Genomic DNA, 57,671 nt, shown 5'->3' on the forward strand with positions numbered 1-57,671 from the left:
GGGCGTTGATTGGCGCCCACGAGACCGTGAAATTGATCATTATGTTGTTGGGGGGCATCTTGGTCCTATGGATTGGGTTTGGTATCTTGCGGTCAGCCAGTAGCTTCCGGCTGGCGAGCTCCAGTCAGGTCATGCCGATGGGCAAGTCGCTGGTCAACGCGTGGGTTGTAACCTGGGCTAATCCTCAGGCAATCATCGATACCAGCCTGATGTTTGGGGCTCTGCGGAGCACGCTGGCCGATGGCGAAGTCTTTCCTTTTATTACCGGGGTGATTACCGCCACCGCCATCTGGTTCGCCGGGATCACGCTGATCCTGGGCCTCTTAAAGGAACGTCTGCCACAGAAGTTAATGCTGTGGGTCAACATTCTTTCCGGAATTGTCGTCATGGTCTACGGGGGCTACCTCCTCTGGCAGGCCGGCCAGTTGTTCTGGTAAACTGAAAAGAATAACGGTTCGTCACAATATTGTCGTGGCGAACCGTTTTGTTTCACGTGAAACAGGTTAAAAGAGAATCAGCAGGCCGACCGCGATGAAGAGCATTGGCGACAGCCAGGCGCCAAACCGCGCAAAGAAGGCGGTGGCGGTGGTCGAACGGGCTAACCGATGGCTAATCAGGAGCCATAGGCCAATCATCAGGAGAAAGACGATCAGGACGCCTCCGAACTCTACCACGGTCAATCGCGTGAAGAAGGGGATGTAGATGCTGAGGTTGTCCCCGCCGTTGCCGATGGTCAGCGACCACACGACCGGTAGGCTGACTGTGCGGGCGAGGGGGGGTAGCGCCGGCTGGCGGTGCCGAGTTGACCACCAGGAGACCAGGCCGCTAATCCCCAGCAAGAAGGGTACCAGGCCCAGCCAGTGGGTCCAGTGGGCGATATTAAAGTGGAGGACGCCGCGGCTGACGAACCAGGATGCGGCAATCAACGTCACGATACCGAGGTATTGACCAATGATGATCGCGTGACCTTGCCGGCGATTGCGTGCGGCCAGCCACAGGAGAAGCAGCACCACGAGATCATCGGTATCCGTGACGAAGAAGATGCCGATGCTGGTGAGGAGCAGGGAAAGTGACATAGAACGTTCCAACTTTCATTCGAAATAAAAAAGCGGCCGTCTCCAGCGAGATGACCGCTTAAATTAACTTACTTGTTCGTTTCTTCTTTAGCTGGCTTGTGTTTGAAAACGACCTTCATGGATAGGAAGTAATTAACGGTAACGGCGACCGCGTGACCAATAATCTTGGTAATCGTGCCGTTGGCGCCAATGACGGAAATCCCTAGCCACAACATGACGAATTCAATCAGATAGGTTGCGATCCGTGTGCTGTAGAAGGTACCCATTTCACGAAATGGGGTATTGGACTTGTGTTTGAACACGAACGTCCGGTCCAGCCAGAAGGACCCTTGAACGACCAGAATCCAGTCAATGAAGTTGGCCAGTTGGTATTCAATGCCCAGTGTGTGGGATAAGAAATAGAACAGTGCGATGTTAACGACGACGGTTAACGCCCCGAATAACAGGTAACGTTGGACTTGGCCGTGCACCTTGTCTTCGACTTCTTCTAGTTGCTCCTCGAACTCGGCTTCCGTTTCGGTAAGTTCTGCCTCGTACTCTGCCGCGGTGGCGGGGTAATGGTCATGCCGTAATGGTGTTTTGTCTGATTGACTCTCCATAACTTCTGAGACCTTTCTATGACGTTCAAACCCTAAGGCAGTACCGAGGTTAAAGCTTTCAGCGGCCGACCCGAGTTATGAAAACGCGTAATTAAGTTGCTAATTTAATTATACCGTTTTTGACCGCCACTGCAACGGGGCACCCTTGTGAATTTTAGACGAGGAATTACTGGCAGCCTTACCGTTCGCCCAATATGAGCTGGAGCGCAGTCCATACCATCAGTTCGCCACGTAAGCACTCCGGTAGTCGGCGTCACCGTTGAACTTGTTGTAGACGATACCCTTGACCTTCGGATTAACCAGACTGCTGGTCCGACTTTCGTAGAGCGGCGTGACGGCTTGATCCTTGAGTGCCGTTTGGGCGGCCTTGACCAGGTCTTGGTAGCGCGCCGTTTTGTTCAGAGCATCGGTGCCTTCAGCGGCGTTGAGGGCGGCGTCGTAGGTCTTGCTGTCGTAGTGCCCCATGTTGGAGTTGTTCGTCGATTGAAGAATCTGGAGCGATTGAATCGGGTCGGCGAAGTCCATGCCCCAGCTGGTCAGGTTCAGCTGGAAGTTGCCCTTGGAGACGTTGCTAAGCATGGATGGAAATGGCATGGCTCGGACCTCTACCTTGGCGCCCAGCTTGCTGGTGATGGCGCTTTGGACGAACTCGGCGATGTTTTGGCTGGCGTCATCGTTGCCGCAGGTGATGGTCAGCGTGACGGCCTTTTTGCCCAGTTGTTTCAAGGCCTTTTGGTACAGTTGCTTAGCCTGCGTTGGGGCGTAGTCTACGGTGCCCTTGGTGTAGGCGTCGGCGGTGAAATCAGCACCGGTCTTCGGGTTCTTCATCATGTTGTGGACGCCAAATGTCTTGGCAGGCAGTGAGCCGTTCTTCAAGACTTTGGATGCCAATTGTTGGCGGTTAATGGCCAGTGAAATGGCAGTGCGTAGGTCTTGATTGGCGGCCACTTTGTTCTGCTCGTTGTATTGAATAAAGCCGATGCGTCCGGCGGCTAATGACTTGAGATCGGGGTTGTTCTTATTTTGCGTCGTCTGTTCACCGCTCAACGTGACCTGATCGAGCTTCTTAGACTGGTAAAGGTTGTATGCCGTGGTGCTGTCCTTGATGACCTTGTAGTTGATGGTCTGCAGCTTAACGGTCTTTTTTTCGGCGTAGTGGGGGTTCTTCTTTAACGTCCAGTTATCGCTCGTCCCGCTCCAGTTGGTCAGGGTAAACGGCCCATTGTAGACGGTTGTTTTGGCGGAGGACCCGTATTTACTGCCATACTTGTTGACAGCCTTTTCGTTCAGTGGGTAGTAGGTCGTGCTGGCCAGCATCTTCTTGAAGTAGGAGGCCGGTTGACTCAGCGTAATCTTCAGTTGATACTTGCCGACCGCCTTGACACCGAGAGTCGATGGCGACTTCTTTCCGGCGGCGATGGCGTTAGCATTCTTGATGTTGGCGAATTGGTAGGTGAACTCCGACTTGGACTTGGGGTTCAGCGTCCGTTCCCAGGAGTAAACGAAATCTTGCGCCGTCACCGGATCGCCGTTACTCCATTTGCCATCGTGCCGGAGATTGATGGTGTATTGGTGACCGTGATCGGTGATGGTCGTCTTAGTGGCGAGGGCGTTCTCGGCTTCACTATTGGCGTTGAGCCGGTAGAGACCTTCGCCGACCTGACTGAGGGCGTTGCTGGAAATATTATCGGTAATCTTAGAGACGTCTAGGCTGGAAATCGTGGCGGTCTGGTAAAGATTTAAGCGTTGCGCTGTGGCTGTCTTAGTGGTCTTCGAGTGCGCAGTGACGGCGAAGATGCCGCCGATTAAGACGATTCCGGTGCAGAGTAATAAGGCTTTCTTGTGCTCGAATAAACTCATGATGAATTCCTCCAAATTTAGTTAGGGTCTGGGTTAGTGTCATCAGTGAGTTTTGCCATCGTTTGATCATGTGGGGTTCCTCCTCGGTTCTAAAAATATGCAAAAAACCGTCCTCAACAGCCAATGTGTTAAGGACGGTTTTAACCGCGGTGCCACCTTAATTAGATGGGTCGTCGTCAAATAGACGGACCCCATCCCTCTCCACAGGAAACCAACATTTCCCTGACAACTGACGTATGTCGCACGTCTTCCCGTACTCTAAAAATTTCGAGGAAGCCCTCGGTGGTCCATTTAACTATCTGCGTTCGGCCGTACTCTCAGCAACGACGGCTCTCTTGACGTGCACGATAATCTTGATCTCCACCTCAATGGTTTGTTTCGGACGATTTATTGAATTGAGGCTAGTGTACCCCCGCTAACCGAGGGTGTCAACTAGAAAGTTGAATTTATTTTTGTCTTCAAGTTAGTAATTAATAACTAATTATTAATTAACCAGATTGTAGCTATCATCGATCAACTGCTTGAGTGTCTGCGGATCGGTCTGGTCGTTGAGCACCACCGTTAGCCAGTGTTCCTTATTCATGTGGTAGGCCGGTAGGTAGCCGGGCTTTTGCCGCAAGATACTGGCGAGTTCTGGATCGACTTTGACATCAATCACGTCGGTCTCAGTGGTTCCAGAAAGTCCTAATTTATTCTGTGGGACATTCATCACTAGCGCAAACCACTTGCCACTGGGGGTCTTAAAGGTGGCGTAGTGTGGGAATTTCTTAAACGTATAGACGGGTGACGCAGCGTAGTTATTAGCGATATAACCAAAGATTTCTTGACGCGTTGCCATGGCGAAGCCTCCTCAATGAGTTCTAATTTCAGTTTAGAGGGTTATCGTGAAGGGGTCAATTCATTAATTAGAGATAAAATTTCGCATGGTAGTGACTGCACCACACAACGACTAAGCGGGCAAAACGATTGTTCTGGCTATTGCCGTTCGCTTCAGGCATAATGGGTAGACCATAGTCATGGTGTGACTCATGACGTTAGTTTTAGTCGGTTACAATCTCGTAGTGAGAAGTGGTCCTCTGGCTCGGTTTAAAGAGATTAGCAAAATTCGCCAGTCTCCAAACTCGTCCCGCGCTGTAAGCTGATGCTCAGCTAACACCGCTGTCACGGCTACCTCCATCTCTGGCTACCTCCGGTTACGCTGGTTGAAAACCACTGATCGTGCGGTGACATCGCTGGTGTGGCAGCTTAATTGGATGCTCCTCATGTAGCCGTGAGTGAACCAAATTTGGTCTCAGCCGTGGGAGTTTCCAAGTGTTCTGCTTGGAAACTGGCGTCTTTGAGACGCGGGCTGACGGCTCAAAGCGAGGGAAAAGACCGCCCCTTGGCTTTTTCCGTCCTGCCCACCGCGATCCAGACCAAATTTGGCGAACGGTAAGGCGGCCAGTATGCGACTATTATAATGGATATTATTCTTGTCACATTACGGATTCTGGCTTTCAACCTTCAGTTGACCACAAAAAAGTGGGTAACCTCACAGGATTACCCACTTCTCGAAGAATTTAAGCGTCAGTGTTTATTTGCCAGGAACGTAGTCTTCATCAATGATTAAGACTGGCTTGATCGTCTTCCCGGAAACAGAGTCAGCGTTGGCTTCGTTGATTTGACTGAACTTGTAGAACTTTTCAGTCTTTTGGTAATCAAACATGCCCAACTTGCTGAATTCAATCAACCGTGGAATATCAACTTGAGGAATGGAGTCCCCCATGTTAACCCCGATGACACTCTTGTCGTTGACACAGAGGTCGTTCCAGGTATCCAAGTCGATGTGATGGTTGGTAACGGCGATAGCTGCGGAAGTCCCACCTTGTGCCAAGGCACTGATGGAGTTAGAAATGACACTAGCCACACCAGTCGTATCCACGGCGTAGTTAACCCCGAAGCCACCAGTTAAGTCTTGAACGGCTTTGACGACATCGTCAACGTCATTGCTGTTGATGGTATCGGTAGCGCCGAGTTCCTTGGCCAATTTCAGCCGTGAGTCCACGATATCAATAGCGATAACCTTGGTGCAACCGGAAATCCGGCCGGCCATCATGGCAGCCAACCCAACGGCACCGGTCCCGAAGACGGCGATGGTGTCACCAGGCTTTGGCTTCAACGTGTTAAGAACGGTCCCAGAACCGGTAACGTAGCCACAACCCAGAGGCCCTAAGCCCCGTAAGTCGAGGTCCTTATCGACTTTAACGGCATTCCGTTCCCGAACAACCGTGGTTGAAGTGAAGGAACTTTGGTCGAACATGTCGGCCACGTCATGCCCATTTTCAGTGAAGTGCGCGGTCCCATCAGGACGAACACCGGACAGGTTGTTGGCGGCGTAGTTTTCACATTGGGTTGGAATCCCCTTCAAACAGCTCTTGCAGTTCCCACAGCCGTAGAAACTCAGAACTACGTGATCGCCAGGCTTGAATTGGGTAACTTCTGGGCCGACTTTTTCGACAATCCCAGAGCCTTCATGCCCTAAAAAAATTGGGTAGTCAATGACGGCAACCCCGGTACGGAGCGCTTCATCGGAGTGGCAAATCCCACTGGCAACCATGTGGACTTGGATATCATCCGGGCCCATCTTAGCCAGTTCAACATCATCACGAATTTCAAAATCAGCATTTTGCTTATCAACAACTGCAGCTTTAATCTTCATAATTATTGGCACCTCGGTTTAAAATTTTATGTCCTAATACATGTTAATTATCACACACAATTCGGCTAATGTAAACGCTTACAGAAAGATTACATTCCGTTGGTGTGACCAGAACCCTCACTGCGGCCAGCTTTACGGCCAGTTGCGGTCTTTTTATTCGCAGTGGGGATTCTGTAGTTGATTTCACAGTCACAGGAAAAAAGATAATTCTCCAGCGAATTATCTTTTTTCAACAGTATGATTAGCCGTTGGCCTTTTCAGGATGGCCTTGCAGGTAGATAACGTGAGTGTTCAGGAATTCTTCAATCCCGTGCTTCCCGTCGTCACCGCCGATACCGGATTCCTTCCAGCCGGAGTGAGACCCGTTCATGGCTTCGAAGTTGAACCGGTTGATATACGTTTCACCATCTTCGAGTTCCTTGGATGCGCGCATTGCGTTGTCCAAGTTCTCGGTAAAGATGGAAGAGGTCAAACCGAAGTCGCTGTCGTTAGCCATTTCAATGGCATCATCCAACGTCTTGAAGGTCAAGACTGGCAGTACAGGACCAAAGATTTCGTCCTGAACGATTTCGGAGTCTTGCTTGACGTTGCTGATGACCGTTGGTTCGAAGAAGAAGCCCTTGGCAATCTTGACAACGTGCCCACCAGTTTCAAGCTTGCCACCGGCTTTAACGGCCCGGTCAACCATGCCAGATACCTTATCCAAGGCGGCTTGGTTAATCAGAGGACCCATACCGATATCTTCGTGCTTCATTGGATCGCCGACGGTAACTTCACCCATCTTGGTAGCCAATTTCTTCGTAAATTCATCGGCAATATCTTCTTGGACGTAAACCCGTTCACAGTTGTTGCAAAGTTGCCCGTTGTTGTCGACCCGTGAGTCAATGATGGATTGAACGGCCAAGTCAATGTCGGCATCCTTGCAGACAATAGCAGGGGCCTTACCACCGAGTTCCAGTGAAACCTTGGCCATGTGCGTAGCTGCCGCAGCCATGACCCGCTTCCCAGAGTTAACGGACCCGGTCAAACTGATAATCCCAATCTTCTTGTTTTTGGAAAGTTCATCACCGATAACGGCACCTGGTCCAGTGACAATGTTGACAACACCCTTAGGAATGCCGACCTTTTCACAGATCTTCCCGAATTCTAGACCTAAGTTAGGTGTATCGGTACTTGGCTTCATGACGATGGTGTTCCCAGTGACCAAAGCTGGCCCCATCTTCCGCGCGATCAGGAAGAATGGGAAGTTCCAAGGCAAGATGCCGGCAGCGACACCGATTGGTTGCTTATCAATCATGATGCTTTCGTTAGCGTTGTCGGATTGTAAGATTTCACCTTCGTAAGTCCGTGAAGCACTAGCCATGTAGTCGAAGTAGTCAGCGGAGAAGAGAATTTCGGTGGTGGCTAATGACTTAATCTTACCTTGTTCCTCTTGAAGCATTTCAATTAGGTGAGCGGAATCCTTCCGAATTTCGGTCGCGACATCATGTAAGTATTGGCCCCGGGTTGCGGCGGGAACCTTCTTCCAGGATTTTTGTGCTTCATAGGCGGCGTCAATGGCTTCCCGCGTCTCGTCTAGCGTTGCACTTGGAACGGTAGAGATGGGGGCACCAGTAGCTGGATTGATGACGGTGATCAGATTGCCGGATGAAGAATCCTTGAATTCACCGTTAATGTACATTTGATAATGTTTTAATGCGACAGAGTTCTGTGTCATAATGCGAAATACTTCCTTTCCCAATTATCATTGGTCAATGTTTAAACATCAGAATAAATCTGGGTAGTAAACGAAAAAATATCACAGATTGTTACAATATGAGCAAAACATAATCAAAACTAAACACGCGTATTTATTTGATTACTCAACATTGTTATAATTCATTTTTATCGAGATTGCAAACGCATTCACAATAAAACGCCCGGTAATCGCCCGATAAAAATCACGAAAGGTCAAGGGCGACTAATGCCGAGCGATTTTTTAAAGATTTGCAACAAACTTTCTAAACTAAATTGAATTAGACGGGATCGTGATCCGCTAAAAATTCCGGATGATTCTGAATAAAGGTTGCTGCGCGCGGGTGTGCCGCTAAGAAAGCCTGAAATTTTTGGGGGTCGGCCGTTAATTGGCGAAGTTGATCAAATTCTGAGGGGGAGTTAGCGGTGGTACCGGGATAGAAAATCTCCGCGGTACTGCGCGTATTAACGGCTTTTACGTAGACTTGAGCGACGTTAGCGGGGCGCATGGCTTCATTCATGTCGGCGATGCCTTGAAGGGTAATCAATCCCACGTACGTGTTGGTTCCCTGAAGGTCATCGGCGAGGGACAGGGCGTAACTTCGCAGGGCGGCCTTGGTCAATGACAGGGTCGTCGTGGTCTTGTCGGGATGGAGCGCCGCACCGCCACCGGTAAAAAGAATGTTCCGGGGGATATCGGTGGGTGCGAGCTCGAGAAATTGGCGGCTAGCAGTGATGGCGCCGAGGACGTTGGCGTCGAAACGTTGGCTGATCGTTTCCGTTGGTGTGGTTAAGGGCCCATCCAACGTGGTATCGGCAACGTTATAAACGAGGGTCTGGGGATGGTCGAACTGCCGGGTGACCTGCTGAAACATATGCGCTGTTTCTTGCGGCTTAGTCGCGTCCGCGGCAATCCAATCGGCGGCCAGTCCCGCGGTGTGGAGCTGTTCCGTCATCGTTTGGAGCTTCTGTGCATTCCGAGCGACCAATATAGGATGGTGGCCGGCTTGACTGAAGGCCCGTGCAATCGCGAGTCCGAAGCCAGAGCCGGCACCGAGGACAATTACGGTTTTTGTCATAACTTGTGGTACCTCCAATAGGTGAGTAATCAGGGGGAAAACTTGTGTGAAACCTATTCACCTGAGCCTACCATACCAGCTTGCCGGTGGCATCACAAAGAAAGGGCTTACTAAATCGCGAATTCGTTGCATCACCGAATTAAATACACACCAAATAAGACCTGCCCGCAGTTAGCGACAGGTCTTATTATTGATGGTCCTTTAGAAGTTAGCAGTGTGGCCGTGGTCGCCTTACCGTTGGTGGGTTCGCCTGCGGCTGCCAGGGACTCCGCCTGCTGTGGGACCGGTAAAAGCCATAGGGCGGTCTTTTACCTCGACTTGAAGTCTTGCCCAAACCGCAAGTCTCCAAGATCGTCCAGTGAAGTAAGCTGCCTGAGAAACAGCAACTAACTTCACGTGCACGGCTGGCTCCATCCCTGGCCTCCTCCGGCTAAGCGCAACGGAGCTAACGAGAGTAATGCACACAACTTAATGGTGACAATTGCCTAGTACCACGCAAATTGTCAATACCAGTCGACCGTAGCCGTGAGTGAGCCACATCTGGACTCAGCCGGAGCATCTATAACTGGTGGGGTTACCAGTCATAGATGGGTGTCTTGGAAACGCCGGTTCTTGGTGGTTCCAAGCGAGGAGTGAGACCGTTTCTTAGGCTCGCTCCGATCCTTCCCCAGCGTTCCAGCCCAGACTTTGGCGAACAGTCGGGTATAGTTAAAGCTTACTTGATATGCTCGTTGGTGATGGCTTCGATGTCAGCCTTGGCAATCTTAGCCATGTGCTTCTTGAGGTGCTTGACGTCATTTCTGTTGGTGATGAAGCCGGATTCGACCAGACTGTAGTCGATTCCGCGCCGACGTAAGACGTTGCAATTCCGCAGGTTGGTCCGGTAGCTGTAGCCGTTGTAGGCCCTGTTCAGGCCGACATACTTCTTGATTACTTTAGCCAGACGCTTGTCCCGTTTCGTCGGGTGCTTCTTGTGAATGATGACGTGACCACCGTGACCGGCTGGGGCGTCCAGGTGGAACATGATGACCGTGGTCTTCTTGTTAATCTTGTATGACCCCTTGTGGTGGTAGAGGGTATCGCTGACCAGGTTCTTCTTGGGATTGTAGAACGTGATGGTGCTACCCTTAACCTTCTTGGCGTATTTCCGTAATTGCGGGAGCATGTGCTTTCGTAAGAACGTGGCCTCCGTCGTCCCATTGCCCCGGGCACCGGGATCTCCGGCACCGTGACCCATGACGATGAGGTAGTGTTTCTTGGCCTTGGGTTTAGCCTTAGCTTTGGCTTTCTTCGCCGTTTTAGACGTGGTCGTCTTGCTAGCGGCGTTGGCGGTAGTGACCGTCGTGGTGGCCAGTGCTAAAGGCAAAAGTAGCATGAGGCCGGCCACAAAACCAAATTTCCAATGATGTTTCATCCGAATCGACTCCTTATGTAGGCTAGTTAACGCCTTTAATCTTACGCCAAACGCGTGAAATAAGGTAGTCTGTCTTGCAATAAAAAGGAATTATACAAGAGATGGTGTGTCTGCAGTCGGTGATTGGGTGCGTAAAATTCAGGGCTTCCAGGGGTTGAACTAAAAGAAAGTTGCAGAGAGAAAAGCATAATACAAGATATCCCTCATTAATAGTTGAAAGCGGTTCACATTTTTACTCGCCTTACACGTTTGCTACGCTATTAATGATGTAAAGCAATAGCAATGAGGAGGAACTTGGCACGTCAATGGATTTATTACAGGAGTCGTACGCTCAGCCGTATGGATTGCTGGGGGAATATTTAACGGAAAAGGTGTATGAATTGTATCGGGGACGGCAGATCTCATTTCCCATGCGCCTCTATAACCGCGATAAGGTGGCGGAGTACGATGGCCACAACCTGGCGGAACTCACACGCAAATACGATTATTCCCAGCGCTGGGTGCGGCAGATGATTCAGGCGGATCGCGAGGCACGGAAACGTAAGTGAGGTGTGTCGCGGGAAATGTAACGTTGGTTTAGTCGGAGCAAAAATAAGCGCCCGTCCCGAGGCAACTCGAGGCAGGCGTTTATTTGGGTTCCACAGGCGTGGGGCTATGGAAAGAAAAAACGCCGCAGCTACTGAGTGGTAGCGGCGACGTTTAGTTAGGTTAATCTTCGACTGGTTCTGATTCTAGGTTTTCGGTAGCCGGGGTCGTCTTCTTTTGGACGAAGCCCAGGACGGCCCGGGCAACGGGACCTACCACAATTAATTGGAGAGGTAAGGCCATGAATAGATTGAAGATCCAGGTGTGCAGGTACGTTAGGAGGAAGTTCCCACCGAAGTTCTGGGTCACAATCATACCGAAGAGGGACATCAGTGTGACCATGCCGACGACCATCATGCAAGAGATGGTCAGGGCGATCCGAATTTGTTTTTTCTTCATGTAGTCATTCAGGATAAATTTGAAAAAGATGGCCTTGACGCTAGGGCCGATGATGCCCAGGTCGCAGATTGCGGCGACCAGCAGGGCCAACGGGTAACCCATGAGGACTTCACGAATGAAGTGATGGGAAAAGCCGTCGGTTAGGGCGATGTTGTAGCCAGCCATGACCAGGACCATAAGTCCAGCCATAACGGCGGTGAATAAAAGTTCTTCTTTAAAATTTCTAGGCATTGTGTTGCTCCTCGTTTGTATTTCCCACGAGTTGTTAGCATACCATGTTTATTTTCATTTTGTAAGGCTTATTTTGAAAATAAATGAAAAGAACGCTTACTTGGTCACGAAACCTAGTAGATGAGGGGAAAACGGCCACGTGGCGATTTACTTAGGCAACAAGCTCTTCTTACACGACTCCCCGAGTGCCGATACGGGTGGAGTCGGGATTTTCAGTCTGAATGATCCCCACTGGAAGCCCCGGTTTAACCACAATGTTCGGCGGATTGTGGGCTAACTGAATAGCCTGATGAGGCGGTGAGTAATCACGGCCTTTTTGTCGAGAAAGTCAGTTCTATATGCGAAATTAATAAAACGGTCGTTGCGATTTACGCAATGAAAACGGTTCACGGAATTTCTAAAATACGATGGCGTGTTCCTTTTTTCATGAAAATGGCCTAAACTACTGGGAGGAGGTTTTTTAAGTGAAGACACAAGACGCAACACTGTCCAAGCGGACAATTCTACTCATGGCAGTGGTCACCGGAGTTATCGTGGCCAATTTAAACTTTATTCAACCCATTGAGAATCTGATTGCCGCGGACTTTGATATTTCTAAGGCGACGGTAGGGACGTTGGCCATGGTCACGCAGTTGGGATACGCGTTTGGCCTACTCCTGATCGTGCCGTTGGGGGACATCTTCGATCGCTATCATTTAATTCAATTTATGATGATCCTCTCTATTTTTTCGTTATTATTAGCCTTTTGGGCGCCCAACGCCGGCGTCTTTGCGGTTGCCACGGCCTTGGTGGGGATTACCTCGGTCGCCCCGCAGATTATTATTCCCTACGCTGGCTACCTGGCGCCGGCCCTCCAGCGTGGTCGGGTGCTCGGGATTGTGCTCAGCGGCCTGTTGACGGGGATTTTATTGTCGCGGTCGTTTAGTGGTCTGCTTGGAAGCATTATGCCTTGGCAGGACATCTATCTGATTGCCGCGGGCATTGACCTCATCTTTCTGGCTATTGTGCACTATCAATTGCCGCAAGACGCGCGGGGCCATCAGAATCTGCGTTACTGGTCGGTGATTGGCATGTTGCCTAAATTGTTCACGAGTCAGCGGGCCTTGCGTGGGTCCGCCATCAATGGCTTCTGTCTGTTCGGAATGTCCAATGTGCTATGGTCGACGCTGGCCTTTTATCTGGCCGCGACCTACCATCTTGGCAGTAATGTCGCCGGCTTACTGGGATTGCTGGGAATTGCGGGGGTGCTGGCGGCGCCGATGATTGGCAACCTGGTCGATCAACGTTCACCGCGGCTCACGATTACTTTGTCGATGGCCCTTTCCGGGATCGCTTTCGTCATTTTCTGGTTCGTGGGTCACTGGATGATTGGTCTGATCTTGGGCATTATTTTACTGGATCTGGGAACCCAGTTCAGTCAGGTCTCCAATCAGGCGATTGTGCAGTCGCTGAACCGTAAGCTCAGTAGCCGGAATAACTCGGTCTTCATGTTCAGTTATTTTCTGGGTGGCGCCATTGGAACCTTGGCTGCGACTTGGTCGTGGACCCACGCCGGTTGGCTGGGTGTCTGTGGCGTGGCCGCGGCTTTTCTGGTCGTCGCGTTACTCGGTCACTGGGTGATTGGGGAGCCGAAGAAGCTCGCCGTCGAAGATTAGTCGAAATGTTAAGCCAGTAAAGATGCAGCTTACCTTGATACGGGTAAGCTGCATCTTTTAGTGAACACTTGAATTCAAAAGTTGACACCGTGTCACCTACGTGGTAAGCTCCTTGTCAGTGACATGGTGTCACTTTACTCAAGAGAGGAGTTTTTTCATTGCCTTCAACGACGTTTGACCATTTATCAGCTGAAAAAAAGGACCGCGTCACGGCAGCCCTTTTAACCGAATTTTCTGCGCACAGCCTGGCTGAAGCTCAGGTCGCGCGAATCGTGACAACCGCCGGAATTGCTCGCGGCGCTTTTTACAAGTACTTTGCCGATCTGACCGATGCCTACCAGTATCTCTATCAGGTGGCGTTACGTGAGATTCACCGTGATGCCGGCGGAGACGCGCGGCAGACGTTTGACGCTGACCGAATTTACCAAGGCGTCGTGGATTTTGTCGACCAGATCAATGACAGCCAATACTATGCCTTCATTCGCCGCCATTACGCGGAGAATGAAAGTCTCTTGCCGGCGCCCCCGGTAGCGCCGCAGCTGCCCGCGCTGGCCTGGGCGGCAATGGTGCTGAGCCATGCGGCTATTAAGGAAATTCTCTTACAGCCCGCTGACGAGGCCGCCGTTTGTGCGCGCCTGCAGACCACGCTGAAGTCGCTCCAACCTGAGGAGGCCTGACCATGTTTCTAGCCTTAAGAGAGATTCGCCACGAGAAGTTACGTTACGGTCTGATTATCGGGATGATCGTGTTGGTCACCTACCTGGTCTTTGTGCTCAGTGGCCTAGCGTACGGCCTCGCCCAACAAAACACCCAGGCCATTTCGTCCTGGCGGGCAAGCAAGATTGTTCTAAACGCGGACGCCAACGATAGCCTGTCGCAATCGTTAATCACCAAGGACGCGGCGACTAAGGCGAAAATGACCAGTCACGAGGCCGCTATTGGCCAAGCCGGTGTCGTAGCGAAGGCCAAGGGACAACCCAAATTATCCGCCCAATTTCTGGGGATCAACGCCAACCAGTTTATTTATCGCCGGGTGACGGTTACGCGTGGTCATAAGCCGCTGAATGCACGCCAAGTCATGGTCGACGATAGCTTTAAAACCAACGGCTATCGGCTGGGTGACCGCATCACGCTGAATTCGACTGCGACGACCTATCGAATCGTCGGGTTCACCCACAATGCCAAGCTGAGTGTGGCCCCGGTGATTTATGGGTCACTCGGCACTTGGCGGACGTTGAGCCACGTTACCACTGACTTTCAGGCCAGTGGGATTGTATCGGACCGCGCCAGTTTTAAGCCACAGGTCAGTGGACTGAACGCACTGACCATGCGTCAATTTGTAAACAAGTTACCCGGTTATTCGGCGCAGAACACGACCTTTACCTTCATGATTGGTTTTCTGATGATGATTGCAATGGTGGTGATTGCCGTATTCCTGTACATTTTAACCATGCAAAAGTTACCGAATTACGCGGTATTGCGGGCACAGGGGATTCCCGTCAAGGTGCTGGTCACCACGACCATCAGTCAGGCGTTAATTCTGGTCGTAGGCGGCCTTGCGCTTGGGGCGGCGTTAACGTTCGCCACGGTCTTGGCCTTGCCGGCGGGTGTGCCGATGAGCTTTAATTTACCCCTATTGGCCGGTGTGACCGGCGGCATCCTACTGACCGGGGTCGTAGGGGCCTTGATTCCAGTGAAGGTGATTTTAAACGTTGACCCGGTCAGCGTGATGGGAGGTTAGACAATGGCAGTTTTGGAAGTCAAACACGTGACCAAAACCTTTGGCCACGCCAATAATGAAGTCACAGTCCTGACCGATGTTAACTTCACCGCGGCGGCGGGCGAGGTAAGTCTAGTAATTGGGCCATCGGGGTCCGGCAAGAGTACCTTTCTGACGATTGCTGGTGGGATTCAGACGCCGACCGCTGGGGATGTCGTGGTCCAGGGGAGCGTGCTCAACCAGCTGCCCGGTAAGGCACGTGACGCCCTGAGGCTCAACCGAATTGGCTTTATCTTACAGGCCTACAACTTAGTGCCGTATCTGACGGTAAAGGACCAGTTTGCCCTAGTCGATCGCGTCAAACCGCGAGGTAATCTGAACGCCGATGCGTTGCGGAACCTTCTCGACCAGCTGGGGATTAGCCAACTAGTCAACCAGTATCCGGCCGAACTTTCCGGTGGGCAGACGCAACGAGTGGCTATTGCCCGAGCACTCTATCAGAATCCGGACATTATCTTGGCCGATGAACCCACGGCGGCTCTGGACAGCGAGCGCGTCAAGGTCGTGGGGCAATTGCTACATGATCTGGCTAAGGCCCACAACAAGGCGATTGTCGTGGTAACTCACGACCTGCGGCTGCGGGCGTATGCGGACCGGACCTATGCCATTATGGATGGGAAGATGACGGTGGCTTAATGGCATAAAAGTCATGAATTTCCGTTTAAGTTAGAGCAACGTATAAAGCCGTGATACCCGCGCAACCAGCCGGTATCACGGCTTTTCATTTTCCACATCAATTAAATAGTTCTTTCCATATGATTTTCATAGGCTATGCGATTGCGTCTCGGCAGGGGGACGCGTACACTGGTTGAAGAAATCGGTTACATGGCTGGCTTTTCGCAATAATCATTGGAGGGTGGTTGCAAGATGAATCGACATTTAAGTACCTTTTTTATCTTTACGTTTGGGGCGCTTGGGGGATTATTATTTGGATTTGATACTGGTATTATTTCGGGTGCGTCACCCCTGATTGAAAGTAACTTTAGCCTTAACATTGCGCAGACGGGCTTTATCACGTCATCCGTCCTCATCGGGTCTTCCGTGGGGGCCTTGGGCGTGGGGCCGTTAGCCGATCGGTATGGTCGAAAACGCCTGCTGATTCTGGCGGCGATCCTATTCTTGAGTGGCTCGTCCCTATCCATGGTGGCCATTGGCTTCTGGTCCATGGTGGTTGCGCGAATTATTTTAGGCCTGGCCGTAGGGTCAGCGTCCGCCCTAACGCCCGCTTATTTAGCCGAATTGGCACCTGCGGAACGACGGGGATCACTAGGAACCTTATTTCAGCTGATGATTACGTTGGGAATTCTGTTGGCTTACGTGTCCAACCTGGGCTTCTTGAATCACAACCTGCTGGGTGTTCGCGACTGGCGGTGGATGCTGGGGTCTGCCCTGATTCCAGCAGCCTTACTGCTGATTGGCGGTCTCTTACTCCCCGAATCACCGCGGTTCTTAGCCGAAAAGGGCCAGAATGACCAGGCCCTAAGCGTGCTGAAGATGTTGCGGCAGAATACGGCCGACGATCCCGAGAAAGAGTTGGCCGAAATCAAGGTCGTTGCCAACCAGCCCAAGGGTGGGGTGAAGGAACTCTTTACGGTGGCCCGTCCTGCCGTGGTTGTAGCGGTTGGGATCATGTTGCTCCAGCAATTGGTCGGGATTAACTCCGTCATCTACTTCCTGCCACAGGTCTTCATCAAGGGCTTTGGTTTTGCTGAGGGCAGTGCCATCTGGATTTCCGTGGGGATTGGGATTGTGAACTTCGTCGTCACCGTCCTGGCCACCTTCATCATGGATAAATTCAACCGGAAGACGTTCTTGATGTTTGGGTCGATTGTGATGGCCGTTTCGCTGGGGATCCTGGCCGTGATGAACTTCACCATGGACATTCACACGACCGCCGTCCCGACCATGATTCTAATTGCCGTCTACATCTTCGGGTTCGCCATTTCCTGGGGCCCGATTGCCTGGGTCACGATTGGAGAAATCTTTCCTCTCAGTGTCCGCGGGATTGGGTCGTCCATTGGGTCCGCGGCCAACTGGATTGGGAATTTTCTGGTATCCCAATTTTTCCTGGTGATGCTGGCCTACTTCCACAACAACGTCGGCGGACCGTTCGCCGTCTTCGCGGTCTTTGCCGTGCTGTCCATGTTCTTCGTCCACTACTTGGTTCCGGAAACGCGGGGCAAGTCGCTGGAAGAAATCGAAATGGCATTGCGTCACCAGTCAACCGATGACGCACGACCTAAGCGTGAAAATTAAGAAAATCTGTCTCCCGCTTTAGGATGCCATCACTGTCCCGAAGCGGGATTTTTATGGCTTGATCGATCCTTTCTACTTTGCGGACAATGGTGATAGAATTAAAAATGAAAGCGCATTATTAAGGAGTGACAGCAATGGCAGATTTTAATCGTGAAAGTTTTTCGTTGAAGGGTCAAGTAGCCATCGTGACCGGGGGTGCCCGGGGCCTCGGTAAGTTTTACACGACCGCCTTATCCCTCTACGGCGCCGACGTGATGGTCGTCAGTCGGACGCAAAATGGTTGGGATGAGATTCGACAGGTCGTCGAAAAAAATGGCCAACACGTGGGCTTTTTCCAGCAAGATGTCACGGCACCAGGCGCGGCCGACAAGATTATCGCGGCCACGCTGAAGGAATTTGACCACTTTGATATTCTGGTCAACAATGCCGGCGTGATTATCCGTAATGACGTCCTCGACTACAAGGACGAGGATTGGCAGAAGGTCATCGACATCAACCTGAATGCCACCTACTACCTCGCGCACGCGGCCGCCAAGGTCTTGGTGAAGCAGAAGCACGGTAAGATTATCAACATCGGCTCGATGCTGTCCTACCGGGCCGGGAAATACATCTTCCCATACACCGCCAGCAAGCACGCCGTCTTAGGCTTGACGCGGGCCTACGCCGACGCCTTGGCCAAGGATAATATTCAAGTCAATGGTTTAGCCCCTGGCTATATTAGTACCGACATGACCAAGTCCCTGCAGGAAGATCCCGTGCGTGGTCCCGAAATTGCGGCCCACATTCCCAGCGGTGATTGGGGTGTGCCGGCCGATTTGATGGGACCGATGATTTTTCTCGCCAGCCACGCCTCAGACTACGTGACCGGGGTCATGATTCCCGTCGATGGCGGCTACTTATTGCGGTAAGTTCGCGAGTAGCTGTTGGGCAGTTTGTCTTAAATAGTGAATTAAAGGCGCCGGCGCTTGGGTAATCTGAGCACCGGCGCCTAAGTATAGCGTCCACCGGCCAAAGTCGGTGGACTGCTGGCAATCGGTCGAATCGAGAAAACAGTCGAGCACGGCCGTTTTTTGGAAGGCGTTTCTAAATTGTAGGAACGCTGTGGGATGGAGATACTGGTGCCATTAGTTGAGAAGTCATAATTAGCCGTTAAGTGAAGAATCGGGACTTCCGTTCTGTTAGTTACAACGAAAGAGGTTGTTTCACGTGAAACATGAATGCCCGCCGCACGGCACCGGTATAAGAGACTACCCTGACTGGCTGATAACTGACAAATAAAACAGATAGAAACGAGGCCCGGTTTTCCCAGGCCTTTTCTGTCCGATAGTTGGCCTGCTAGGCGTCATCGAGCGGTCGTGACACAGAACATCTATTTAGAGAAAGGTGACTGAAAATAAGAAAAAAGCCACCCCGCAAGGTGACTTTCTTAAATCGTTAACTGAATCATTTTTAAGCAGGCTAGCGTTGAAGTGGCGGCTTCAACGCTAACTGTGAATCAACTTATTTAGCGTCGTAGGCAGCTTGGAAGATCTTGATGATGTCTTCCTTAGTTCCCTTACGTGGGTTAGAGAAGGCGTTTCCGTCCTTCAAGGCGTTTTCGGCCATCAGTTCGAAGTCTTCTGGCTTAGCACCGATTTCCTTGATGGATGCTGGGATGCCAACGTCTTGTGACATTTGCTTCATAGCCTTGATGGACAGTTCGGCGGCGTCACGCGTGGACAAGCCGGTCGTGTCCTCACCCATGATTTCAGCCAATTGGGCGAAACGTTCTGGGCAGGCAATGATGTTGTATTGTTCGACGTAAGGCAGCAGCAGTGCACAGCAAACACCATGAGGGGCGTCGTATTGACCACCGAGTTGGTGAGCCATGGCGTGAACGTAGCCTAAGTTGGCGTTGTTGAAGGCCATCCCGGCTAACATTTCGGCTTCGACCATCTTGGTCCGGGCGTCCAGGTTGTGGCCGTTAGCGACGGCTTCACGTAAGGAGCCTTCGATTAACTTGATGGCTTCGACACATTGTGAGTCGGTGATGGGGTTGTGGTCAACGGACACGTATGGTTCGATGGCTTGGACGAAAGCGTCCATCCCCGTTGCGGCCGTCAGGTTCTTGGGAATGTCGAGCATTAAAGTTGGGTCGTTGAAAGAAACCAACGGAATGTTCCGCCATGAAACGACGACGAACTTCAAGTGGGTCTTTTCGTTCGTGATAACGGCGTGACGGGTCAATTCAGAACCAGTCCCGGCCGTCGTGTTGACGGCAATCAGTGGTGGTAAGGCGTGGTCAAGCGTTTCGATCCCGGCTAACTTGGTGATGTCGTCGCCGTTGGTCAAGATATCGCCGGCACCTTTACCAGTATCGTGAGCGGAGCCCCCACCAATCGTGATGATGGAGTCGGCTTCGGCTTCTTGGTAGAGTTTCTTAACTTCCTTGATATTGCGAATCTTAGGGTTGGGTTCAACGTTATCGTAAACAACGTAGTCAACGCCAGCGGCTTCAAGAGAAGCAATGGTTTGTTGAACGGCACCGTTCTCCATACTTTCGAGAATCTTACCAGTTACGATGACGGGCTTCTTCATCCCTAACATCTTTGCACGTTCACCAATCTTGCTAATTACGCCAGGGCCAAAAAAGTTGACACTGGGCATCAAAAAGTCATAACTACGTTCAGCCATAATTCAATTTTCCCTCTTTCAGAAGTTTTGAAAATCCTTGGTACCAATTTCACAAAGTAATTATAACTTAGTTGATTACAGTTTGCAACCGGTTCCGCAAGTTTTTGGGGTCAAACGGGATATGAACCCCATTAAAAGGTGATACTGCCGCGGTTTCAAGAAATCAAATAAAAATGGAAGACGACCAATTAACGGGATGATTTCATTAATGAAAAGCCTAACAAGTTGACTAGTCAACACGTCGGTTAGGCTCGTCGTTGGACTGGCTGGCAGTCGCGAAGACAGATTCCGTCAGGTTCTTTCCTAAAAATGGTTATAATGAAAGTATCTTGTAACGTGAGGGGGAATGGGTATGAAGGATATGAACGCGCACCGCCGTGACGAGCAGGCGCAGTGGCGGGCCCGTCAGCAGGTCGAGTTGGCCAAGTTAAAAGGGGCCCAGCGCCATTTGAGCTTAAACGTGGGCGCCTATCTGGCTATTTCGGTGATTGAATTTTACCTGGCCATCATTGGCCATTCGCAGACGTTGCGTGCGGATGCGTTTAACAATCTATCGGGGATTATCTCGTCGGTGTTACTGATGGTGGGTATCTACATTGCCCGCGACATTCACGACGATGATCTGATGGGCCAACCACTCCCGGAGGACCTGGAGAACAGTGGCCAGCGGCTCCAATTGACCCGGTTTCACTACGAGACCGTCTTCACGCTGATTACGGGAATTGTGATGATTGCGATTGCTGCTAGCGTCATTTACTCGGGGATTAAGAGCCTGATGCACACGGATACGCAGGAGGTTCCACAGCCGATTACGCTGGTGGGGGCCGCAATTGCCACGGTGATTATGCTGGGGGTCTGGTGGCTGAATCGACGCGCTGGCCGGAAGCTCCAGAACGCCGCGTTGACGGCCGCCGCCCAGGATAGCCTGAGTGATGCCGTCACCAGTCTAGGCACCATGGTCGCGATCGGTGGGGCGCTACTCTTCAAGCTGAGTTGGTTGGACGGTGTGGCCAGTATTTTAGTCGGGATCTTCATCTTGACCGCGGGGATTAAGATCTTTCGCGAGAGCAGTCTCAACCTCGCCGATTACTTCGATCCCCAGGTCGAGGATGAATTCCGGCAGGCCGCCGAAGCCTTTCCAGCCGTTGAGCGGGTCCTGGAGTTAAAGGCCCACTACAACGGCAACGTGGTCACCCTTGAGCTGGTGATCGCTGTCGACCCCCACATGGAAGTCCAGGATAGCTACCGTCTGGGCGAAGAGATTGAGGCGACGATGCGGTTGAAATTTGGAATTGTGGACACCGATGTGGTGGCGGTGCCGGCAGTCAAATATTAGGGATAAAAAAGCCATGTCGGCGGTTGTCGGCATGGCTTTTCGTGTGGTTTGACATTAGGCTGGCGTAATTGCCCCAGCAAAGAAGGGTTCCGTAACGGTCAGCGTCCGCGCACTGAGGTCCAATTCGGCGTTTAAGCCGTAAGGGAGCGCCGTGCGAGGGTAGGCGTGGCCAAAGTTAAGGTTGGCCATCAGCGGCGTGCCCCGGTCCGCAGTCACCGCCAGTAATGCCTGACAGTATTCGGTGTAGTAGCGTTCGTTCTGCGGTTTGCCCGTGATGATGGCGCGGACGTTGTCGAGGATCCCCGCGTGTTTGAGATTCTCGAGCATGATGCGGTAGGCGGTTGGGGTCGGTTGCTCCTCGCTGGTCTCGAGGAAGAGAATCTTATCGCGCCAGGTCGCCGATGCCGGCAAGAGGCCGTAGTCGCGGGCAATCACCGGTTCGTCGAGATACTGTGGATCGGTCAATAAGCTGTTGAGGCTGTCAAGACAGCCGCCAAGGAGCTTCCCGGTTATGCGACCGTTACCCCGCAAGACCTCGTAGCCTCGGGTTTCGGGATGGCTGACGCGCGGCGTATCCAAGGCGGCCGGCGAAAAGTCCGTCCGTTCCTCGTACCAGATGGGACTGCTGGTGATTGGTGTGCTAGCTGGATTTTGGAAGTAGTGGGTCAGCGTTTGGCGTGTGTAAGGAAGCAGGTCCGGTCCCAGTTCGGCCAAATCGTTTAACAGGTTGGGGCCATAATAGGTGGTGAGTCCCAATCGATAGAGCATCAGGTGGTTGACGGTGGTGTCGGAAAAGCCGGTGAAGAGTTTGGGATGGGCGTGAACGGCCGCGGTAAATGCCGGGTCGTCCAGTAAATAGGGCGTCAAGCGGTAGGTGTCGATGCCACCGATGGCACAGATGATGCCGTGGATGGTGGGGTCAGTGAAGGCCGTCTTCAGATCGGCGGCGCGCGCCTCGGGGTGAGCGTCTAAGTCGTCCAATCCCTTGAGTGCGTTGGGCATAGGAACGGGCACTAGACCAAGGCTGCGGAGCCGTTGCTCGCCACGGGACAGTTCGTGAGCGGCAAAGGATTCGCCGAGGACGCCGCTGGACAGACTAACGAGCGCCACGTGATCGCCGGGTTTTAAAGCGGAAGGTTTCAGCATAGCCAAGTCTCCTCATCAGTTAGAATTATCGTTAGTCTACGCCTTTTGGACAGGTATGGCCATGGTTACCCAAAGGTGCCTACTCCCCAAAACGACCAGAGTGCGGTAGACTGGGGAAAACGCAAGGGGGTCGGTCACGTGAAGAAATCATATAACAATGGCGTGGAAGCCACGTTAGGAGTCATTAGTGGTAAATGGAAGCCGCAGATTCTTTGCCACCTGGGCAATCACCCTCAACGGACCTGCGATCTCCGGCAGGCGTTACCGGCTATCTCACAAAAGGTCTTAACGCAGCAGCTGCGAGAGCTGACGGCCGACGCCATCATCACGCGTCGGGTTTACGGCGACCGGGCCCCGTTCAAAGTGGTCTATGAACTCACGGAGCTGGACCGTTCCTTGGGGCAGATTCTGGTTCAGATGTCGTTGTGGGGTGAGCAGCGCGCCAGCCAACTGCCGGACATGGAGATTCAACACGACCATGCGGGGTTTACCCATATTTTAGAACGCCAAGGGAGGGTACTTTAAAGTGCCTTCTTTTTTTATTCAGCGGATGCCAGTATGCTAAGAGCTATTGAGGAGGTGGCCTATGACGCCCACAATCCGAGGATTACACGCCACGCAGGCGGTGGTGACCCAGCCGATTCAGTGGGAGCTCCTGTTACTACTGGCACAACAGCCCCAGACGTCACGACACTTGGTACGCCAGTTCACCCTAAGCCGGTACGGTCGGTGTTGGTGGGGACTCTGGCAGCTGCACCGCCATCAACTTGTGATGTTTCATGTGAAACAAGGCCGTTGGACGTTAACCGCCGCGGGGGAGACACTTCGGCCAATCTTAATGGCCATTCAAACCTGTTCAACTCATCAGAAAGGTGGAAATACAAATGACTTATAATTTTATGGCACCATATACGTTTGCAAACGGCCTGACCCTGAAAAATCGGGTGGTCATGTCACCGACAACTACGATGTCTAGCTTTTACGACGGTCACGTGACCAACGATGAGATCGCCTTTTACGGCGCCCGTTCCGGAGGCCTGGGCCTGATTATTGGTGAGGTCGCCAACGTGATTGCCAGTGGTAAGGGCTTCGAAGGAGAACTTTCAATCGCAAACGACAGCGATATCGCCGGCCTTAGTGAGTTGGCGCATGCCATGAAGCGCAACGGGACCAAGGCTATTCTGCAAATTTTTCATGCCGGTCGAAAGTCTAACGATCACATTTTGCGGGGGATGCAACCAGTCAGTGCCAGTGCAGTTAAGGCCGCTTATCCGGCTGACTCGCAAACGCCACGGGCGTTAACGCCCGCCGAAATCGACGAAATCATCACGGCCTTTGGCGCGGCCACACGTCGGGCGATTGTGGCCGGCTTCGATGGGGTTGAACTCCACGGGGCCAATACCTACCTGTTGCAGCAGTTCTTCTCTCCCAATTCGAATCGCCGGCAGGACCAGTGGGGTGGCGACCGTGACGCGCGGATGGCCTTTGCGCGCGCGGTGATTGCCAGTGCGCATGCGGCCATCGACCGCTATGCCACGCGCCCATTTCTGCTGGGATACCGCACTTCACCGGAAGAGATCGAGACACCGGGGATTCGACTCGCGGATACCCTGGCCTTCGTGGATATGTTGGGGGATTCCGTGGTGGATTACGTGCATACGTCGATGGGGTCAGCGCAGCGAACCTCGTTAAACGATAAGCAAGACCACGAGCCTATCATGAATAAGCTGGTTGCCCAGCTGGCCGGACGTAAGCCGCTGATCGGAGTGGGGTCGGTGGAGACCCCGGCCGACGCGGACGCCGTGCTGGCGATGGGCGCCGACCTGGTCGCCATGGGTCGTGAAATGATTCGCGAACCTCAGTGGCTGGAGAAGGTGGCCGACGGGGATGAGGCCAGCATTCGCTACCAACTTTCACCGTCTGAAATGGACGAATTGAAGATCCCTCGTGCCATGCAGGACTACTTACGCGGCGCTTTCTACTCGGTCATGCATTTCACCACCGATCCTGCGGTAGCGGCCGATTATCAGAACCAAGCGGCACCGATGGAAGGATTCGAGAAGAAGATGTAGGGGGGCTTCTTTCGATGAATTTGCGGAAACGAGAGTGGGCCCAGGTCGGTGAGCTGGCGCCGTTTTGGCTAACTGAATTTAAAACAAAGGCGTTTGGACAAGACTGTCCAAACGCCTTTTGTGCACCAACCTGAAGGTTAAAAGTTCGCAAACATACGCCAGTCTCCGACTGACAATGCCTAATCGCCATTAAACGAGTTAGTGCCCACCACCTGTGGCTGCCAGAGATTCCGGCGCTGTGGTGACCTGGACTTGCCCCGATCCACTGCGAATCGTCAAGGGCGCGTCACCGGGTTGCGTGTAGCTTTGGTGACTGCTGGCCCGTTTGGCGCCGTTGAGCTGGAGTTGCCCAGTCTTAACGCTGACCTTGAGGCCGTCGCTGGTCAATCGGCGAAAGTCAGTGCGGCCATTCTTCTTGGTCAATTGTCCGCCGTGCAGGAGGGTTAGATCAGTTGCGGTCGTGGTGCCGTTGCTGTGATTGACGTCGAGAGTGCCCACCGTCAGTCGATTGAGCACCAGGGTGCCATTTAATTGGGTGATGGCGAGCTGCTGCAGATTTTTGGGGACAGTCAGGGTGATGACGGGGGTTTTACCGATTTCAAATTGGTGGTGGTTGGCGTGGGCTTCGGTGAGACTGAAATGACGATTGCTGTTATTAATTTTAAATTGGTTATTAATAATATTATCCATTGATAACTGATAACGACTTCCGGGCTGAATCACTAAGCGGGCAGTCCTTAACGTCAAGCGGACGGTGTGTGGGGCGGTCGGCACGGTCACGGTCTGGTGAGTAAGGCGGTTGAGTTGTCCTGTGTTGACGTTTAGGCGGCGCTGACTGGTGATGATCCACAGTGTCAGCAGGCCAAGCAGAATGAGCAAGATGATAAGGGACCAGACGATTTTTTTCATGGGAAAGACTCCTTTTTTGTTTTGAATGAATATAGTTTATATTCATTCATTTTGTGGCAAAAAAATAACCCAAACGGCTATTTTAAAATAACGTATAAGATACCGGTGATGAGGTCGTTGAGTAATTGGTAGTAGCTGGCAGTTTGGATTTCACTTTGATGGAAATCAACGACAGTTAAGGCATTGAAGAGGCTGATGATCCGGTCCTTCTCCATGCCATCCTTGAGTAGGCCGCGCTGGTGCCACCGGTCGATTAGCTTCATCAGGGTCGCGTAGACCAGGCTATCTTCCACGGCAGTCTGATTGGTGGCTGCAATCTGGGCGTTGAGCTTAGGATTGTTGAACCATTCCTGAAGAATTTGATTGTCGGCGGAACGGGTGAAGATCTCGTGAATAACGGTCTTGACCAGCTCAATCGGCGCCATGTCGAGGTCGATGGCGGCGAGAATCTCGCCCTTGGTGCGTTCGTTTTCTGCGTTATAGACCTGGATGAAGATGGCTGTCTTGGACGGGTAAAAGTTGTAAAAAGTTCCCACGGCGACATCCGCGCGCGCCGCAATCTCAGCGATACTGGTATGCTTGAAGCCTTGTGTCAAGAACAGGTCGTGTGCGGCCGTGAAGAGTCGGGTTTGTTTTTCTTCCAAGGGAAGCGCTCCTTTCGAGAATTCATGAATGAATATTATATTAGTTCATTCATTTTGTCAACCCCAAAAACTGACCAATCCTGAAATAGGACGTGGTCAGTTCAAGTTAGGCGTCGCGTTCAGCTATTTTTTCGGTGGGGTCTGGTGCCGAGACATTTTGCTGTAGCGTGAGGTCATAGCGCCGGGCGCTTGGCAGGAGCCACATGACCAGGCCACAGACGAGACTACCGATCCCGCCGATGACAAAGAGCTTTTCCACGCCGATAGCATCAGCCAGTGGGCCGGCAAAGATGAGGCCCACGGGTCCGGTAATGCTCATCATCGAATTGAGCACACCAAGAATCCGGCCCAGCTGTTCGGGCGGAAAACTCTGCTGAATCATGGCCATTAGCAGCGTGCTATAGAATGGCGTAGCAATGCCAGCCAAGGTGTTGAGGGCCACGAACCAGATGAAGCCGGTCTGGTTGCCGGGAAGAAAGCCGCTGGCCCCAAACGTAACGCCCATCGCTAACATCGCCCAGAGAATCGGGGACATACGGTCTTTCCAATTACCGAAGACGCCGATAATGGTTCCGCCCAGGAGCATCCCCACCGAGTAGACCACTTCGATTAGACCAGCTTGGCCCACGCTACCGTGGAAGTAGCCCATGGTCATCAGTGGATACAAGCTTGCGGCGGGCATGAACAGTAGGGTAAAGGCCGCGCCGGTCAGCGTAATGGCCCATAAGCCCCGCGTATGGCGGAGTTTTGTGAGGCCAAATTTGGCATCGCTGAAAACGTGAACGGGTTCGTCGATGACGGGGTGCTCGGGAATCCGGACTAGGAGTAAGAGGCTAACGCCAATAATGGCGCCTAGAACATCCAACAGAATCAGAAAGTTCAGGGGAATCAGAGCGAAGAGAAAGGCTCCTAACGCGGGTGCGATAATCATGTTGGCGGATTGCACCATTCCCAGCTGGCCGTTGATCTTAGTCAACTGCTCGGTTGGCACCATGGTAGGAATGATCGACTGGATGGTAGGCATCTGGAAGGTTTGCGCAATGGAACGGACTAATAGCGAAATGAAGATCAGCCAGAGCGGAAACGTGTTCTGCAGGGTTCCCGCGATGGAGAGGATAATTGCGACGGCCGCCGCTACAACGTCGGGGACGATGAGCAGTAGCTTCTTATTGAGACGATCGACAAATGGACCGACGAAAGGACTCAGCAGAACCATCGGCAACATGCCCAGTAACGTTGCCAGGCTTAGAACGGTCGCCGATCCAGTCTGTTTAGTCAGGTACCAGATAATCGCGTATTGGACGACCATACTGGTAATTCCCGACAGAAATTGACTGGTTAAAAATAAATAAATGTTACGCCGCCAGTGCGGCAGTTGGGTCGTTTCCACAACCAGACCCCCTTTAAAAGTAGAATCGGCAAGGCTGAGTGGCGATTTAGTTCGTAGCCAAAAGGCCCCCACGGGTTATCCATGGGTGCTCAACCTTTAGCGGTATAATAATTGCACAGGGGTTTTAGATTAGCATATTACTTAAGTCGTGGCAAGTGAGATGACCCGCCACGTTCAAGGACTTTGTGGCAAATAAAAAGAATTGCGACAGTGGTCGCAATTCTGGGAGAATTTAACGTCGTTAGCGCCACGCTCAGTGGTTGACAGCCGGTTTGCGTTGCAGATCCGACGGAATAAAACTGTCGGGTTCGTGGTTTTCCATCAATTCGGCGTAGTGCGCGACCTTGAAATTGATGGTGGCCAGATGTTGTTGGAGATCTTTAATCTCTTGTAAGGTTTGGGCCTGCTGGGCTTTCATCATTTCGTAGCGCTCCGGCACCGTTTCATCGCCGTCTTGGGCCAGCGCCAAGTAGTGCTTGATTCGTTCGATCGACATGCCGGTGGCGCGTAAGCACACGATAATGTTCAACCACTCAAGGTCGCTATCCTCAAAGACCCGGTTATTATTCTCATCGCGCTGGACAAACGGTAACATCCCGTGTTCGTGGTAATAACGGATGCTGTAGGTGGAAATCCCCATTTTCTCAGCGACTTCATGAATGGTATATGACATTGAAATTTTCCTCCTCGCGGAACTGACCTTCGACTAACTCGAAGTGATTGCTCATTATCATACGGGAAAGCGACGGAAACCGCAAGCATTTAGGCTTCGGGCGTGGTGGTGTGGTAGTTGCGGCCAACAATCAATCAAGCAACGAGTTGTCAGCTATTTAAACCATATCCGAATTTAATGACAATTTTTATATCAAATATTCGCTTATTTGGAAATAAAACTAGACTTCATAACAACCATCCCGTATGATTAGGAGGAAATGCGAATAAACCGTTTCTAATGGGGAGGAAATGATTATGCACTGGATCGCCGATTTGTTAGCGGCCATCGGAGTCGTCTTAAACGGCATTCCACAGGGAATCATGGCAATGTCGCTCGGTTTTGCAATTTTTCCAACGATGTTTTCTTTTATTTTTGCGTCGGCGGTCAATGGGGCCTTTGGCGCCGTAGCACCGTTGTCGTTTCAGGCCGAGTCGCTGGCACTGACGGGGAAGCTGGGGCGTAACTTACGTGAGCGAACCTCGATTATTTTAGGCGGGTCCATTGTGATGCTTCTGATCGGGGTCACCGGGACGCTGACAAAGATTGTTGCTGTCCTGGGTAACGGCATCATGGCGGGGATGATGGCTGGTGTAGGCATCATGCTAGCTAAGATTGCACTGGGGATGGCCAAGGAGGAACAGCTCACGGGATGGTTGTCGGTGGCGCTGGCTGCCGTTACCTACCTGATTACCAAGGACTTGGTGTGGACCATCGTGATTTCGGTGGTGGGCTCGAGTCTGGCGGCCGTCCTGGGTCAGCACTACAGAGCGGAGCTGCCAGCCCACGTGACCGCTCGCCGGTTTGTCTTCACCAAGCCAATGATTAGCGTTCGCGTGGTACGTGGGGCACTCAGTCTGGCGTGCTTAAACATTGGCGCCAACATTTCTTACGGGTTGATTACCGGCCAGATGACCGGTCAGAAGCCCAATCCGGTCAACCTGAACCTGTTAACGATTACTCAGTCCATTGCCGATATGGGGACTAGTTTACTGGGTGGGGCACCGGTCGAAGCGATCATCTCGGCGACGGCCAGTGCGCCTGAACCCGTGGTGGCCGGTATCATGATGATGCTAATTATGGCGGCCATTCTAGCGATTGGTTGGTTGCCTAAGCTGGGGAAATACGTGCCTAGCGCCTCAATTGCGGGATTCCTGTTCATTCTGGGAGCGGTCGTCATTTTTCCGGTCAATGCCGGGCTGGCGCTTCAGGGCTCCACGGCCACGATTGCGGCGATTACACTGGTGATTACGGCGGTTGCCGATCCATTCGCGGGGTTACTCGCCGGCGCCGTGTTGAAATTCTGTTTGCCACTCTTAGGGCTGGGGGTCTAACCAATGAAAACTTTTGAACTTCAAGTGGGACCGTTGACACGGCGATTGCCGATTTTGCCGATTAACGAGACCACGGCGATTGCGTCGTTCGTCTTGTTAGGGGATGCGGAGCTGACGGATTATGCGGCGCAAGCGTTGGCACAACGCGTACCGGCGAACTTTGACTATTTCGTCACGCTAGAGAGTAAGGGGATTCCGTTGGCGCAGGAGCTCAGTCGGGTGACGGATCATCCGCAATTCGTAGTGCTCCGGAAGAACGTGAAAGATTACATGGTGGCGCCCTTAACGGTACCGGTCAAGGCAATCACCACGAGTGCGCCGCAGCAATTGGTACTCGATGGCACTGATGCGGATCGGTTGGTAGCTAAGCGAGTCGTGATCGTGGACGATGTCATTAGTAGTGGGGGCTCACTGACGGCGGCCAAGACGCTGTTGGAAAAAGCCGGTGCCACGGTCGTGGGTCAGATGGCGATCTTAGCGGAGGGCGAGGCCGTTAGTCGGCAGGATATTGACTTTTTGGCGGAATTGCCGTTGTTTTCGCGGTAGGCATAGATGCCTAGCCATTGCGACTCATAAAGGAAGTAAGCACAAAATAGGCCCCAACCGCGCGCACTTCAAGCGCTGGTTGAGGCCTGTTTCTTCTATATATAACGGATTTTATAAATCAATCGTTTAGCTAGTCACTAATTACTTAGCGATGTAAGTCGTCTTGAAATCGTAAGGCACGCCGGCACCGTTATAAACAATGCTTTTGACGTTGCTACGTAACAACTGCGACTTGGCTGCTTGATACAGCGGGATCGTGCCTTGATCGTTGATTAAGACCTTTTCAGCCTTGACGAGCTTGGCCCAACGAGTGGTTGGCTGGTTCCCGTCTTGATTTTCGGCTTCGTCGAGGAGCTTGTCGAATTCACTGCTCTTCCAGCCGGTCGTGTTATAGCTGGAGTCGGATTCGAAGACATCGAGGAAATTAATTGGGTCGGCGAAGACGGATTGCCAGCCGGCGAGGGTCAATTCGTAATTCCCATTGTTTTGTTGGGTGATCAGCTGAACGTAAGGCACCGTCTTGATGGTAATCTTGACGTTTGGCAACTTCTCCAATGAGCTTTGTAGAAATTCGGCGGTCTGCTTGTTAGTGTCAGTATCGGAAACGGACAGGGTGACGTTGAGTTGCTTATCACCGGTCTGCTTCAGCCCCTTGGCCAGTAAGCTCTTGGCTTGCTTGAGGTTGTACGAAACACCGGATTTGACGTAAGCCTCTTGGTTGAAGGCTTCACCGGTCTTGGGATTGTTGCCCATGCCGGCGGGAACGAAGCCCTTGGAAGCAACAGAACCATCCTGTAAGACGTCATTGACCAGTTGGTTGCGGTCGATGGCTAAGGAGAGGGCCTTGCGGACGTTGACGTTCTTGAAGGCTGGGACCTTCTTTTGGTTTAAATCCAACCGTTGAGAACCGGTGGGAAGACGCTTAACGAAGTCCTTGCTGTTCTTGTTGTTCTTAATCTGTTGGCCGCTGAGGAGCGTTTCATCGGTCTTCTTGGCATTGTAGAGATTGTAGCTGGTCGTTGTGGACTCGGTGACCTGTTCGTTAATCTTAGTCAGATGAACGGCTTTCTTATCCCAGTAGGTCTGGTTCTTGGCTAGCGTCCAGCTCTTGCCAGTACCGTTCCACTTAGTCAGCCGGAATGGGCCGTTGTAAACGGTCGTGGCTGAGCTGGTCCCATACTTCTTGCCGTACTGATCCACAGCCTTTTGGTTCAGCGGGTAGAAGAGTGGCCAAGCCAGCAGTTTCTTGAAGTAGGAGACGGGCTTCGTCAGTTGAACGGTCAGTTTGTATTTGCCATCGGCCTTGATGCCTAGGGCGTTGAGCGGTTGCTTGCCCTTGTTGACGGCCTCGGCGTTCTTGACCTGATAGAGGTAGAAGGCATCCTGTGAAGCCGTCTTTGGGTTCAGCGTACGTTGCCAGGAGTAAACAAAGTCCTTGGCCGTCACCGGTTGACCGTTGGACCATTTGGCATTCTGCCGTAGCTTGAAGGTGTAGGTTTTGCCGCCGTTGGTGACTTTGGTGCTGGTGGCCAGGGCGTTAGCCGGCGTGCCCTTAGCGTTGAGGCGGTAGAGGCCCTCTTGCGTGTTCTGTAAAACGGTAAAGCTCAACGTGTCGGTGGCCTGTGCGAGATCGGAAGAGGCTAGTTCGGAAGACTCAGTCCAGTTCAACTCCTGTTTGGCGGCGTACTTGCCACTACTGTTACTCGTGCTGGCTTGGCTGCCGCAACCCGCTAACGTTAAGAGGCTGAGTGCAGTAAGTGTTAAAATCGTTCCTTTTTTCTTCATCCCAAAACATCTCCTCAAATAAAAATCGTCCTTATGTACTTGCTACATAAGGACGATTTCACTCGCGGTGCCACCTTGTTTTATGCTGGACTCACGCCCACCATCTCCGTAACTTCTGTTGCCAAAAGTCGGAAGCGGTAACGGGCTTCAAATCGAACAACCAGCTTGCACCAATTGTCAGCTACCAGGCTCATCTTCGCGGTTCCGTTGTAAGCCACCTTTTCAGCTACCGGTGGTCTCTGAACTTAGCGGGAACGGCTACTCTTCCTGGCGATGCGTTCATGGGTTTTTAACTTGGTTCTCATACTAAGCGTTGGCGGCGGGGATGTCAATAGAAAAATAACAAGAGAGTTCCTAGTTGATATAACGCAGATTGTGGCCGTATATAGAAGAAATCATGACTGGAATCGTCTAAATATTAATATATTTATCATCACATTCACATTATTTTTGCGAATTTATCGGCCGAAAAAAGCCGCAAAACAAGTCCCTCATAGAGAGCATGTTTTGCGGCCAAATTAAGTCCTCGTATTCAATTTAAAACGGTTTAAACTGCCGCGTACGGCACCGGCTTGCTGTAATAGTAGCCTTGGGTCATCCCAACGTTATATTGCTGAGCCAACGCAACATCACCCTTATCTTCGATGCCTTCGAGGGTGAAGCCAAGTTGGTAGTTGTCGGCGATCTTACGCCAGAAGTTGAGGCTCTTCATCATCTCGTTTTGCCGGTGTTGGAACCGGAAATTTTGCATGGCGAACTTGATGCTGTCCATGAAGGGGAGGACGTCTTGAACGGCCTGCGACCAAGGATTGTCCGTACCCACGTCATCCAGACTCAACTTGATATCGAACGCCCGGTAGAGGGCCACGTAACGGTGGAGTTCCTCTAGCGACGGTGCCTCCGTCAATTCAACGATGAGGTTTAAATTCTTCACTGATTTTTTCAAATGAATGAGATGGCCGATGGTCCGGCTGTCGACGAACTGTTCACGGTTTAAGTTCAACGAAATCTCGGGGTTATCGCGATGGTCTTTTAAAATGCTCGTGATCTCCTGATAGGATAATAAAACCTGCTGGTCCATTGGTAGCGCAGTAAAATCAGTAGGCGTTACCCAATAGTCATGGCAAGATGACCGTAATAATAATTCATAGCCAGCTAACTTTTGCGTTGCCGCATTGATCTGCGGTTGGACGAAGAATCGATACATTTTAAAAGAAAATCCCCTTTCTTATCTGCGAGCGCATTTGATAATATCGTTTATTATACCCCATCACTCAACTAATTTATAGCCCTAATGGTGTAGGAGAGTGGCAATTTAACACTCCAAATTTCCAATATCGTCCGCTAAATGATTATGTTAACGCTTTAATCAGCTAAATTCAATTCATACGCTCGCCGGGCATTATCGCCGGGCTCCGCAACGTGGACGATTCCCCGGAATTGATAGCCGAGACTGAGGGCAATGGCCTGCATGCGTTGATTCATTTGGTGGGTGTCGATCCGGAAGTTACGGATCCCCGCTTGATAAGCCGTGCTAATCAGATTGGAGAAGAAGTAGTGGCTGAGGTGTTGGCCGGCGAAGTCCTTGCTTAACGCGATCCGATGAATGGTGGCGTAGGGCTCCTGATTGTTTTGCCAGCCGGCGCCCGTAATCTCGTGATAGTTGGCGTCGTCGCCCACAACTTGGGCCGCGGTACCCGCTATCCGGTTATCGACCATCAATACCCAACTTTGCTGGGCCATGATATCGCGGCGAATAGCGGCCTCATCGGGATAACCATCTTGCCACTGCGGGCTGCCATCCGCCTTCAATAAAGCCTTAGCATCCGCAATAATCGCCATGATGGCTGGTACATCAACTTTGGTAGCGTGTCGTAAATAAACTAAACTCATCAGTCGTCCTCCAATGTATTTAAATTTAACTTCTAGAATACCACTTTCTGCCGGTAGATTGGCGAATCTTTTAGCAGCCGTCTGTGCACAGTTCATTTGGATTGAGAACCACCAACCGCGGGACTTTTTACCAGAATTTTGGTAAATTTGAGGGAACGAGACTTCTCAGGCGCGCGTCGGCTGAAGAGGTCACCAGAAAAGGAGTAGACTGACATGGTAAAAATTACGGCATACGGCGTCCGTGAACTGGAGGAGCCGTACTTCAATCGCCTAAATACCGCGGGTTTTACGTTGAAATTTGTTCGCGACTTATTGACCCATGAGAACGTGACGGCGGCCGCCGGGACCGACGCCGTCCTGGTGCGGGGAAACTGCGTTGTCGACCGGCAAAATCTACAACAGTTTGCGGATTGGGGCATTAAGGCGGTTTTTACGCGATCGGTAGGGGTCAACCATTTGGACTTGCAGGCGGCCAGCGAGTTGGGCATCACGGTGGCGCGAGTTCCCGGATACTCACCGTTTGCCGTGGCCGAATTGGCCTTTACCCTGGGGATGACGCTGTTTCGGCACGTTAATCTTGCCGTTGATCAGACCCGCCAGGCCGACTTTACGATTGGCAATGCCCTTTTCAGCAAGGAAATCCACACGGCAACGGTGGGCATCGTGGGGGTCGGGCGAATTGGCTTGGCGGAAGCACAACTCTATCAGGGTTTAGGTGCACACGTGGTGGGCTACGATCGCCGGCCATCCGCGACGGCAAACGAACGCGTTGAGTTAGTCACATTGCCGGATTTACTGGCGCAGAGCGATATTGTCTCACTACATGTGCCCTACTTACCGGGTCAAAACGATGATCTAATCAACTCGGCCTTTATCGCCCAAATGAAAGCGGGTGCCGTACTGGTGAACACGGCGCGCGGGGAGCTAGCCAATGTAGACGCCATTTTAGCCGGCTTGACGAGTGGCCAACTCAGCGGCTATGGCACCGATGTCTTTCGCGGTGAAACAACGATGTTGGGCCAATCGTACGGCAGTCTGGCCGAAGTTCCCAATCCGGAAGTTCGGCAGTTATTGGCGGCGTATCCGCGCGTACTGGTCACGCCACACGTGGGGTCCTACACGGAACCGGCGTTGGAAGACATGATTCGCATGAGCTTCGACAATTTCCGCGACTTCTTCGCCACCGGTCACACAGCTAATGAGGTCCGGGTGGAATCATAAACGCGTTGATCCGGCTGTCGATAGTGGCCGCCTTACCGCCTTACCGTTCGCCAAATTTGGTCTGGATCGCGGTGGGCAGGACGGGCCAAGCCAAAGGGCGGTCTTGTCCCTCGCTTCGAGCCGAAAGCCCGCGTCTCAAAGACGCCATTTTCCAAGTAGAACACTTGGAAAATCCCACGGCTGAGACCAAATTTGACTCACTCACGGCTACACTACTGAAGATAATCAACTAGGGTAGTGATCTCAGCAAAATTTGCGTCAGTTTGGCTGTTAACCACTCACCGTAACCGGAGGTAGCCAGAGATGGAGGGCGGTGTTAGCTAACGTCCTGAGTCGGCTTACAGCGCGGGACGTGTTTGGAGACTGGCGAATTTTGCTAGGCTTCAAACCGAGCCAGAGGACCGTTTCTCAGGCCGCAGGCGGTCCCCACAGCGCCGGAATCTCTGGCAGCCGTAGGTGGTATTGATGGTTTATTTAATAGCTATGAACCGTACCGGCTGGGAAACTTAGTAAGACGGTCAGAACAAATACAAAACGACGGTCCATCCAGTTTTAGTCGAGGATGAACCGCCGTTTTTATATTTGCTAACTGTATGTGACCTAGTCCAGATTCAACTCGAACGCCAGCCGGGAAGCATCGCGTGTCTGCTCGTCCACGTAGATGGTGCCGCGGTGCTTGTAGCCGAAGCTCCGGGCGATCGCCTGCATCTGCTGGTTCTTAACGTGCGTGTCCATGCGGAAGTTCCGCACACCCTCGTGGTAGGCCTGACTGATGAGATTGGAGAAGAAGTAGTGACTCAGGTGTTGGCCAGCAAACCCGGCACCGATTGCGATGCGGTGAATGGTGGCGTAAGGGTCCTGATTGTTTTGCCACTGGCCGTCTTCGATGTTCAGGTAGTTGGGGTCGTCACCGATGACCATGGTGGCCGTTCCGGCGACTTGCCCGTCGACGACTAGCAACCAACATTGCTGGCCGTCGACGTCTCGTTTCAGTGCCGCGGCATCCGGATAGCCATCCTGCCATTGCGGACTTCCCGCGGCCTTTAGCTGGGCCTTGGCGTGATTAATGATTGCCATGATAGTGGGTAAGTCGCGCAGCGTGGCCCGTTTGATGAAGATTAAACTCATCGTGATGCCTCCTCAGAAGAGATTCTAGAATCTATAATACCACTTGCACGGGCTGACTAGAAGGAATTCATGAAGCTCGAGTAGTTACTCTGAATAAAGTTCATGACGGAGCCGCCAACGATACTGCCAGCAATATAGCTGAAGATGATAAAGGCAATGATCAAAGCCGCTTCGGCCAGCAGGAGTGTGTAGAATTTGTCCAAGCGGGGGTGGTCAACGCCATTGATAATGACGAAGATGTAGCCCAGATTCAGAATGATACTGGTTGGAATCATGAAGAGAATCATCAGGCTATAGCTGGAGAAGTTCGCGCCGGTCGTGATGAGACTGAGCAGAAAGGTGATCAGATTGAAAATCAAAATCAAGTTGGTCGTTCCGGCGAAACGGTTGGTGAATTCCCAGAAGTTCAGGGGAGCTTGGTCGTCAATCAACCGGCGGAAGCCGTAACTTAGGCTGACGTACACGGCGGCACCCAGGAGAATGAGGAAGAAGAAAATCAACCCGGCCTTAAACAGAATGCCGTTTACGTTAATCATGTTAGCGACGGCCTGGCTGACGTCGCTACTGTAGAGTGCCATCACGCGTTTGCCCAGAGACACCAGCATCAGAACTGTCAGGAGATCTTCCAAGGCCAGCGCAATCACCCCAAACGACCGGTTGGCGTTGGGAACGACTTGGCTGGGGTGCCGGATAGTGGTCAGCCACCAACTGAAGAAGTTACCAGAGAAACGCTTGACGTCGGCAAAGGAATCGCTTGACGTGGCGGTATCGTTAGGCCGATCTTGGGTGGCTTGTTCCCGCGTCATTTGGGGTTGCGTCGGTTCTGCTGGCTGTGCGTCAGGAGTTACCGTACTCTCGAGGGCGTACCCACATTTGGGACAGAACTTCGCGTCATTTTTGATTGCCGTCCCACAGTGGGGGCAAAATTTTGTTTGATTATCCATCAATAGTCTCCTTAGTCGTCTGAATCTTCGTGGTAGTCGTTAACTTTTTGACTACCCGAGATCTTGTTGATTTCATAGCTTTGTGAGGAATCGTCGTTGTTAGCTGGCTTCAGGGTTGCGGTGTACTGGAACGTTTGGATGTGGTCGTAGTCGTCCAGTTCGAAGTCGTATTTGACCGTGTAGGTTACCAGACTGGTCTCGTTAGGGCCGGGCTTGACGCTCTTAATGTCCGTATCCATGTTGATGTAGTTCAGGTTGTCATCCTTGTAGTACCCCTCGGCCATCTGCTTTAACTGCGCGTATTCGGCGTTGCTACTGCCGTTGGCGAAGAAGTCCGCCATGGCATCATCGTCGTCATCGGTCGCGTCGTCGATGTCGCCCTGATCGGAGAGATTTTCAACGGCCGTGAAGAGGTTGTCAAAGAAGTCGTCGGCGTCGCTCTCATCGATCATGTTGTTGTAATCCAGGTCGACATCGGATTGGTCGTCACTCTTGCGGATGTGAACGGATGGCGTCGTGGCTTTACCAGCGCTAGATGAGTACTGGGCGTAAGCGGACATGTCCGATGACCACGGTTCGTCATTTAAGTTATACATCCCGCTGTCGTCGGCATTCCCGATCTTCTTACCATTCAAGTAGATGGCGGATGCCGGTACCGTGTTAAACGTGACGGAAACGGTGGTTAATTCCAAGTCATAGGTCTTGTTGCCTGTGATGTGGTAGTCGCCACTGTTGGTCAACTGGTGACTCCCAACCTTCCCACTAGACTGCAGGTGATATTCGCCGGGAACCAGGGCACCGAGCTTCTTGGTGTAATCGTCACTCGTTGCCGTTGCAATCTTGTGGTTGTCCAGCTTGACCACATTCCCCGTATGATTCGTGGTGATGGTGGGGTAAACGGGACTCACGCTAATCTGGTACTTCGGGAAGACCAGCAGGTGATGGCCAGTCTGCTTATAGGTGAAGTTACCGTCGTTACTGGATCCACTGGCTTGTAGCTCGCTCTTAAGCGTGGCAAGGGCCTTGGCGTGGTCGGTGTAGTAGCGGTTGACCGGCAAGAGCTTGGTCTTACTCAACTTCAGGTCGGAACTCCCGCTGGTAAAGGTCGTCGTGAGGTGCTTGCCGGACTTGATGCTGGCAATCTCGCGGTCTAACGTCGCGTTACGTGAATAGTGCTGGTTGCCCCAAACAAAGAACAAGATAAGCACCACGATGACGCCACCAATGCTCCACCACTGAATCTTTTTGGCCTTGGTCATGGGTTTACGGGGTTGTCGTGTGGGACGAGTCGGCGTTGGTGCCTGCCGGGTCGGCTGTTGGTTCTGCGGATTAGCATCGTTATTGTCAGTCGTAGCGTTTGCTTCTTGCAGATTGTAGCCGCAATTTTGACAGAAGATATCGTCCGGTGAGATGGGATTTCCACAGTTGGGACAGAAGTGATTTTGACCGCCACCGGGTTGATTATCGGCTGGGGCGGCAAATGATGTGACATGCATGAATTTTACCTCCAAAGATTAGATTATTTAGGCTGGAATAAGGGCTTCACCGTAGAGGCAAAGTTGACTGGGATTCGTTGGCTGGGGTTGAATCGTGATGCGGGCTGCTCCGGCGTAATGCTTGGCCAGTAGGAGGGCGTAGAGGTGCTTCATCACATCCTCCCAAGCGGCCTTGGCGCCGGCTTGGGGGGCGACGGCACTCTCGGCGAAGATGAGCCCGGCACTGCGGTAGCCAGCCGGTAATTCGGTGGCCGCGGTGATAATGAAGTTCTTGGTCTGGGCGACCTCGTCGGGGGTCAACTCCAGGTCGAACAGGGGAAATGATTGATCAGCGGCGTGGGGAATCAAGGCGTACTCATCCGCGGCGGAAAGGGTGGTGCCGCACTTTAGACAAAAGTTGGCGTCCGCCGCATTTTGATTGCCGCAATTGGAACAGATGCGATAGTAAGTTTGTTTCATGGAATTAGGACCGTCCTTTCGGTTAATCGTCGGTTTCGAATTTATCGGTATCGGGGTTGTATTGACTCACGATGTCATGGATCTGGTCGTAACGGAAGGTGCCCTCGTGTTGGCCGGAAGCCTTGTCGTAAGCTTTAATCTCGAGCATGTCGTCCGCGGGAACGGTGACGGTGTAGGTGTTATCATCCACATCGAAATTGTAGGTGTCACTGGCGGCGTCGATGGCTTCCTGATCGCTATCCGACAAGTCGCTGGCATCCTTGCCCGTGCGGTCTGGAGCATCATTAGCATTGGGCTGTTCATCGCTACTGGTATCGTCGTTATCGGTTGTGGTGTCATGCCCCGTAGCCGTCCCAGTCGTCAAGAGGCTGACCTGCTTATGAACGTCATTGTTCTTCATCAGGTCGACACTCGAGGTGGCCTTCGACCGGCTACCGGAGAGCTTGAAGGTGTAGTGGCCGGGGAATAGTGGTCCAGCGGTGTACGTGAAATGGTTATTTTTCGCCGTCACGAGCGGTGAGCCGTTGGCCTCTAAGGTGGCGTTGGCGACGTTGGTGCTCAGCACGGGATGCATGGTCCGCACGCGTAATTTATAAATGGGGAAAATCAACATGGTGTGGCCATCTGTTTCCAACTTGAAGGTCTGGTCGCGGGTCTCCCCGTTGTTTAGCAGTTCCTGTTGGAAATCTTTGGCGTAACGCTTGTGTTGCCGGGCGTAGGTCAATAGCGGTTGAACGGTATCTCCCGTAATCTTGAGGTTGGGATTATCGCTGACCATCACTTTGGCGAGGTCGTTGCTCTGATTGTTCGTAATCATGTCGGCCATATTGGCCACTTGTTGTTCCTTACCGGCCTGCTTGTTATAAAAGGAATAACCTAGGGCCGCAACGGCGACGACCGCCACGGCTAGAACCGTCCAGACCGTGCGACTCAGCCATTTCGTATGCTTAGCGGGCTTAGTAGATTGACTTTCCCGATGTCGTCGGTGGGGCTTGGCGGGCGTCTGCCGCAGGTCAAAGCCACAATTTTCACAAAAGGTACTTCCGGGCGTGACGGGTTGGTGACAATTGGGACACGTCTTCATGGCGTTTTCACTCCTCACGGGGTAGTCTGTATGCGCACGTTAAAAGACTTCAACCACGGGTCAGCGCGGCCCAAATGAGCTGAAGTCGATCGAAGCATTTCGGGTGAACTATGTATGTGCTGGTGGTCACGATGCGTTGTTAGTTGTGCCCATACACACTACCTTGATATTAATTTTTTGTTATGTTTTTATTATACGCTAATATTAAGTTCGCCGAAATAAAATTTAACGGATTAATTGACAAGACTAGCAGAAGGTTATCGCGATGAATAATACCTTATCCGCGGGATTGATGCGATAGTGTCGCTGACCGAACGAAGCTAACTATGTTGTCGGTCAAGGCGGGACAGATGTGGTAGCGTATAGCCACCCTGAGAGGGAGGTGGTGACCGTGCATTTTAAGTTTAATCCCCAATTCTATCGGACACCGTCGTTTGGCTTGGGCCTGATCTGTGGCTTGGTGGAGCTAAGCCTCTGGCGAATGGACAACACGCTCTTTCGGACGATCGGGCTAGGAACAGCGGTCTTCCTGATGGTGGTGAGTCTGGGATGGGATGCAAAATGACCCGAGAAAAAGACAGGTTGCCGAGAACTTTTAAGTCCTCGACAGCCTGCCTTTATTTTTGTCTAGGGTTTCAGGTACTGCGTGAGCCACTCGACGTAGTGGGTTTCGCGTTCGATAGCGTGGTCCAAGATTAGGTAGTGGCCGTACGCGCGGTCAATCGTGGCCTGGTCGGTGAAGACGGTCGCACGGCGTTGTTGTAAATGCTGAAGCTGCGTTTGGTGAAGCTGGTACTGTTCACGGAGCATCGGCTGGATCCGCGGATCATTGACCGATTTGATAAAGTACAGTTTTAAAATAAATTCGTCCTTATTCGGGGTTAACTCCGGCGAGGGCTGGCTCACCCAAGCCACGAGCTTTTCGCGGCCGGTGGGAGTCAAGGTGTAACGTTTCTTGGCTAGTTTCTCGCCGGTCACGGTATCCTCATGGGTGATCTCACCCGCCGCTTCGAGACGCTTGAGCATGGGGTAGATCTGGCTGTGTTGGGCTTGCCAGAATTCACCAATCTCGTTTTCAAAGGCTTTGGCTAAATCATAACCGGTCTGCGGCTGTTGATTCAGTAAACCTAAAATAATATATTGCAGTCGATTTCGCTGTCCGATGGTGATCTTCCCCTTTAGTCTCATGGTTTCACTACTTTCATTGAACCAGTTTCTCCTGTAAAGTTCAAGAAAAATTGTTGACAAAGCCGAGGGTTCTGATTACACTAATCAAGTAAATTAAAACATGTAATTAATTACATTATTGAATGCAGAATAGAAGGAGTGCACGACCATGACGAAAGAATTTAAAACGCTTGATGACTTTTTAGGAACCCACTTTATTTACACTTACGATAATGGGTGGGAATACGAGTGGTACGCGAAGAATGACCACACCGTTGACTACCGAATCCACGGTGGCATGGTCGCTGGTCGGTGGGTCACGGATCAAGAGGCCAACATCGTCATGCTGGTTCCCGGAATCTACAAGGTAGCCTGGACGGAACCCACGGGGACCGATGTCGCCCTCGACTTTGTCCCTAATGAAGGCAAGCTCAACGGGACTATTTTCTTCCCTAAGTGGGTGCAGGACCATCCCGAAATCACGGTGACTTATCAAAACGACCACATCGACGTGATGGAAGCCGCCCGCGAAAAGTACGCCACTTATCCGAAGCTTGTTGTGCCCGAATTCGCCAAGATTACCTACATGGGTGACGCCGGTCAAAATAACGAAGATGTCATCAGCGAAGCTCCTTATGCTGGCTTACCCGATGACATCCGTGCCGGTAAGTATTTCGATGCCAACTACCAACGGCTGAAGAAATAAGATTCACTACTGAAGGTTAAAAGCTAGGATCTGTAATGTGACGAGGATAATGCGATAGTCGCGTACTGACCGCCTTACCGTTCGCCAAATTTGGTCTGGATCGCTGGGGACTGGAACATATTCGCGAGCTTTCAACTAAAAATCGACGTCTCCCGCCTGCTAACGAAGCAGAGGAGACGTCGATTTTTAAGAGCTAGTTGTGAGAAAGTCAGTCCCATGAGGTCACGTTTTGTGGCATACTAGAACGTAATCTAGCAGAAAGTAGGTCATGTGCAATGGCAAATTACATTCAAGAGATTCGGCGCTTAGTGGGTCACCGGCCAATTATTCTCAACGCGGCGGGGGCCATTCTGGTCAACGACCAACAGGAAGTTCTGCTCAACCTACGGACGGATACCCACAACTGGAGCTTACCCGGAGGCTATCTCGAATACGGCGAAACCTTCGATCAGGCCTGTGTCCGAGAATACAAGGAGGACGCCGGGTTGGACGTTGAAATCGTTCGACCGCTGGGGATCTTCGATCAGGGCTTCACCACTTATCCGAATGGCGATAAGACTCAGGTGATCTCACGGCTCTACCTGGTTAAGCCGGTCGGTGGTCACACGCTTGAAGACGCTACCGATGAAACGTTAGACCTGCAATACTTCCCGTTTGATCAGTTGCCACCCCTGTTGAATCAGCAGACGGCGGACATGTTGGCGGCGGGCCAGGCTTACTTTGCACAGCAACATTAACTGGCTGAAAAATTGTCGATTTGGTGGTTACACTGGCCGTCTTACCGTTCGCCAAATTAACACGGTGGGGAGGACGGGAAAAGCCGAAGGGCGGTCTTTTCTCTCGCTTTGAGCCGCAGGTGGGGTTGATGACTCTTTTAATGGCGATAATCCCTGTCAACTGGGGATTGAAGCGTATTCGCAAACCTTCAACTTTCAGTTAATTCAGCTAAAAATCCCCGTCACGATGCGACAGCTTTCGCGTGTGACGGGGATTTTGATCACTAAGTAGAGATGATAAGATTACGGTAACTTGTAACTAGGCAAAACGGTAAACCTTCGTTTCGTAAGGCCGCAGCGTGGTGCCTTGATCGTCGGCATAGTTACCGATGAGCTTTTCGGTTGCCGTGGCTTGCTGGTAGTCACGAGTGACGGTCTGGTCGGTGAAGTTACTGATGACCAGCAACGTCTGTCCTTGGTAATGGCGACGGTAGGCGAAGACCTGATCGTCGTCAGGATCGAGTTCCTCGTAAGACCCGTGAACGATGAGGTCGCTGTTGTGCCGCAGGGCAATCAGGCGTTGGTAATAGCTGAAGACGGAGTCCGGTTGGCCAATTTCGGCCGCCGCGTTAATCGTGGTGTAGTTCGGGTTCAATGCGAACCACGGTTTAGCCTGCGAGAAGCCGGCATTGGTCGTATTGTCCCATTGCATTGGTGTCCGGGCGTTGTCTCTGGAAATGTGGGACAGGTACTTCAGCATGGTAGGACCGGAGACGATCTTTTCCTGTTCCACGAGTTGGTGGTAGGCGTTGATACTTTCTAAGTCCTCGTATTGATCCAGGCTGGTGTAGTGGACGTTGGTTTCACCCAGTTCCTCACCTTCGTATACGTACGGTGTTCCCTGCATCATGTGGAGGGTTGTGGCCAGCATCTTAGCGGAGCGTTCACGGTATTCTGGCGAATCGTTACCGAAGCGAGAAACCACTCGGGGCTGGTCGTGGTTGTTCCAGTAGAGACTATTCCAACCGCGGCCATCTAGGGCAGTTTGCCACTGCGATAGGGAGACCTTGAGATCCGTGAGTTTAACCGGCACATCGTTCCATTTACCCAACCGCGCATCGGGGTTCGGCGTCAGAGACACGTGCTGGAACTGGAAGACCATATTGAGCTCGTGGGCATCGAAGCCCGTGTAGTTCAAGGCATCTTCGGGCATTGAACTCGGCATTTCACCCACGGTCATGACGTCATAGTGGGAGAGCACTTGTTCATTCATTTCTTTTAGGTAATCGTTAAGTTTGGGACCGTCGGCAACTAAGTCCTCGACATTGCCGTAGAGGGCACCCGGTGCTTTGGGACCATCAGGCAATCCGGCTGGCTTGGAGATCAGGTTGATCACGTCCATCCGGAAGCCGTCGACACCCTTATCCAACCAGAACTTCATGAGGCTGTAGACTTCTTGCCGCACGGTTGGATTCTCCCAGTTGAGATCGGGTTGGCCGGGGGCAAAGAGGTGCAGATAATATTGTTGCCGCTTGGGCTCAAAGGTCCAGGCCGAGCCGCTGAAGTAGGACCCCCAGTTGTTAGGCTCATGGCCGTCGACGGGATCACGCCAGATGTAGTAGTCGGCGTACGGATTGTCCCGTGACTGCCGACTCTGTTGGAACCAGTCGTGTTGATCGGACGTGTGGTTTACCACTAAGTCCATCAGGAGTTTGAGGCCTTGTTGGTGGGCGCTTGCCAGCATGTGATCGAACTCGGCCATGGTTCCATAGACCGATTGGATATTGCGGTAATCACTGATATCGTAGCCGTTATCCTTGTCGGGTGACTTGTAGATGGGGTTGAGCCAGATGACGTCGGCCCCCAGTTTCTTAATGTAGGGGAGTCGTTGGGTTAAGCCCGGTAAGTCACCGACCCCATCATGATTACTATCCTGAAAACTACGGGGATAGACTTGATAAACGACGGCATTTTTCCACCATTGTGTTGACATAAAGATAACCTCCTGTGAGTTGGCCTAAGTAAGTGTGGCGTATTAGCAATTAAAGTAACCGCTTTCAAAATAAATGTTAACACTTCCCACAAACGTTCGCAATGCTTTGATAGCAAAAAGACAAACGTTTGTGTAAAAGCGACCAATTACCCCAAGAATTGACTTTGTTATTTTAAACCGTTAACGGTAGAATGAACGTAAGGAATTAAGCGGTGAAAGTGAGGTCAGCCAGATGGCGGCAACCATTAAGGACATTGCAAGGTTAGCGGGCGTTTCACCCGGAACGGTTTCGCGGGTATTGGCTAATAAGACGGGCTTTTTTAGTAAGCAGACCGGTGAGAAGGTTCAAGCGGCCGCGGTTAAATTGGGCTACCAGAAGAATACGGCAGCGGCCGAGTTGGTCACCCATCAAAGCAACGTGATTGCGGCGATTGTCAATTCGACGAAGACCAACTTCGCCAGCCCAATTATCGAGGGCATTCAGGCGGAAGCCCATCGCCGGGACCTAAACGTGATTATTTTGTATGCCGGGGATGGTGATCCCGAGCAGCAACGGCGGGCGTTGGCCACGGTAATTGAACGGCCGGTGCGGTCAATTCTCTTGCTGTCGGTGGACTTGGCGCCGGAGAACTTACCATTGCTGCAGAATTCGCAGATCCCGTTTTGCTTTCTGTCGATTTCCTTCGATGATGTTCAGGTGCCCTACATTACCTCGGACGATTGGCAAGTGGGGTATCAGGCGGCAAAAACCTTGCTGGCGGCCGGCCATCGGCGAATCGGACTGGCCGGCGTCGACAGTGATTTTCACACCGGTCGGCAACGCGTCGCTGGGTATCAGCGGGCATTACAGGAGGCCGGGATTTCTCCCGATCCTGATTGGGTTCAATTAGGAGATTACAGCTACGCCGCGGGTCAAGCAGCCATGCGAACGTACGGTGCGCAGACGCCGTTGACGGCAATCATCGGGGGCAGCGACATGGCAACCGTGGGCGTGCTCAATCAGGCGCGGAGTCTGGGTCTGCGGGTGCCGAATGACCTTTCACTCCTGGCGATTGACGGCACGGACATCTGTGAGCTGGTGCAACCGGCGTTGTCGAGTGTGTCGCAGAATTTCTATGAAATGGGGGTTGCGGGTGTTCAACAGCTCAGCGCCCCGACGGCCATGCCGCAGAAAATCACGCCAATTACGATTGTGGAGCGGGCCAGCGTCCGCCATTTACGGGCGTAACGGCTTTAAGACACGGTTTATCGGCTGAATATAGCCCGTTTTTCGTCTGCCTTACCGTTCGCCAAGTTTGGTCTGGATCGCGGTGGGCAGGACGGGCCAAGCCAAAGGGCGTTCTTGTTCCTCGCTTTGAGCTGAAAAATAACGTCTCAAAGCCGCCATTTTCCAAGCAGAACCCTTGGAAAATCCCACGGCTGAGGCCAAATTTGACTCACTCACGGCTACCTGAAGAATGCCCAACTAAACTGGCCGAACGTTGCCACGCCAGCGATGTCGCCGCGCATCCAGTGGTTTTCAGCCATCGTAACCGGAGGCAGTTAGAGATGGAGGTAGCCGTGACAGCAGTGTTAGCTGAGCATCAGCTTACAGCGCGGGGCGTGTTTGGAGACTGGTGAACTTTGCCAGGCTTCAAACCGAGCCGGAGGACCGTTTCTCAGGCCGCAGGCGGTCCCCCGCCGGAATCTCTGGCTGCCGCAGGTGGGACAATAAGCCTTGCCAGCTGGAGACTTGGGCGTATTTGCGAATTTTTAACCTTTAACAATGAGAACTAACGCGCGACTGGAAGGGGAACTAACCCTACTCAGGTCGCGCGTTTTTAATTGGTGTAAGGTCAGTGAGTTAGCATGGAAAACTAATGAAGTCCCCTAATAACTGTATCCCATCATTATCGGTTATGATTGGGGCAGTTATCCAGTTGGTTTGTCAGTTTTATCCAACAAATTTGGATTTGTGGACAAGGTCGTTAGAAAAGGTAAGTGGGAAGGCAAAAAGGGGGATTAACGGGGGACCAGGAGTCAAGTATGCTATGTATGTAAGCGGTTACAGAGCAAGGCGTTTAAATGATATGGGGGAGGGTTCATCATGAGTAAAATGCAATTATGGAAACAGCGATTCTTCTATGGTGCCACTGATATGGCTGGTAACCTGATTTGGCAAATCGTCGGGCTCTACCTGCTGTTCTACTACACCACGGTTGTGGGAATCTCGCCAGCGTTTGTGGGGACGTTGTTCTTTGTTGTTCGGATTATTGATGCTTTTGATGGTGTGGTCTACGGTTTCTTGATCGACCATACGCATTCTAAATACGGGAAGGCGCGGCCATACTTCCTATGGTTTGGGATTCCACTGGGGATTCTGACCATGTTACTGTTCTTCAATCCATCCTTTGGGGGCAACAAAGTCTTTCAACTCGCTTGGATTTCAATTGTTTACACGTTATTCAGTTTAGTTTATTCCGGAGCTAACACGCCAATCACGGCCATTCTGCCAAGCTTGACCAAGGACCCGGACGAACGGACGAACTTAGCCAGTGCCCGGATGGTGATGACCAATATCGGGACGGCGGTTATCGGGGCGGTTTCACTGCCAATGGTTGCGAAGTTAGGTGGTAAGAACGCCGAAAAAGGTTGGATGATTTGGGGCTTCTTCATCGGGTTAGCCATTATCGCGTTGTTCCTGAGTTCTTTCGCTAATCTGCGTGAAAAAGATGACATCGTTGATGACGAAGATGCGCCAGAAATCAAGGGTCATCTGTCTGTGAAAGAATCCTTGAAGGGTGCCGCTAAGAACAAGCCATGGGTGGCTTTGAGTATCAGTTTTATCCTGTTGCAAACGTTCTGGGTTATTCGGATGCAAACGGCGGTTTACTACCTGACTTACGTCTTCCGGCGCGCAGACCTGGTTGGCGCGTTTAACGGGTTAGTCATTGTCGCCGTCATTGGGAATCTTTCCGTGCCATTCTTGAGTAAATTCATGAAGCACCGGAACGTCATGATTCTTTCGCTGGCAACGTTTGGGATTGGTGAAGTCATCATGGCCGTGAAGAACGTGCCAATGCTCTTCATCGGAAACGTGGTCGCCTTGATTGCCATGGGGGCCGCCTTCTCAATCTCCTTCGTTATGATTGCCGATACCGTGGAATACTCACGGTCCGAGCTACACATCGACGAACCCGGGATTCTTTCCTCAGTGCCGATGGTGGGTGCTAAGTTAGGGATGGGCTTCGGTGGCCTGGTCTCTGGTTGGTTACTCTCCTGGGGTGGTTTCCAAGCCACGGCAAAGATTCAGGGCGCCAAGGCTGTTACGGCGATTAGCACCAGTTTCGTTTGGTTACCAATTATCTTGGCGTTGTTGATTGTCGGCATTCTCTACGTCTTCTACCAGCTGGATGAAGATGAGATTACGTCAGCCAAGGTAGCTAAAGAAGCTACCGATAAATTAGACGATGAAGGTATCTAAGTTTACCTGCGGGCTACCAGATTATCCGGTGACCGTGACTTTCTACCAACCGGCCGCCATTGCTGACTTCCCGTCACAGCGGCGGCCCTTGGTGATTCTCTTGCCGGGCGGTGGGTATGAGTTCTATTCGGATCGCGAAGGCGAAATCATGGCGCTACAGTATTTGGCACAGGGGTTTGCGGTCGCCATAGTCGCCTACCAGCTGCGCGATCACCCGCCGGTATTGCCCACGGCGTTGTATCAGTTAGCCGGGGTGGTCCAAGAATTTCACCAGCACGCGCTCCGCTACCGGATCAGTCCAGCCCACATCCTGCTGGTGGGGTTCTCCGCCGGCGGACACGTGGCCGCCCTATACGCCGACCTCTGGCCGTGTTTGGCACATACGTTAAAGGTGCCAGCAATGTGTCTGGCCGTTAGCGCGGTGACGTTGGGGTATCCGGTCATCGGGTTACGGCTGGGCTGGCCCCGAACTGCGGCGGACCGGCAGGCGATCACCGGGGACTGGCGGGAACATGAGGCCGATCGCCTCGTGACGCCGCAGAACCCACCGACTTTTCTGTGGACCACGGCGGACGATGAACTGATTGCGGCAGAGAACACGCGCCGCTATGCGCAGGCCTTGCAGCGACAACGAATTTCGACTGAAGTTGTGATTTACCCGCACGGTCCGCATGGGCTGAGTCTAGCCCGGGCCGTCACGGCGTTTCCAGTGAGTTTTGAACCGACAGATCCGGCTTTTGGGGAGCGGTTTATCCGACCGGATGTGGCGGGGTGGTTCGACCGTCAGATGCGCTGGCTCGATGATTTATGGGACTTGAAGCGTTTTTGGCGGCAACAATGATTTTCCACGAGAGGGGTAATTGACATGTTGAATGATACGACAACGAAGCAGTCCTTGGGGTATGCGGACGAGCTAAAACGATTGGCAAAGATGACGTCAACGGAGACTGTTGACGGGGTGACCAAATGGATTAAGGAACGGGACCCCGCCCACACCTACGAGCCGTTAGTCTGGGAGACCGTGGCGGAGATTGAAGAAGATCCCCAACTGCCGACCGACCTTTTCAGTCTCCGACAAGGGACCGAGACCTCGGGACAAAAGGACTTAACTACCGTGGACATGAAGATTGAAATGCAGCAGATTGTGGCCATGAATCGCCGGGTACGAGTCATTCGGATCGCCCGGATGGACCATTTGACCGCCGATAAGGCACTGATTTATTTCCACGGTGGCGCATATTACGGCGGGACCCCTGAGGACGTCTTACTGGCCTTGAAGTACGTGGCGGAACAGGCCAATTGCGTGGTCTATAACGTGGACTACGCCTTGGCCCCCGAACAGCCCTATCCGGCCGGTATCTTAGACGGGTTAGCCGTGGTGGCCGCCATGACTAAGGATTACCACCACATTTCGGTGGGCGGCGATTCCGCCGGTGGCTCGATTGCCTTAGGCGTCAGCCAACTCTGTCAGGCGATGGGGATTTGTACGATTGACTCGCACCTGCTGTTCTATCCGACCGTGATTCAGGGCTCGGATTTGGGCGGCCAATTATGGGACGATAATCGCATTGACATTGTCCCCGAACAGCGCGATGCTTTACACAGAAGCTATCAGCTGTTTGAACAACTCGATGAGATCATGAGCGGGTACTATGTGGCCGATCAGCGGGTGGACTTGACGGCGCCACTCCTGTCACCATTACTGGCCGACCCGCAGACGTTTAAGAAGACCACGCTACTGGTAGGTGAATACGATCCATTCCGGCTTCAGGGCGAGGCGTTTATCGACCAGGCTGGCCGGGCCAACGGGGATGCCAACTACATCCGCTACGGTGGGATCAGCCACGCCTTTCTGAACTTTACGGGGAATGTTCCGGCCGTTCAGGATGCCTTACGTGCGGCGGCAAAATTAATCTGAGGTTAACACTTCAATTGGGGGAGATTATTGTGACTTTACGCGAGTATCATTTGACTTTAGACGATGTTTCGGACCAACAACCAGAATATTTGGAAACGGTCTTTTCACTGGGCAATGGGCACTTCGGCGTCCGGGCCAATGACCCCATCAGTGGTAATCCGATTACGGGAACCTTGATTAACGGGTTTTATGAAACCGCCCCCATTACGTATGGCGAGGCCGGCGTTGGTTACGCTCAGAAACACCAAACAATTTTAAACTTACCGGATTTGCGGCACATCCACGTGTCGACCAGTAGTGGGCACCAATTTACGCATAGCAAGCGAACAGCGGCCGACTTGAATCTGGGAACCGGCGAGTTGACCGAACGCTACCTGCTCAATACGGACCAGGGCGAGACCATCACGATGGACGTGAAGTCCGTGATGGGTCAGAAACAGACAACCCTGTGGGCGATTGGCTATACGTTTACAGCGGGTAACTATACTGAGGGCATCTTGGTCAGCAAGTCAATCGCGGTGCCGGCCGAGGCCGAGGCAATTCTTTCTGCTGACCCGCGGAAGACGCGGATGGCCGGGCTACCAATTTGTGAGACGGCCTTTGTGACGCAAGACCTCCAGCGGTATCATGTGAAGACGCGAATAACTAAGCAGGCGGTGACCATGTATCTGGGTATTCTTGAGACGCACGGCCAACTGCTACAACAGCCAGTGGATCTGGGCGACCAGCAACCGCACACGCTGGAATACGAAGCCTATGTGGGTGCGGTGGGTCAACACAACACCATCGATCCAGCGGCGATGTTTATGGCCAGCTCGCTGTCAGCCTTGACGGTGGATAGCAACGAATTCTGGCAGGGCGTCTGGGACCGCAGTGAAGTGAGCGTGGGTGGTAATGACGACTTGGATTTGGCCATTCACTACAATATTTTCCAGCTGAACCAGGCGGCCGGCCGAGACGGGCGCACCAACATCGCAGCGAAGGGACTCAGTGGTTCGGGCTACGAGGGTCACTACTTCTGGGATACCGAGATGTATATGCTGCCCTACTTCACGTACACGAATCAGCAGATGGCCCGGCAACTCTTGCTGTATCGCTATCAGATCTTGCCACAAGCTAGGGAACGGGCACGGGCCTTGGGCGTCGATCAGGGGGCGCTGTTCGCTTGGCGGACGATCAATGGCGAAGAGGCCTCGGCCTACTACCCCGCAGGCACGGCGCAATATCACATTGACGCCGACATCGCCTACGCGGTGGGCAAGTATTTTGAAATCACGCGGGACCTCGACTTCATCATCCAGTGTGGCTTCGAAATGGTCTTGGAAACGGCACGCTTCTGGGAAAACTTCGGGTCTTGGCGGCAGGTGGACAACGACTGTCGCTTCGAGTTCCACACGGTAACGGGGCCCGATGAGTACACGGCGCTGGTCAACAATAATTACTACACCAATCGATTAGCCAAACACAACTTTGAATTAGTGGTTGAGTTGGCCCATCAGATGATGAAACGCTCGCCGCAGTTGTTGGCTAAGTTTGGCCTGAGTGAGACGGATCTCGATGTTTACCAGAATCTGGCCGACCACGTTTACCTGCCATACAGTCAGGATCTGCGGATCAACGAGCAGGACGATAGCTTTCTGGACAAGCCGCGCTGGCCGGCGGAAAAGTCAACGCCGGAAAACTTCCCATTACTGTTGCACTACCACCCCTTAACGATTTATCGGTATCAGGTGGCCAAGCAGGCGGATACGTTGTTGGCGGACTACCTGTTCCCAGAGGATATGCCGCTGGATCAATTGAAGCGGGAGTACAACTACTATGAAGGCGTGACGACTCATGATTCCTCGTTGTCGCGGTCGATCTTCAGTATCCTGGCGGCCCGGATGAACGATCCGGAGAAGGCCTACCGCTACTTCATGGACACGGCGCGGATGGACTTAGTCAACCTGCAAAAGAACACGGCGGATGGACTGCATTTAGCCAATTTGGGTGGTAGCTGGTTAGCGCTAGTAGCCGGGTTCTCTGGCTTCTACGTGCAGGATGAGGTCGTTCATTTTGCCAATCACCTGCCGGCAGAATTGACCCGTCTGACCTACCGCATGAAGATTGCCGAAAGTGTCCTGGAGATTGACCTAACGGCGGATAACCTGGACGTGACGGTCATTAGTGGACCGATTCCAACGTACGGCGTTAGCGTAAACGGTGAACTGATTTCTTTAGTGAAGGTTAGCTAGCGCGTGTTGGAGCTAGCTGTAAATCAAAAGCACACGTCGCAATCGATAATGGTTGTGACGTGTGCTTTTGATCCGCGGTTCAGTCGTGCTTGTTTGCCAGAAATGGTCTATACTAAATCCCAGACCAAATCACGAAAGGAAGTCTTAAATTTGTCGCTCACCATTACGCCCGCAAGACCGCAAGACCTCGATCAAATTATGGCCATCGAAAATGCCGGGTTCTCGCCAGCGGAAGCCGCAACCGAGGCCAGCATGGCCGAACGCATTCGGCTGATTGCCGATACTTTTCTGGTAGCGCGACAGGGCGCAACCATCCTGGGCTATGTGGTAGGACCAGCCTTCGCTCACCGCTATTTGACCGATGACTTGTTTGCCCAATCCACCCCGAATGCCACCGGGGATGCTTACCAGACGGTACTCAGTCTGGCCGTTAGCCCGCAGCATCAAGGCGCAGGCATTGCCAGTCAGTTGCTGACGGCCTTGGCGCAAGTGGCCCGCGGTCAACACCGTCAGGCCATCACGTTAACCTGCCTCAAACGTCTCGTGCCGTTCTATGAACGTAATGGGTACGTCAACGAAGGGGTCTCGGCCTCGGCACATGCCGGGGAGACCTGGTACAATCTGGTCTTGCCGCTAACTGATGAACTTTAGGCCGATGACGGCGATAAGAATCACGCTCACCCAGAGGAGCTTGCGCCAGTTCTTGGATTCGCCGAAGAAGAGCATCCCAGTGAGGACGCCCCCTGCGGCACCAATCCCGGTCCAGACGGCGTAGGCTGTACCCATGGGAAGAGTTTGCAAGGCGAGATCGAGGAACCCAAAGCTTAGGGCGTAGCCGATGACCATGGCGGCCCACAGTGGCCAGGTGCGGCGGTGAATGGCCCAGTTCATGAAGGTGACGCCGAGCATTTCGCAGAGTCCGGCGATAATCAGAAAGATCCAAGCCATATCAGTGCGCCTCCTTGGTCGTGACGGTCTGTAACCCGCCGATGCCGATGAGTAGCAGGGCAATCAGCGCTACCTTGGCGAGGCTGACGGGTTCGCCAAACGCGAGGATGCCGATGACGGTGGTCCCCAGCGTGCCCAATCCCACGAAGACGGCGTAGGCCGTGCCGGCAGGGAGCACTTCGCCTGCCTTAATCAGAAAGTAAAAGCTCAGATAGACGGCAAGGGCGGTCAATCCCCATTCCAAAATGGTCGTGGCGTGCTTAAACCCGACGACCCAGCCCACTTCAAAGAAGGCACCATACACCACGCGTAACCAATGTTTTAACATCATATTTCCTCCTATAGTCTCGAAAAAAGCCTGAGAAATGTTGTCGGCATGACAACATCTCCCAGGCTTTTTCCCTTCCGTGTCTACGGGTCCTCCCGTAGGTTCCCTCTCGGACCAGACCCGTGTGAACGGCGGAACCCTAGAGAACAGAATATGCGATTGATTCGGTAGCGTTAGCTTAGCACGGATTGGTCAAAGTGGCAACCGGCAAGTGTGAAAACGGTAGGTAAAAGGTTTCACGTAAGGGGGATTTTGACCCCATAAGTGACCTTTTTCACTAAAAATCGGAATCGATTGCATTTCAGATATATCGTGATTTCGCCGCCTTTTCTGAAAATTTCCAGCGCAAAAAGAGCCTTAAATTCAGCGACTGCGATGCTATACTGAAACCGATTTAAAAATGACTGGACTAGTCATTCATCGCTCAGCAATTAAGTGTCGCGGGTCACGGCCCCGCGACTAGCTATGGAGGTAGCGACTATGCAACTCGGAAGTATTGAAGCGGGCGGCACAAAGTTTGTTTGTGCAATCGGTAACGAAGATTATCGTACGGACAATCGGGTCATCATCCCGACGACCACCCCGGAAGAAACGTTAAGTCAATGTATTGCTTACTTTAAACAGTATCCAGATTTAAAGGCCATCGGGATTTCATCCTTTGGGCCAATCGAACTCCGGCGCAATGCACCCAAGTACGGGTACGTCACGGATACTCCGAAGCCCCATTGGTCCAACACGGATTTTCTGGGCCGCTTAAAGCAAGACCTGGATGTTCCCATGGCCTGGACCACGGATGTGAACGGATCAGCTTACGGTGAATACGTGGTGTCCACACTGTTCAACGAAAAGATTGACTCACTAGTCTACTTTACGATTGGAACTGGTGTGGGTGCAGGCGCCATCGTCAACGGAAAGTTCGTCGGCACGATGGGTCATCCCGAAATGGGCCACGTGCGGTTGAAACGCCACCCCGATGACTTGGACTTCAAGGGCATCTGCCCCTTCCATGGCGACTGCCTGGAAGGTTTGGTCAGTGGGCCAACGTTTGAAGCACGGCTCGGCAAGCACGGTCATGAAGTACCGATGACCGATCACGTTTGGGATATTATGGCCTATTACGTGGCGCAAGCGGCCCTGCAAGAAACGTTGATGCTGCGGCCCGACAAGATTGTCTTTGGTGGCGGTGTGGTCAGCGAAGCCTTCCTAGTGAAGGTACGTGCCGAATTTACCAAATTATTAAATGGTTACGTGGACGTGGGTGACGTGAAAGATTATATCGTCATGCCATCCGTCAAAGAGAATGGATCAGCCACGCTGGGTGACTTTGCCTTAGCACTGAAAGAATACAACAAATAAGAGAGGGAGAAATTTAACTTATGAAAGCCTTAGTCCTAACTGGAACCAAGAAGATGGAGATTCAAGATTTACCAACGCCGGAGGTTAAGCCTAACGAAGTGTTAGTGAATACGGCCTACGCCGGTATTTGTGGGACTGACCGGGCGCTTTACGCCGGCCTCCCTGGTTCTGCCGATGCTGTGCCCCCAATCGTCTTAGGGCACGAAAACTCCGGAATCGTTGCCGCTATCGGCAGTGACGTGACCAACGTGAAGGTGGGCGACCGCGTGACGGTTGACCCCAACATCTACTGTGGCGAATGCGAATACTGCCGGACCGACCGTCCAGAGCTCTGTGACAACCTGTCTGCCGTTGGAGTTACCCGTGATGGTGGCTTGGAACACGCCTTCACTGCCCCAGCCTCAGTCGTTTACCCATTGCCCGATAGCGTTTCCTTGAAGGCCGCTGCGACGACTGAACCAATCTCTTGCGCGGTCCACGGGGTGAAATTATTGGACTTAACGCCTTACCAAAAAGCTTTGGTCATCGGTGACGGCTTCATGGGACAACTCTTCGTACAATTATTGCAAGCTTACGGTGTCCACCAAGTTGATTTTGCCGGCTTAAACGATAAGAAGTTAGCCTTCAACAAGGAAAAATTTGGCGTGACGAACACCTTCAACACCAAGCGTGAAAGCATTCCCGCCGACTACGATGTGGTCATCGAAGCCGTTGGGTTACCACAAACTCAAGAACAAGCCGTTGAGGCCACGAAGAAGGGCGCCCAAGTCCTGATGTTTGGGGTTGGGAAGCCAGATCAGACGTTCTCCATGAACACGTACGAAGTCTACCAAAAGCAATTGAAGATTCAAGGAGCCTTCATCAACCCATACGCCTTCGAAGACGCGATCGCCTTGTTAGCTAGCGGCCAATTGGATGTTGAATCACTCATCAGCCATGAAGTCAGCTTAGAACAAGTGGAAGATGTCTTGAACGGTAAGGTCGCAGGTGTCAGCAAGGCTGTCGTTAAAGTCAGTGACTAAGTAAAGGTAAGGGATTATTGTGAAAGTAGAAGCAGCAACTGTTAACGAAGGGGCTGAGTCCGTGGAACTTGAAAGTGGTCGGACAATCTCGATGTCTAAATCGATTGCCTACTTCGCCTTATCATTGGTGATTAACTCGGCGGGGAACGTGCTGACGCTGGTTACCAGTGCGAAGATTCACCCGTCCTTTCTCGGGGCGGCCTATTGGTCAGCGGCCGAAGCCAATCTGGGGACCGCATTTCACTGGAACCTCTTCTGGGCATTCCTGATCATGGGTTTCTTGACGGCGGTCTTAAACGCCATCTTGATTCATCATTGGGACTGGAAGCGGATCGCCGGGAACATGGTCTTCATGGTGCCGTTCTCCGCGTTGATTCAGGTCTTTGAAGACTTCTTTGATGGGAAATATCCGGCCCTGTTTGCCGGATTACCGGAGGCCCGCAGTACGGGGATGGTCATCCTCTACGTGGCGCTGAACTTCCTAGGTGTTGCCTTTATTGCCACCGCCATCTCCATTTATCAACGGGTCAATTTGGTCTTACATCCGGCCGATGATTTGATGCAGATTCTGCGGTTCCGCTACTTTAAGGGGAACGCCGCTAAGGCCATGTGGGCATCCTACATTCCGCCGACCATTATGGCTGTTATCGCCATTGTGATTACCCGGTCATTTGTTAACTTTGGTTTGGGCACGATTTTTGCCTTCCTGGCCCAAGGGGGTATCACCGGGATTGCGGATAAGACGATTTTTCCAAAATTAAAGCACCAAGCAGTCGATGTCGGTAAATAAGCCGACCAGCAAAGGAGCGAAATAATTTATGGCAGTTCAAGATTTTATTACGGGTATCCAACACGTTGGTATTCCATCCAGTGACTTGGATAAGACCATTGCGTTTTACAAATCAATTGGGTTTGAACAGGCGGGACTCTTTCCCAACGGCGACAATCGGTGTGCCTTCATGCGGTTAGGCAATCTAACGATTGAGACCTGGGAAGGCGACCCAACCAATCCAGAAGCCGGGGCCATCAATCATATTTCATTGAACACTACGGATATTGATCAAGCCTTCGCTGCGGCTAAGCAACAGGGATTGAACCTGGTCAACGACGAGATTCAATCCATTCCCACGTTCTGGGCCAAAGGTATTCGGTTCTTCAACATTTTAGGACCTAACCACGAAACAATCGAATTTTGCCAAATTCTGGCATAGGCTAAAGCCCGTAACTTGAGGGCGTAGAACGCCGCGTTAGTGATGACGCGGCGTTTTTTGTATTCATAAATGGGTAAGCGCTTACATAGACGGTCGTGCCTTCTGGAAACTAACCTGATTTTTTCGCGAGCGATGGTGATTGAAAGAAATTGGCCCGCTGAGAGCGAAAAATACAATCGATTACATTTTGACTGTCACGCGGCTGGTTACAGTTTTCTGAAAAGTTTTGCCGCCGGAGGAGGGTCTAAGGGGGCGGATTCTGATGTTATACTGAAAGCGCTTTAAAGGTGAACCGGCTAGTCATTCACAGAAATTATAAGCCGTGGGTTAGCACTCAACGGTATTGGGAGGCAGTTAACATGCAACTCGGTAGTATCGAAGCTGGGGGAACAAAATTCGTATGCGCGATCGGTAATGAAGATTACCGAGTCCAAGACGAGGTGCGGATTCCAACCACGACCCCGGAAGAAA

General features: G+C 52.2%; 57 protein-coding genes (2 of these 57 only partly in view). 30 read left to right on the plus strand and 27 right to left on the minus strand.

What is annotated here, in order from left to right; translation table 11 throughout:
• A protein-coding gene (locus KB236_10170) for a LysE family transporter (GenBank protein ID UIF28881.1) crosses the window boundary here: on the plus strand, positions 1-437 show its 3' portion. 178 nt of this gene lie to the left of the window's left edge; 437 of the gene's 615 nt are visible here — the last part of the coding sequence; its start codon lies beyond the left edge, outside the window; it ends in the stop codon at positions 435-437.
• Between the two features lie 66 nt (positions 438-503).
• Here KB236_10170 and KB236_10175 read toward each other — a convergent pair whose 3' ends face one another.
• The 8 genes from KB236_10175 to KB236_10210 form a co-directional block, all read right to left on the minus strand.
• A complete protein-coding gene (locus KB236_10175; GenBank protein ID UIF28882.1) occupies positions 504-1,076 on the minus strand; it encodes a cadmium resistance transporter in 573 nt (190 codons plus the stop codon).
• A gap of 68 nt (positions 1,077-1,144) precedes the next feature.
• Positions 1,145-1,675: a GtrA family protein gene (locus KB236_10180; GenBank protein UIF28883.1), complete on the minus strand. Its 531-nt coding sequence runs from the start codon at positions 1,673-1,675 to the stop codon at positions 1,145-1,147.
• Positions 1,676-1,894: 219 nt separating this feature from the next.
• Entirely contained in the window at positions 1,895-3,535 is a 1,641-nt protein-coding gene (locus tag KB236_10185) for a peptide ABC transporter substrate-binding protein (GenBank protein ID UIF28884.1), read from the minus strand.
• Positions 3,536-4,019: 484 nt separating this feature from the next.
• Positions 4,020-4,373, minus strand: coding sequence for an MmcQ/YjbR family DNA-binding protein (locus KB236_10190; GenBank protein UIF28885.1), 354 nt, complete (start codon positions 4,371-4,373; stop codon positions 4,020-4,022).
• 735 nt (positions 4,374-5,108) lie between these two features.
• Complete coding sequence (locus KB236_10195; GenBank protein ID UIF28886.1) at positions 5,109-6,233, minus strand: NAD(P)-dependent alcohol dehydrogenase; 1,125 nt, start codon at positions 6,231-6,233, stop codon at positions 5,109-5,111.
• 241 nt (positions 6,234-6,474) lie between these two features.
• Positions 6,475-7,950: an aldehyde dehydrogenase gene (gene aldA / locus KB236_10200; GenBank protein UIF28887.1), complete on the minus strand. Its 1,476-nt coding sequence runs from the start codon at positions 7,948-7,950 to the stop codon at positions 6,475-6,477.
• A 298-nt stretch (positions 7,951-8,248) separates the two neighbouring features.
• Positions 8,249-9,046 carry an SDR family NAD(P)-dependent oxidoreductase gene (locus tag KB236_10205; GenBank protein ID UIF28888.1) on the minus strand — a complete coding sequence of 266 codons (798 nt, stop codon included), beginning with the start codon at positions 9,044-9,046 and terminating at the stop codon, positions 8,249-8,251.
• A gap of 715 nt (positions 9,047-9,761) precedes the next feature.
• The gene (locus KB236_10210) at positions 9,762-10,460 is read right to left on the minus strand and encodes an N-acetylmuramoyl-L-alanine amidase (GenBank protein UIF28889.1); all 699 of its coding nucleotides are present in this window, start codon (positions 10,458-10,460) and stop codon (positions 9,762-9,764) included.
• A 305-nt stretch (positions 10,461-10,765) separates the two neighbouring features.
• Between KB236_10210 and KB236_10215 the strand changes: the two genes are divergently transcribed.
• A complete protein-coding gene (locus KB236_10215; protein ID UIF28890.1) occupies positions 10,766-11,008 on the plus strand; it encodes a Mor transcription activator family protein in 243 nt (80 codons plus the stop codon).
• A gap of 160 nt (positions 11,009-11,168) precedes the next feature.
• On the opposite strand, the gene KB236_10220 is transcribed toward KB236_10215, so the two are convergent.
• Positions 11,169-11,675, minus strand: coding sequence for a DUF2798 domain-containing protein (locus KB236_10220; GenBank protein UIF28891.1), 507 nt, complete (start codon positions 11,673-11,675; stop codon positions 11,169-11,171).
• A gap of 139 nt (positions 11,676-11,814) precedes the next feature.
• On the opposite strand from KB236_10220, the gene KB236_10225 reads away from it, so the two are divergent.
• From KB236_10225 to KB236_10255, 7 genes are all read left to right on the plus strand, one after another.
• Positions 11,815-11,952, plus strand: a complete 138-nt coding sequence (locus KB236_10225; protein UIF28892.1) for a hypothetical protein — start codon at positions 11,815-11,817, stop codon at positions 11,950-11,952.
• Positions 11,953-12,184: 232 nt separating this feature from the next.
• Positions 12,185-13,330, plus strand: coding sequence for an MFS transporter (locus tag KB236_10230; GenBank protein UIF30349.1), 1,146 nt, complete (start codon positions 12,185-12,187; stop codon positions 13,328-13,330).
• Positions 13,331-13,488: 158 nt separating this feature from the next.
• Positions 13,489-14,007: a TetR/AcrR family transcriptional regulator gene (locus KB236_10235; GenBank protein UIF28893.1), complete on the plus strand. Its 519-nt coding sequence runs from the start codon at positions 13,489-13,491 to the stop codon at positions 14,005-14,007.
• A 2-nt stretch (positions 14,008-14,009) separates the two neighbouring features.
• A complete protein-coding gene (locus tag KB236_10240) occupies positions 14,010-15,071 on the plus strand; it encodes an ABC transporter permease (protein UIF28894.1) in 1,062 nt (353 codons plus the stop codon).
• Positions 15,072-15,074: 3 nt separating this feature from the next.
• On the plus strand, positions 15,075-15,746 hold the full coding sequence (locus KB236_10245) for an ABC transporter ATP-binding protein (GenBank protein ID UIF28895.1): 672 nt from the start codon (positions 15,075-15,077) through the stop codon (positions 15,744-15,746).
• A gap of 231 nt (positions 15,747-15,977) precedes the next feature.
• Positions 15,978-17,366 (plus strand): sugar porter family MFS transporter, encoded by a 1,389-nt coding sequence (locus KB236_10250; GenBank protein ID UIF28896.1) that lies wholly within the window; start codon positions 15,978-15,980, stop codon positions 17,364-17,366.
• Positions 17,367-17,500: 134 nt separating this feature from the next.
• A complete protein-coding gene (locus KB236_10255; GenBank protein UIF28897.1) occupies positions 17,501-18,274 on the plus strand; it encodes an SDR family oxidoreductase in 774 nt (257 codons plus the stop codon).
• Between the two features lie 592 nt (positions 18,275-18,866).
• Here KB236_10255 and KB236_10260 read toward each other — a convergent pair.
• Positions 18,867-20,039 carry an iron-containing alcohol dehydrogenase gene (locus tag KB236_10260; GenBank protein UIF28898.1) on the minus strand — a complete coding sequence of 391 codons (1,173 nt, stop codon included), beginning with the start codon at positions 20,037-20,039 and terminating at the stop codon, positions 18,867-18,869.
• A gap of 352 nt (positions 20,040-20,391) precedes the next feature.
• On the opposite strand from KB236_10260, the gene KB236_10265 reads away from it, so the two are divergent.
• Positions 20,392-21,375, plus strand: coding sequence for a cation diffusion facilitator family transporter (locus tag KB236_10265; protein ID UIF28899.1), 984 nt, complete (start codon positions 20,392-20,394; stop codon positions 21,373-21,375).
• Positions 21,376-21,429: 54 nt separating this feature from the next.
• Here KB236_10265 and KB236_10270 read toward each other — a convergent pair whose 3' ends face one another.
• On the minus strand, positions 21,430-22,521 hold the full coding sequence (locus KB236_10270) for an LD-carboxypeptidase (GenBank protein ID UIF28900.1): 1,092 nt from the start codon (positions 22,519-22,521) through the stop codon (positions 21,430-21,432).
• Between the two features lie 138 nt (positions 22,522-22,659).
• Between KB236_10270 and KB236_10275 the strand changes: the two genes are divergently transcribed.
• From KB236_10275 to KB236_10285, 3 genes are all read left to right on the plus strand, one after another.
• Positions 22,660-23,046, plus strand: coding sequence for a helix-turn-helix transcriptional regulator (locus KB236_10275; protein UIF28901.1), 387 nt, complete (start codon positions 22,660-22,662; stop codon positions 23,044-23,046).
• Positions 23,047-23,107: 61 nt separating this feature from the next.
• Positions 23,108-23,416, plus strand: a complete 309-nt coding sequence (locus KB236_10280) for a hypothetical protein (GenBank protein UIF28902.1) — start codon at positions 23,108-23,110, stop codon at positions 23,414-23,416.
• Positions 23,406-24,593, plus strand: coding sequence for an NADH-dependent flavin oxidoreductase (locus tag KB236_10285; GenBank protein ID UIF28903.1), 1,188 nt, complete (start codon positions 23,406-23,408; stop codon positions 24,591-24,593). The genes KB236_10280 and KB236_10285 overlap by 11 nt, the downstream gene beginning before the upstream one ends.
• 198 nt (positions 24,594-24,791) lie before the next feature.
• Here KB236_10285 and KB236_10290 read toward each other — a convergent pair whose 3' ends face one another.
• The 4 genes from KB236_10290 to KB236_10305 all read right to left on the minus strand — a co-directional run bounded on the left by KB236_10290 (position 24,792) and on the right by KB236_10305 (position 28,209).
• A complete protein-coding gene (locus KB236_10290) occupies positions 24,792-25,502 on the minus strand; it encodes a DUF4097 family beta strand repeat protein (GenBank protein UIF28904.1) in 711 nt (236 codons plus the stop codon).
• 77 nt (positions 25,503-25,579) lie between these two features.
• A complete protein-coding gene (locus tag KB236_10295; GenBank protein UIF28905.1) occupies positions 25,580-26,146 on the minus strand; it encodes a TetR/AcrR family transcriptional regulator in 567 nt (188 codons plus the stop codon).
• A gap of 106 nt (positions 26,147-26,252) precedes the next feature.
• Positions 26,253-27,536: an MFS transporter gene (locus KB236_10300; GenBank protein UIF28906.1), complete on the minus strand. Its 1,284-nt coding sequence runs from the start codon at positions 27,534-27,536 to the stop codon at positions 26,253-26,255.
• Between the two features lie 253 nt (positions 27,537-27,789).
• A complete protein-coding gene (locus KB236_10305; GenBank protein UIF28907.1) occupies positions 27,790-28,209 on the minus strand; it encodes a MerR family transcriptional regulator in 420 nt (139 codons plus the stop codon).
• Between the two features lie 296 nt (positions 28,210-28,505).
• Here KB236_10305 and KB236_10310 point away from each other — a divergent pair, with 296 nt between their 5' ends.
• The gene (locus tag KB236_10310; protein UIF28908.1) at positions 28,506-29,582 is read left to right on the plus strand and encodes an NCS2 family permease; all 1,077 of its coding nucleotides are present in this window, start codon (positions 28,506-28,508) and stop codon (positions 29,580-29,582) included.
• A gap of 3 nt (positions 29,583-29,585) precedes the next feature.
• Positions 29,586-30,128, plus strand: a complete 543-nt coding sequence (locus tag KB236_10315) for an adenine phosphoribosyltransferase (protein UIF28909.1) — start codon at positions 29,586-29,588, stop codon at positions 30,126-30,128.
• Between the two features lie 141 nt (positions 30,129-30,269).
• On the opposite strand, the gene KB236_10320 is transcribed toward KB236_10315, so the two are convergent.
• The 3 genes from KB236_10320 to KB236_10330 all read right to left on the minus strand — a co-directional run bounded on the left by KB236_10320 (position 30,270) and on the right by KB236_10330 (position 33,806).
• On the minus strand, positions 30,270-31,913 hold the full coding sequence (locus tag KB236_10320; GenBank protein UIF28910.1) for a peptide ABC transporter substrate-binding protein: 1,644 nt from the start codon (positions 31,911-31,913) through the stop codon (positions 30,270-30,272).
• 547 nt (positions 31,914-32,460) lie between these two features.
• Positions 32,461-33,120 (minus strand): EAL domain-containing protein, encoded by a 660-nt coding sequence (locus KB236_10325; protein UIF28911.1) that lies wholly within the window; start codon positions 33,118-33,120, stop codon positions 32,461-32,463.
• A 158-nt stretch (positions 33,121-33,278) separates the two neighbouring features.
• Positions 33,279-33,806 carry a GNAT family N-acetyltransferase gene (locus tag KB236_10330; GenBank protein UIF28912.1) on the minus strand — a complete coding sequence of 176 codons (528 nt, stop codon included), beginning with the start codon at positions 33,804-33,806 and terminating at the stop codon, positions 33,279-33,281.
• A 213-nt stretch (positions 33,807-34,019) separates the two neighbouring features.
• On the opposite strand from KB236_10330, the gene KB236_10335 reads away from it, so the two are divergent.
• A complete protein-coding gene (locus tag KB236_10335; protein ID UIF28913.1) occupies positions 34,020-35,027 on the plus strand; it encodes a lactate dehydrogenase in 1,008 nt (335 codons plus the stop codon).
• Positions 35,028-35,627: 600 nt separating this feature from the next.
• Here KB236_10335 and KB236_10340 read toward each other — a convergent pair.
• Genes KB236_10340 through KB236_10360 form a run of 5 tightly spaced genes read right to left on the minus strand, consistent with a single transcriptional unit; the run spans position 35,628 to position 40,138 of the window.
• Positions 35,628-36,155, minus strand: a complete 528-nt coding sequence (locus KB236_10340) for a GNAT family N-acetyltransferase (GenBank protein UIF28914.1) — start codon at positions 36,153-36,155, stop codon at positions 35,628-35,630.
• 56 nt (positions 36,156-36,211) lie between these two features.
• A complete protein-coding gene (locus tag KB236_10345; protein UIF28915.1) occupies positions 36,212-37,099 on the minus strand; it encodes a zinc-ribbon domain-containing protein in 888 nt (295 codons plus the stop codon).
• Between the two features lie 11 nt (positions 37,100-37,110).
• Positions 37,111-38,595, minus strand: coding sequence for a zinc-ribbon domain-containing protein (locus KB236_10350; GenBank protein ID UIF28916.1), 1,485 nt, complete (start codon positions 38,593-38,595; stop codon positions 37,111-37,113).
• A gap of 27 nt (positions 38,596-38,622) precedes the next feature.
• Positions 38,623-39,054, minus strand: coding sequence for a zinc ribbon domain-containing protein (locus KB236_10355; protein ID UIF28917.1), 432 nt, complete (start codon positions 39,052-39,054; stop codon positions 38,623-38,625).
• A gap of 22 nt (positions 39,055-39,076) precedes the next feature.
• Complete coding sequence (locus KB236_10360) at positions 39,077-40,138, minus strand: zinc ribbon domain-containing protein (protein ID UIF28918.1); 1,062 nt, start codon at positions 40,136-40,138, stop codon at positions 39,077-39,079.
• A 391-nt stretch (positions 40,139-40,529) separates the two neighbouring features.
• Between KB236_10360 and KB236_10365 the strand changes: the two genes are divergently transcribed.
• A complete protein-coding gene (locus tag KB236_10365; protein ID UIF28919.1) occupies positions 40,530-40,703 on the plus strand; it encodes a hypothetical protein in 174 nt (57 codons plus the stop codon).
• A 62-nt stretch (positions 40,704-40,765) separates the two neighbouring features.
• Here KB236_10365 and KB236_10370 read toward each other — a convergent pair whose 3' ends face one another.
• The gene (locus KB236_10370) at positions 40,766-41,302 is read right to left on the minus strand and encodes a PadR family transcriptional regulator (protein ID UIF30350.1); all 537 of its coding nucleotides are present in this window, start codon (positions 41,300-41,302) and stop codon (positions 40,766-40,768) included.
• Positions 41,303-41,474: 172 nt separating this feature from the next.
• Here KB236_10370 and KB236_10375 point away from each other — a divergent pair, with 172 nt between their 5' ends.
• Both KB236_10375 and KB236_10380 read left to right on the plus strand, forming a co-directional pair.
• Positions 41,475-42,011 (plus strand): phenolic acid decarboxylase, encoded by a 537-nt coding sequence (locus KB236_10375; GenBank protein ID UIF28920.1) that lies wholly within the window; start codon positions 41,475-41,477, stop codon positions 42,009-42,011.
• 275 nt (positions 42,012-42,286) lie between these two features.
• On the plus strand, positions 42,287-42,748 hold the full coding sequence (locus tag KB236_10380; GenBank protein ID UIF28921.1) for an NUDIX hydrolase: 462 nt from the start codon (positions 42,287-42,289) through the stop codon (positions 42,746-42,748).
• Between the two features lie 298 nt (positions 42,749-43,046).
• On the opposite strand, the gene KB236_10385 is transcribed toward KB236_10380, so the two are convergent.
• Positions 43,047-44,720: an alpha-glucosidase gene (locus KB236_10385; protein UIF28922.1), complete on the minus strand. Its 1,674-nt coding sequence runs from the start codon at positions 44,718-44,720 to the stop codon at positions 43,047-43,049.
• 232 nt (positions 44,721-44,952) lie between these two features.
• Here KB236_10385 and KB236_10390 point away from each other — a divergent pair, with 232 nt between their 5' ends.
• The 6 genes from KB236_10390 (at position 44,953) to KB236_10415 (ending at position 52,986) form a co-directional block, all read left to right on the plus strand.
• Positions 44,953-45,948: a LacI family transcriptional regulator gene (locus KB236_10390; GenBank protein ID UIF28923.1), complete on the plus strand. Its 996-nt coding sequence runs from the start codon at positions 44,953-44,955 to the stop codon at positions 45,946-45,948.
• Positions 45,949-46,806: 858 nt separating this feature from the next.
• Entirely contained in the window at positions 46,807-48,183 is a 1,377-nt protein-coding gene (locus tag KB236_10395; GenBank protein ID UIF28924.1) for an MFS transporter, read from the plus strand.
• Positions 48,170-49,024 (plus strand): alpha/beta hydrolase, encoded by an 855-nt coding sequence (locus KB236_10400; GenBank protein UIF28925.1) that lies wholly within the window; start codon positions 48,170-48,172, stop codon positions 49,022-49,024. Before KB236_10395 ends, KB236_10400 begins: the two co-directional genes overlap by 14 nt.
• A 24-nt stretch (positions 49,025-49,048) precedes the next feature.
• On the plus strand, positions 49,049-50,101 hold the full coding sequence (locus KB236_10405; protein UIF28926.1) for an alpha/beta hydrolase: 1,053 nt from the start codon (positions 49,049-49,051) through the stop codon (positions 50,099-50,101).
• A gap of 29 nt (positions 50,102-50,130) precedes the next feature.
• Positions 50,131-52,335, plus strand: a complete 2,205-nt coding sequence (locus tag KB236_10410) for a glycoside hydrolase family 65 protein (GenBank protein ID UIF28927.1) — start codon at positions 50,131-50,133, stop codon at positions 52,333-52,335.
• Between the two features lie 150 nt (positions 52,336-52,485).
• Positions 52,486-52,986 carry a GNAT family N-acetyltransferase gene (locus KB236_10415; protein ID UIF28928.1) on the plus strand — a complete coding sequence of 167 codons (501 nt, stop codon included), beginning with the start codon at positions 52,486-52,488 and terminating at the stop codon, positions 52,984-52,986.
• Here KB236_10415 and KB236_10420 read toward each other — a convergent pair.
• On the minus strand, positions 52,969-53,283 hold the full coding sequence (locus KB236_10420) for a multidrug efflux SMR transporter (protein ID UIF28929.1): 315 nt from the start codon (positions 53,281-53,283) through the stop codon (positions 52,969-52,971). The genes KB236_10415 and KB236_10420 overlap by 18 nt on opposite strands.
• A gap of 1 nt (position 53,284) precedes the next feature.
• Positions 53,285-53,611: a QacE family quaternary ammonium compound efflux SMR transporter gene (locus KB236_10425; protein UIF30351.1), complete on the minus strand. Its 327-nt coding sequence runs from the start codon at positions 53,609-53,611 to the stop codon at positions 53,285-53,287.
• Between the two features lie 480 nt (positions 53,612-54,091).
• On the opposite strand from KB236_10425, the gene KB236_10430 reads away from it, so the two are divergent.
• The 5 genes from KB236_10430 to KB236_10450 form a co-directional block, all read left to right on the plus strand.
• Positions 54,092-54,967, plus strand: a complete 876-nt coding sequence (locus KB236_10430) for an ROK family protein (GenBank protein UIF28930.1) — start codon at positions 54,092-54,094, stop codon at positions 54,965-54,967.
• A 20-nt stretch (positions 54,968-54,987) separates the two neighbouring features.
• Entirely contained in the window at positions 54,988-55,989 is a 1,002-nt protein-coding gene (locus KB236_10435) for a zinc-dependent alcohol dehydrogenase family protein (GenBank protein ID UIF28931.1), read from the plus strand.
• 19 nt (positions 55,990-56,008) lie between these two features.
• The gene (locus KB236_10440) at positions 56,009-56,779 is read left to right on the plus strand and encodes a fructose permease (protein UIF28932.1); all 771 of its coding nucleotides are present in this window, start codon (positions 56,009-56,011) and stop codon (positions 56,777-56,779) included.
• A 28-nt stretch (positions 56,780-56,807) separates the two neighbouring features.
• Positions 56,808-57,200 (plus strand): VOC family protein, encoded by a 393-nt coding sequence (locus KB236_10445; protein ID UIF28933.1) that lies wholly within the window; start codon positions 56,808-56,810, stop codon positions 57,198-57,200.
• Between the two features lie 359 nt (positions 57,201-57,559).
• Positions 57,560-57,671 carry the start of an ROK family protein gene (locus tag KB236_10450; protein ID UIF28934.1) on the plus strand. Its footprint extends 800 nt past the window's final position, so 112 of the gene's 912 nt are visible here — the first part of the coding sequence; the start codon lies at positions 57,560-57,562; its stop codon lies off the right edge, out of view.

Source organism: Levilactobacillus brevis (assembly GCA_021383565.1).
Classification (GTDB): domain Bacteria; phylum Bacillota; class Bacilli; order Lactobacillales; family Lactobacillaceae; genus Levilactobacillus; species Levilactobacillus brevis_B.

Excerpts from the sequence above, each read along its gene's own strand:
- KB236_10175 (UIF28882.1), bottom strand. The coding sequence starts at position 1,076 with ATGTCACTTTCCCTGCTCCTCACCAGCATCGGCATCTTCTTCGTCACG.
- KB236_10180 (UIF28883.1), bottom strand. The coding sequence starts at position 1,675 with ATGGAGAGTCAATCAGACAAAACACCATTACGGCATGACCATTACCCC.
- KB236_10185 (UIF28884.1), bottom strand. The coding sequence starts at position 3,535 with ATGAGTTTATTCGAGCACAAGAAAGCCTTATTACTCTGCACCGGAATC.
- KB236_10190 (UIF28885.1), bottom strand. The coding sequence starts at position 4,373 with ATGGCAACGCGTCAAGAAATCTTTGGTTATATCGCTAATAACTACGCT.
- KB236_10195 (UIF28886.1), bottom strand. The coding sequence starts at position 6,233 with ATGAAGATTAAAGCTGCAGTTGTTGATAAGCAAAATGCTGATTTTGAA.
- aldA (UIF28887.1), bottom strand. The coding sequence starts at position 7,950 with ATGACACAGAACTCTGTCGCATTAAAACATTATCAAATGTACATTAAC.
- KB236_10205 (UIF28888.1), bottom strand. The coding sequence starts at position 9,046 with ATGACAAAAACCGTAATTGTCCTCGGTGCCGGCTCTGGCTTCGGACTC.
- KB236_10210 (UIF28889.1), bottom strand. The coding sequence starts at position 10,460 with ATGAAACATCATTGGAAATTTGGTTTTGTGGCCGGCCTCATGCTACTT.
- KB236_10215 (UIF28890.1), top strand. The coding sequence starts at position 10,766 with ATGGATTTATTACAGGAGTCGTACGCTCAGCCGTATGGATTGCTGGGG.
- KB236_10220 (UIF28891.1), bottom strand. The coding sequence starts at position 11,675 with ATGCCTAGAAATTTTAAAGAAGAACTTTTATTCACCGCCGTTATGGCT.
- KB236_10230 (UIF30349.1), top strand. The coding sequence starts at position 12,185 with ATGGCAGTGGTCACCGGAGTTATCGTGGCCAATTTAAACTTTATTCAA.
- KB236_10240 (UIF28894.1), top strand. The coding sequence starts at position 14,010 with ATGTTTCTAGCCTTAAGAGAGATTCGCCACGAGAAGTTACGTTACGGT.
- KB236_10245 (UIF28895.1), top strand. The coding sequence starts at position 15,075 with ATGGCAGTTTTGGAAGTCAAACACGTGACCAAAACCTTTGGCCACGCC.
- KB236_10250 (UIF28896.1), top strand. The coding sequence starts at position 15,978 with ATGAATCGACATTTAAGTACCTTTTTTATCTTTACGTTTGGGGCGCTT.
- KB236_10255 (UIF28897.1), top strand. The coding sequence starts at position 17,501 with ATGGCAGATTTTAATCGTGAAAGTTTTTCGTTGAAGGGTCAAGTAGCC.
- KB236_10260 (UIF28898.1), bottom strand. The coding sequence starts at position 20,039 with ATGGCTGAACGTAGTTATGACTTTTTGATGCCCAGTGTCAACTTTTTT.
- KB236_10265 (UIF28899.1), top strand. The coding sequence starts at position 20,392 with ATGAAGGATATGAACGCGCACCGCCGTGACGAGCAGGCGCAGTGGCGG.
- KB236_10270 (UIF28900.1), bottom strand. The coding sequence starts at position 22,521 with ATGCTGAAACCTTCCGCTTTAAAACCCGGCGATCACGTGGCGCTCGTT.
- KB236_10280 (UIF28902.1), top strand. The coding sequence starts at position 23,108 with ATGACGCCCACAATCCGAGGATTACACGCCACGCAGGCGGTGGTGACC.
- KB236_10285 (UIF28903.1), top strand. The coding sequence starts at position 23,406 with ATGACTTATAATTTTATGGCACCATATACGTTTGCAAACGGCCTGACC.
- KB236_10290 (UIF28904.1), bottom strand. The coding sequence starts at position 25,502 with ATGAAAAAAATCGTCTGGTCCCTTATCATCTTGCTCATTCTGCTTGGC.
- KB236_10305 (UIF28907.1), bottom strand. The coding sequence starts at position 28,209 with ATGTCATATACCATTCATGAAGTCGCTGAGAAAATGGGGATTTCCACC.
- KB236_10310 (UIF28908.1), top strand. The coding sequence starts at position 28,506 with ATGCACTGGATCGCCGATTTGTTAGCGGCCATCGGAGTCGTCTTAAAC.
- KB236_10315 (UIF28909.1), top strand. The coding sequence starts at position 29,586 with ATGAAAACTTTTGAACTTCAAGTGGGACCGTTGACACGGCGATTGCCG.
- KB236_10320 (UIF28910.1), bottom strand. The coding sequence starts at position 31,913 with ATGAAGAAAAAAGGAACGATTTTAACACTTACTGCACTCAGCCTCTTA.
- KB236_10325 (UIF28911.1), bottom strand. The coding sequence starts at position 33,120 with ATGTATCGATTCTTCGTCCAACCGCAGATCAATGCGGCAACGCAAAAG.
- KB236_10330 (UIF28912.1), bottom strand. The coding sequence starts at position 33,806 with ATGAGTTTAGTTTATTTACGACACGCTACCAAAGTTGATGTACCAGCC.
- KB236_10335 (UIF28913.1), top strand. The coding sequence starts at position 34,020 with ATGGTAAAAATTACGGCATACGGCGTCCGTGAACTGGAGGAGCCGTAC.
- KB236_10340 (UIF28914.1), bottom strand. The coding sequence starts at position 36,155 with ATGAGTTTAATCTTCATCAAACGGGCCACGCTGCGCGACTTACCCACT.
- KB236_10345 (UIF28915.1), bottom strand. The coding sequence starts at position 37,099 with ATGGATAATCAAACAAAATTTTGCCCCCACTGTGGGACGGCAATCAAA.
- KB236_10350 (UIF28916.1), bottom strand. The coding sequence starts at position 38,595 with ATGCATGTCACATCATTTGCCGCCCCAGCCGATAATCAACCCGGTGGC.
- KB236_10355 (UIF28917.1), bottom strand. The coding sequence starts at position 39,054 with ATGAAACAAACTTACTATCGCATCTGTTCCAATTGCGGCAATCAAAAT.
- KB236_10360 (UIF28918.1), bottom strand. The coding sequence starts at position 40,138 with ATGAAGACGTGTCCCAATTGTCACCAACCCGTCACGCCCGGAAGTACC.
- KB236_10375 (UIF28920.1), top strand. The coding sequence starts at position 41,475 with ATGACGAAAGAATTTAAAACGCTTGATGACTTTTTAGGAACCCACTTT.
- KB236_10380 (UIF28921.1), top strand. The coding sequence starts at position 42,287 with ATGGCAAATTACATTCAAGAGATTCGGCGCTTAGTGGGTCACCGGCCA.
- KB236_10385 (UIF28922.1), bottom strand. The coding sequence starts at position 44,720 with ATGTCAACACAATGGTGGAAAAATGCCGTCGTTTATCAAGTCTATCCC.
- KB236_10390 (UIF28923.1), top strand. The coding sequence starts at position 44,953 with ATGGCGGCAACCATTAAGGACATTGCAAGGTTAGCGGGCGTTTCACCC.
- KB236_10395 (UIF28924.1), top strand. The coding sequence starts at position 46,807 with ATGAGTAAAATGCAATTATGGAAACAGCGATTCTTCTATGGTGCCACT.
- KB236_10400 (UIF28925.1), top strand. The coding sequence starts at position 48,170 with ATGAAGGTATCTAAGTTTACCTGCGGGCTACCAGATTATCCGGTGACC.
- KB236_10405 (UIF28926.1), top strand. The coding sequence starts at position 49,049 with ATGTTGAATGATACGACAACGAAGCAGTCCTTGGGGTATGCGGACGAG.
- KB236_10420 (UIF28929.1), bottom strand. The coding sequence starts at position 53,283 with ATGGCTTGGATCTTTCTGATTATCGCCGGACTCTGCGAAATGCTCGGC.
- KB236_10425 (UIF30351.1), bottom strand. The coding sequence starts at position 53,611 with ATGTTAAAACATTGGTTACGCGTGGTGTATGGTGCCTTCTTTGAAGTG.
- KB236_10430 (UIF28930.1), top strand. The coding sequence starts at position 54,092 with ATGCAACTCGGAAGTATTGAAGCGGGCGGCACAAAGTTTGTTTGTGCA.
- KB236_10435 (UIF28931.1), top strand. The coding sequence starts at position 54,988 with ATGAAAGCCTTAGTCCTAACTGGAACCAAGAAGATGGAGATTCAAGAT.
- KB236_10445 (UIF28933.1), top strand. The coding sequence starts at position 56,808 with ATGGCAGTTCAAGATTTTATTACGGGTATCCAACACGTTGGTATTCCA.